This window comes from Levilactobacillus acidifarinae DSM 19394 = JCM 15949 (assembly GCF_001434835.1).
GTDB classification, from domain to species: domain Bacteria; phylum Bacillota; class Bacilli; order Lactobacillales; family Lactobacillaceae; genus Levilactobacillus; species Levilactobacillus acidifarinae.
This window is the reverse complement of record NZ_AZDV01000015.1, coordinates 1-57,671: the sequence shown is the minus strand read 5'-3', so window position 1 is coordinate 57,671 and position 57,671 is coordinate 1. Positions and strand designations below refer to the sequence as shown.

Here is a 57,671-nt window from a genome sequence, read left to right as displayed (position 1 = left end):
ACAAAACGTCTGCCAGGTCTGTTCCGGTTGGCCCGCCAAGGTCAAGTTCTGGTCGGCGATTGCTTGATCCCGCCAGGTCATCAATTGATCGGCGACCCCGTGATTGGCTAGAAACTGATACAGAATCGTCGCCGCAGCCGTATAGGTCTTCGCGTTTTTGAGCGCCTTGAAAAACGGTGGTAAGGTTTGCCCGATGAAGTGGCGAATCACGTTGATTTGGCGGGTGATGGCCTGATCTTTGGAGGTCTGCACGGTATCGTCCCCGAGTGTAAAGCGGGTGTACTGCCAATCGTCGGTCTGCGTCCAGCGTTTTTGGCCTTCGAAGCCGGTCTTCAGCACGAAGTTTTCGGTCAACGCAACGGCCTGGCGGTAAGTCTCGCGGTCGAGGGGTTGCCCGTCGGCATCTTTCGGTAACAATAATTCCGTTTTTAAAACCCGAAAAACGTCACTGTAGCGGTAGTTTCGGCGTTGGATATCAAACAACGCGTTGATTAGTTCCACGAAGGGATGGTCGGCCATCTGCACGTCCGCGTCGTCAAAGTACGGAATCTCTTGCATGCTAAAGATGGGATCGATCACGGTCTGATAGGCGTCCAAGTGTCGCGTCAAAATGAGAAAGTCGTGGTAGCGATAGTTGCCGGTCGCGACCATCCGGCGAATCTGGTTGGCGATGTGGGCGACCTCACCATAGCGGTTCGGCGCTGCGAACAACCGCAGTTGCGTCGGAACCGTGGCGGCTGGTGCCGGTTTAGCGCCAATCGTGTTACTGGTCTGCCAGTAATCGTCTAAGGCTAACAGGTCGGCCGATACCCGCGGTGCCTGGGCGCGCTGATCGACCTGAACGGCCACGTGGTTGGCCCGCGCGTTCACGTAGAGTTGGTGGTAGAGTTTACCCGATTGGAAAAAAAGGTCAGTCACCGGGGGCAATTCCTGCGGGTAGGCTTGATCCAGGTTCAAAGCGATGGTCACGCTGGCGGCCTGCTGAATGAGGACCGTCACCAGGTGACGTTCCTGCGCACTCAACTGGGAGAAACCCTCCAGATAAAAGTGGGCGTGGCTCAAATCGACCTGGGTCAAGTAATCGGCCAACTGGTTTAAGAGGTCCGTGTTGGCCACGTACTTCCCCTGCATCTGCGTTTCAAAGGCCGCATAGATGATCAGCAGGTCGTGTAACTTGGCTTGTAGGTCCGCATTCCCCGGTGCCAACCGGTCAATCGCGGCGGTCAAATCGCTGGCCGTGACCTGGCCGACCCGTAATTCCGAGAGTTGGGTGGTCAGCTGGCTAATAAACCCGGGCCGCGTCACCTCACCCCGGAAGATGGTCAACTCGTCGGCGTGGCTTTGGATGATCTGGTAGATCAACATGTTCAGCCCCGCCGGTGAGATCCGGGGAAGCTGGTAGACCGGTTCATTTTTCATGAAAAACCAGGCCAACCGGGTAAACGAAAAGACCTGAACCTGTGTCTGGGCGAAGAGTGGTTGGTCCGGCGCCAGTCGTTGTTGCAACGCCCGTAAAACGTCCACTTCGGTTTCAAACTTAATGTGGTTGGGAACCAGGTAATAACACTGGTCCGTGGGCTGATCGGTCAAGTGCTGGGCCATCGCCGTAATCATGGGTGTGCGGTGATCACGGCCCGCACTGCCTAAAATAAACTGTAAACTCATGTGATGAGGAACCTCCCCTGTCTGATTGTCGTTGTCCCCATTTTAGCATAGCCTGGCCCATCAGCAAACGTATGTTCGTATAAATGAAAGGCAAATGGCAATCTTTTCCAACTTTTTACACACCACTACCGGCAAGCGTGCTAAACTGGAGACAATATTAAAATATGATGAGAAAGCCGGCTTAACTTTATGCAAAAGAACGAACAGATTCAAATTCTGCAACACCTGGTCAGTCTTAATTCCGTGAATGGTAACGAAGCCGCCGTGGCGAGTTATATTCAAAAATTGTTTGCCAACCATGGTATTGACAGCAAACTCATCCCCTACGCCCCCGACCGGAGCAACCTGATTGCTGAAATCGGTTCGGGGGAGAAGGTCCTAGCCCTGTCCGGTCACCTGGACACCGTCGCCACGGGGGATCCTGCCCAATGGGAATTTCCGCCGTTTGACGCGCACATCGAAAATAACCAACTCTACGGTCGTGGGGCCGCGGATATGAAGAGTGGTCTGGCCGCCATGGTCATCACCTTCCTCACGTTAGCCGACCAAAAGACGACACTCAACGGTCGCTTACGCTTCATCGGGACCGTGGGCGAAGAAAATGGGGCCATGGGCTCTCGGATGTTAACGGAACAAGGTGTTGCCGACGACTTAGACGGGATGGTCATTGGGGAACCCACCGGCGGTAACATCGTTTATGCCCACAACGGGTCGTTGAACTACCACGTCTTCTGCCAAGGTAAGGGCGCGCACAGTTCCATGCCAGAAAAGGGCATTAACGCCATCACCAATTTAATCAAATTCGTGACGGCCGAAGCTACCGCCTTTGACGACGCGCCAGTGAGCCCCGAACTCGGTCCGCTGGTCCACAACGTCACGGTCTTCAACGGGGGCGAACAGGTCAACAGTATCCCCGCCAACGCCGAACTCCAAGGCAATATTCGGCCCATCCCAGAATTCGATAACGCCGCCGTCATCAAGCGGTTAAACGAAGTCGTTGACCGGTTAAACGCGGCGACCAAGGCGACCCTGAAGCTCCACGTTGATTACAGTTTCAAGCCGATCATCAGCGATCAACATGAACCGTTGATTCAACTGACTAAGCAGATTGCCGATGCCGAATTCGGTCACGCCATCAAGTTAGAAGTCATTCACGGGGCCACCGACGCCTCCGAGTTTACCAAGTCGGCGCACACCTTCCCGGTCATGGTTTATGGGGCCGGCGAGTGGTCCGCCGCTCACGCGTTAAATGAATCCGTGGACCTTGATCAATTTATTCACGTCCAACACGTTTACCAACAGTTAGCCGAAAAGTTCTTAGCCTAACGCTGACTCATCGTGACTATCATACAAAAACAGCCCGTCATCATTTGGCGAGCTGCTTTTTTGTTTGAAATAAATTTAATTTACTTGCCCGCGGTGCGGTAATCGTGTTGCCCGAAGTACTGCAACCCCGGTAAGGCTTGTTGATCTAACAACTGACCGACCGTCACGAAGTGGTAGCCCTTAGCCTTCAACTTATGAATGATGGTTGGGACCGCCGCAACGGACTGCGAATGAATGTCGTGCATCAGAATGATGGACCCGCTACGCGTAGCGCCGACCACGGAATTAATATCTTTTTGAGTATTTAAGTAAGCCCAGTCACGGGAATCCACGGACCAGCGAATAATCGGTTGTTCGATGGCGCGACCTTCGGCAGCCGTGATGTTCCCGTACGGTGGCCGAACGTATTCCGGCAACTGTCCCGTGGCTTTGTAAATTGCCTGATTCGTGCGGTTGACCTGACTGACCGTCTTGGCCGTCCCAATGGCGTTAAAGTCGGGATGGTTCCACGAGTGGTTGCCCAGCTCGTTGCCCCCGGCAAGAACGGCGCGAGAAACCTTCGGGTAACGGCTAACGCTTTGGCCCACTTCAAAGAAGGTGGCATGGACCTTATTGGCCTTCAACGTCTTCAACAATCGTGGCGTCAAAGTTGGATCCGGTCCGTCATCAAAGGTTAAGGCCACGACCTTCTTGGCCTTTAGCGGTGTCACCCGGTTCGCCTTGGGTAAGTACTTGTTGACGACCTTTCCCTGAAGTTGCTTGTACGGAATCGTGATGTGCTTAACCTTGAAACTGTTCGGCAGCAGGTTCATCTTGACGCCGTCCTTGGTCAGCGTCGCCTTCTTGGTCATGTTATGCGGCAGTTTAACCTTATAGACGGCCGCGACCCGGCTACTCTTGGCGTGCGTGGTCGTCAAAATCTCTTGGCGTGCCGCTTGGCGAATCGCCGCTAAGCGGTTCGCGTTATGGTTAGTTAGTTGACTAAACGTTACGACCTTGTTTTTGGTCGTCGTCTTAGCTTGTGCCGACGTGAGTCCTAGTCCCGTCATCCCCATAACAGCGGCGACGGCTGCCAAGCTAGTGATCCAGCGTGATGAATAGTGCATAACGATCCCCTCCTCAAAAATTCTTAGCATCCCCATAACTTAGTTTCAGTTTAGCAGGTTTTACCCTAAACGGGGTGGTTAACGCTGTTTGAATTTTGAGGACTGCCACGACATGCATGATTCACTGAACAACCTATGGCCCTTAGCGGTTTAAATGGACCACCGTTTCGGGTTTCTACCATAATTGAAGCTCCGAGTGACCGCCGCTGAACCAATCACTTGGCTAGATTTCGACGAATTCCCTAGATTGCCGAAACGTGTCCCTACCGGGCAGCCCGCTCCGCTTAACCCCGTTAGAGAAAAAATCCAAACCCAGGATTTTATCTACCTGGCGTTGGCGGCATCGAAACGTGTTCCTACCGGGCAACTGGTTCCGCTTAACCCCGTTGGGGAAAAATCCAAGTTCGGGATTTTCTCCCCAACGACGTTAATGCTCGCCAGTTAACCGCCCTTCGGAACACTCTGTAATAAAAAAAGCACCCGACCTTGTCGGCTGCCTAGTTGTCTGCGTCATCGGGTGCGTTTTCCGCCTGGTGATTTTCTCTTAAAACGTCATTCGTACAATCTTCCAGATCTGCTAACACGTCCGCATTGTCTTGTTGCTGGGCCGCCATGTTTTCCGCGACCGCCCACCGTGCTAACGTGTCCGTGATTGGCACAATGTCCTGGATAATGATCATCTGGGCATCGTTTTGATGCTGTTCCTGAATCGTCCGGAAGCTCTCAATGTCCGTAATCAGACGCAAGACCTTCCCCGTATCCTTTTCCACAGATTGAAAGATCACAAAATGTGATTTCTGATTAGCTTCGTCAATGCGTTCCCGCACAATCTGTAATTGCTGATCATTGATGTCTAAGGCCACTCTTTTCACCCCCACGTTCTTTATTCTAACAAAGAACCGTCCTTATTAACCGCAATTATATCGCAAATCGTCTCAAGTGGGGCGTCCTTTTCGTTTCCTTAACAAATTGCCAGCGATTGATAGTCGTGACCCCCGTTTAACACGAGATCACTCGCTACCCGGGCCACTGTTTCACGTGAAACATTGCCGGCGGGGACCGGTTGACCTTCGGCGATAATCGTCGGCGTCGTGGCCGGTGCATCGGTTAACGTCACCGGCCGTAAAATGGTGTACGGGAACTCCGCCTCATCAACCTGCTTGACCGCGTAACGTTGTTGATTCAGATATTCCGGTACGTCGGTAATCCCGGGATAAGTCAACTCGCCACTCACCTCTTGATCCACCCCCGCCGTGCTAAGCATCACAAAGCGCGTTAACGGCAGTTGCTGGCGGTACTGGGTATCGAACAACGCCTCAAAGGCCCAATCGACATCCATCCCCGTTAGGGCCGAGAAAATCACCGGCCGGTCCTGCAAAGCGGGCCCATAGGTGACAGCCTTGTGTAGGTCTCCCGTTAGCTCGGTCACCTGAGCCGCCAGGTCGGCTGGTAAGTGTGTGGTCGCGCCGTGTAAGTAACGCACCGTGGTCTCCGGTTGGGCCACCAATTGGCGCGCCACCGTTACCCCAATCGGATTAACCCCGATAATTAAATAAGTTGTCATCATGATCGCTCCTCTCTTGGTTCCCAGTGTACCAGAAACCCGGAGTCGCGAAAATAGCCGGACAAATTTAGCGAGATATTCCCGTCCCCTCACGAATTCAGTTATAATGAATTCAGGATAGTGTATCCGTTTTCATTGATTAACTAGGAGGTTTTGTGATGACACACGATAAGGTAACAATCGGTAAGACGGACGTTCGGACCACCCCCCTTGGTCTCGGGACCAACGCGGTGGGTGGCTACAACCTCTTCCCCGATTTGCGGGACGAAGACGGCTTGGCGCTGGTCAAGGCCGGGTTAAATCAGGGCATTCAATTACTTGATACGGCCTTCGTTTACGGCATGGGTCACTCCGAAGAATTAGTTGGTCAAGCCATGCACGACTTCGATCGACACAGCTTTGCGTTGGCCACCAAGGGCGCGCAGGACTTTTCTAGTGGCGAACAAATCATCAATAACGACCCGCAGTTTCTGACCCAGCAGGTCGAAACGAGCCTTAAACGCCTCAACACCGATTATTTAGACATCTACTATATTCATTTCCCCGATAAACAAACGCCGAAGGCCGAAGCGGTCGGGGCCCTCCAACGTCTTCGCGAACAGGGGAAAATCCGGGCCATCGGGGTCTCTAACTTTAGCCTCGCACAGGTCAAGGAAGCCAACGCCGACGGGTACGTGGACGTGGTCGAAGACGAATACAGTCTCCTCCACCGCGACCACGAAGCCGACCTCATGCCGTACCTCAAGGATCACCAAATCAGCTTCGTGCCGTATTTCCCATTAGCTTCGGGCCTGCTGACCGGCAAGTACGACCGCACCGTAAGCTTCCCGGCTAACGACATTCGCAGTCAAATCAGCGATTTCCAGGACCCCCGCTACTCCCAGGCCCTAGACGCCATCGATCAAGTGCGCCCCATCGCGACCGCCCATCACGCAACGGTTGCCCAAGTCGTTCTGGCCTGGTACATGCAAAACCCACTCGTCAGCGTGGTCATTCCGGGCGCTAAGCATCCCCAACAGGTCGAGGCCAACGCCCAAGCCTTAGACGTGACCCTAACGGACGCCGACTACCGCCTCATCGATACCGCCTTTGCGGCCTTCAAACACACCGCCAATGGGAAATCCCTCGCGGATCCCGATTAACTGATTTTGCACGTCCCCACTTACTTAGATTAGGCTCGGCACAGCGTCACGGTCTTCACGAATTTTTCTCGTAGACCGTGATACTGTGCCGAGCTTTTTTTAAGGGGTCAATCCCTTAAACCCATTCGGTCTATTTACGAACAATCGTTTTTATATAAAAATCGTAATTCGGAATTGTAATCATTTGGTGGGTGTGATACACTACTTAAGTAAAGAGAGAACGAATAAACCCGAACTATTTCAATAAACGTTCGGGTTTTACTATTGATTTAAGGAGTGCACAGTATGCAACGAATTGCCGAGTATTTTCACTTTAAGGAAAACGGAACGAATTTTAAGACCGAAATGCTGGCGGGGTTAACCACCTTCGTCTCCATGGCCTACATTCTGTTCGTCAATCCCCAGGTCTTAGGGGCTTCTGGGATCAATCAGGGGGCCGTGTTTACCGCAACGGCCTTTGCCTCCGCCTTTGGATGTTTCCTGATGGGGATTCTCGCCAACTACCCCATCGCCATTTCCGCGAGTCTGGGGATTAACGCCTTCTTCGCCTACTCCGTGGTCATTGGGATGAAGGTGCCGTGGGAAACGGCGCTGGCCGGGGTGTTCGTGGCCTCCATCTTATTCATGATTTTAACGGCCTTCAAGTTACGGGAAAAGGTGGTTGACGCCATCCCCCGTGACCTCAAAATGGCCATCAGTGCCGGGATTGGCTTGTTCATTGCCTTCATCGGTCTTAGCGAAGGGGGCATCGTTCAAGCTGATAAGTCGACCTTCTTGACGTTAGGTTCCTTACACGTCGGCAGCACCTGGTTGACCATCTTCGGCCTGTTAGTGACCCTGATTCTGATGAGTGCCCGGATTCCCGGAGCCATCTTCATCGGGATGATTGCCAACTCGATCTTAGGTCTGGTCACCGGGCTGATTCCGATGCCGCATCAAATCATTTCCGGCGTCCCAAGTATCAGTTCGACGTTCATGGTCGGGTTGACCCACGCCGGCAGCATCAACTCCCTGCAACTCATGGTGGTGGTCCTGACCTTCTTACTGGTCACCTTCTTTGACACCACCGGGACGCTGGTCGGGTTGGCCGAACAGGCTGGCCTGGTCAAGAACAACAAGCTACCCCGGATTGGGAAAGCCCTGATGGCCGATTCCAGTACCATGGTGGTCGGTTCGTTGTTAGGGACCTCGCCAATGGGCGCCTTCGTGGAATCCTCCGCGGGGATCGCCGTGGGTGGTCGGACCGGCTTTACCGCCATCACCACCGGGATTCTGTTCATCTTCGGGGCCTTCTTCTCCCCGTTGCTGGCCGTCGTGACCAGCCAAGTCACCGCGCCCGCCCTGATTATCGTCGGGGTGTTGATGGCCCAATCCTTAAAGAACATCCACTGGGAAAAGTTCGAAGTAGCCGCTCCCGCCTTCTTGATTGTGCTGGGCATGCCGCTGACCTACAGTATCTCCGACGGGATCGCGTTAGGGTTCATCACCTACCCGCTGACCATGATTGCCGCTAAGCGTGGCAAGGAGGTCGGCGCAATGATGTACGGCTTGGCCGTCGTCTTCGTCCTGTTCCTCTGGATTTTAAACGCTAAATAATCAGGCTAATTGCCTAAAAAACCGGATCACCCCGTGCAGGGATGGTCCGGTTTTTACGTTATTGCCGCGGTGGTTGATGGCGCACGACTCGATAATAGATGAACTCCATATCCAGTAACAGGGCCACGCCACAGAGTAACATGGTTCCGTCCCACAGCACCCGCCACAAAAAGGCGGTGAACCACGAGCTTGCCACCCCAAAAAAGAGAATATCTGGAATGATAAATAAGACGTACGTAAAGAAGAATTCATCTAAGCGGTCCGTATCGCTCTGATGGGTCCGACGCGTATCACTCAGCCAGTCCCAGTAACGCGCAATGATCCCAGCAGCGCTCCCATTGACCAGCAATACGAAACCGGTCCAAAGCAGTCGTACGAACCAAGTCCCCTTGACGCCAAAACCAAAAAACAGGGCCGTCCCGACGCTCACGGCTAACCCCCACGCTAACTTTTCCGTTAGGTTCATCGGCGCCGGCCCCCATCCGGGTAGCGGGTTCGAATCGCTTTAACGAACCCGGCCTCTAACAAAATTAACGACGAATAAAAGAATTGAAACGCCGCTAAGATGTCAATTATTCCGCCGGACTGAGGCGACGGTAACCAGAAGATCAGCCCCAGAGCAACGACGATTTCCAGCCCTAAATATGTACAAAACTCTAAAGCATTACTCCGATGCTTTGCCCAACCAAAGTCGGCCAGGGGGCGTTTCGGGTCACTAATCACCAAAGCGCCGTAAACATTCACCACCAGCATCGTCATCGCCAGAACTAGTTGTAACTTAACCCCGTTAATCTGTCGAAGCACGCTAGCGACCACCGGCAATAAAATTCCCGTGGTCAAAAGTCCCCAGCGTTGCCATTTTCTCCCCATAAAATCCCCCTACTTCGTCTTCGAATGGCCGTGACGGTACCAGTGACTCAGCGCCGTCGTTAGCGTGAAACACACCGCACTACCCAACGTAACGTCCGCAAATAGTTGGATGTAGTGCCACCAAAAGTACTGGCCTTGCGTCACCAGATCCATCACGCCCTTAAGCACGAACGTCACGGGAATCGTCACGACCCACAGCAGTTCCACTTGGTCGAGCACTTCTCGCCAGAAGAGATGATATTTAAGCATTTTAAAGTTACCTCCGTCCCCTAAGTTAGACTACCGATCTTCGCGACTGCCCTTGAGGCGCCGCCGGTAATCGACCTGCGTCACCCCTAAGATCCCGGTCGTGACCACCAGCATCCAGCTAATGAAGTCCGCCACGTGCCACAGGTTAAACGAGAAGGCCGTGAGCGGCGTTTTTAGGCTATCGCTGATCAGCCAGAACACCCCGATGATGATCACCACCGCCAGTTCCTGTAACGGGTGGAAGTTACGTTGCCACCACTTCTGCGGGTAGGTCGGGGCAACCTTGAGGCAGAACCACAGGATGTACCCCAGGCACAACACTAGTCCTACGAAAGTGCCCACCTTAACGGGCAAGCTATAAGCCAAGTTGAAACTAAAAAAACTAATCACGCCCAGCCCAATGATCCCGGCTAAAGCGGTCACCCAAGTTCGTCGTTGCATGTTATCCCTCCTCATTAATTAGTTTAGCATACCAACCCGTGTCGAAAAAAGGGTCGTTCTATCGCTGGTTTAACACCCATTGCTGATAAACGTCTGGTTGCAGGACGGCCCCCAGAATCATTTGGGTGAGTACGGGTAATCCCGCTTCATCACTCTGCGGTAACTCCGCGTAATGGTACACCGGATCGGTTAGAAAATACCGTAATAAATTAAGGCCCCCCGGTCGTAAAATCCCCTGACGCACCCCCGTCGCCAGTAACGTTTGAATTTGCTGATTAGCCGGATCTTCAGCCTTAGCCGTCGTCATCAGCTTAAACTGCTGGTCGGCCGTTAACAGCCGAATCACCCCGGCCGCCTCCGGGTACGCCGTGGCAAACCGATACAGTGCCGTCACGCTGGTTGCTAACTGGGTGACCAAAGACGCCTGTGGCTCTAACGCCGCCGTCACTGCCACACTTTGTTGGTGGACGGTCGTTACGTATACGGCGTCTAGTAATGCTTGTTTGTTGGCAAAATAAATGTAGAGGTTGGATTGGGGAACCCCTGCCAGTTTGGCCACCTTAGTGGTCGAAAAGTTCGCTAACCCGCCCCGCGCCAGAATGGTGATGGCGGCGGTGAGAATGCGGTGATGTTTCTGTTCGTCTTTAGGTTTCATGCGCAACGACCTCCGTAAAATTTAGTTAAGTCAATTATAGGCGTTGACAAAATATAAGTCTATCTTTTATAATGGTCGCAGTTAAAAGATAGACTTATATTTTATAAAAAAGGAAGTCCGCAATTATGAAAATTGTTTTAACCGGCTCGTTAGGCCACATTAACCGTCCCCTAGTGCAGCAATTGGTTGCCGCCCACCACGCCGTGACCGTTATCAGTCACAGCCCGCAGCGTCAAACCGCCATCCGTGCATTAGGCGCCACCCCCGCCATCGGCAGCATTGCCGACCAGACCTTTTTGACCCGGACCTTTACCGGCGCCGACGCCGTTTATTTGATGATCACCAACGCAACGGGCGGCAATGACCTCTTTGCTGCCGGCCGGCAACAGGCCGACTTGTACGCCAACGCCGTACGGGCGGCTGGCGTCACCCGGGTGGTCAATCTCAGTAGTGTGGGCGCCAACTTGGGACCTGAGGTGGGCTCATTACACATCTATAACATCATCGAAAGCGTCTTGACGCACGAACTTTCTGGCGTGAACCTGACGTTCATTCGGCCGACCGGGATGTTCTATAACCTCTTCAATAACCTAACCAGTATTCAACACGATCACGTCATTTACACCAACAGCGATCTGACCCAACGTAACTCTTGGGTGGCGCCACAGGATATCGCCCCCGTAGTCGCTCAGGCGCTAACGGCCCCGGCTGCCGGTGTGACCAGCCAGTACGTGGCTAGTGACGAACGGAGTTTTACCGAAGTTGCGGCCAGTTTAGGAACCGCCATCGGCCTTCCAGACCTTAAAGCCGTTCAGATCAGTGACGCCACCATGTTGACTAACCTCACCCAAGCCGGCATGCCCACGGAATTTGCGACCCAGTACGTCAAAACCACCGCGTACGAACGTGATCACGACTTTTACGCCGACTATCGGGCTCACCGGCCCGTATTAGGCCCCACTAAGTTGACCGATTTTGCTCAGGAATTTGCCCAAGTCTACGTACAATCATAATCAGACAAAAAGAAATCCAGCCGCTTAAGACTGGATTTCTTTTATTTAACTACTAGAGAATTAACATGAAGAAACTCAAAGAAACGACCGCAAAGATTGTCGTATAGAATTGAGTTGACGCCATTTCGGCTTCCCCAGACTTGTACTTGATTGCTAAACTGGTTGGCATCGTTGCCGTTGGAATGGCTAACGTGACAACGGCGACCCGGATAACATCATCTGGCATTCGTAGAAGCACCATCAGTCCCCAAATCACACAAGGTACGACAATATTTTTGGCTAACGTATTGATTGTAATTTGACGCGTCAACTTCAAATCCCGGCTATAAAGAATAATCCCCGTTGCGAACATTGCTAAACCACCTGAAGACTTCCCTAAAACCGTAAACGTGTTAACGAGTTGTTCTGGAATTTGTAATCCCAGCATAGAGAGAATAAATGCTGACAGCGCCGAAAAAACTAGTGGTTTCTTCAAAGTCTGTTTAACTCGCGCACCAAACGTAACATGTTCCCCACTAATGGAGGCCATCTGTGCAAATATGATTGGCAACAGGACAACGTTAATCATTAAAGTACTAATCCCAATATCAATTGAAGCAATGGATTCAGCAAATAGCAGTGGTAAAATGGCTGATCCAATAAATGGAACAGATGGATCCGCAATTGATAGCGCCCGTAAAACGGAAATTGATTCATCAACATGACGTACTTTTTTCAAGAAGAACCAAACCAGAAGATAAGAACCTAGCATCCCCACAACAATCCAGCAAGCCAACGGAATATCTGCAATGATCACTTTTCGTGGTGTCCCCCAGATTCCCGCAAAAATATTCATGGGTAAGGCATAGTGCAGAACTAAATGAGTTAACTTTTGACTATCTTTTTCTCCAAAATCGCCAATTTTTGCAGCGTACATCCCCAACGCAATAGTTACAACGATGGGAAGTAACGCGAAAATCAAAGTTCCAATCATTTTTGTCGCCTCCGGCCTAATCTTCGTTGACTTTCCGATCGAGGACCTTATTCAAGATACCACCGAAACGATAATCATCAATATCGTCTTGTGAGTCAAACCGTAGTGTCGTTGTAAAGGTTGTCGTATTGCCATGGTCATCCACTGCCGTGACCTGAATATCCTGATCTGGTTTCAAGTTATCTGGAATAGCGATATCATACGTTTCTTTTCCTGTTAGACCAAGCGTTTCCGCACTTTCTCCCGCTTTAAATTGCAGAGGAACTACTCCCATCATGACCAGATTAGACCGATGAATCCGTTCGAAGGATTCGGCAATTACGGCTTTAACCCCCAAGAGTTTCACACCCTTGGCCGCCCAATCACGAGAAGATCCCATGCCATAGTCCTTACCGGCAATCACCAGTAATTCCGTTTCTGCCGCTTGATACTTCTGACTGGCTTCATAAATGGTGGTTAATTTGTTTTCAGGTAGGTAATTAGTGAAACCGCCTTGCTTGCCGTTCGCCAATTGATTATGCAGACTGTAGTTGGCTAACGTTCCTCGAACCATAACGTGATGGTTACCTCGCCGACTACCATAGGTATTAAAATCAACTTCGGATAACCCCTTTTTGGTCAGGTACTGTCCGGCCGGCGTAGATTTCAAAATAGCTCCGGCAGGGGAAATATGGTCCGTCGTCACGGAATCGGCAACTTTAGCTAAGACCCGCATATTCTTAAAGCGTGGCAGTTTGTTAATATGTTTAATCTGATCATCAAAGTACGGCGGATTAGCAATATACGTAGACTGGTCATCCCAATCAAACGTAGCCGAATGACCAACCTTCAGTTCATTCCATTCCTTGGTTCCTTTGAAAATGTCGTTATAAACCTTCCGATAGATAGCCGTCGAAACGTATTTCTTTTCATACTGATTAATTTCCTCAGTAGATGGCCAAATATCTTTCAGATAAACATCCTGACCATTTTGATCTTTTCCAATTGGGTCCTTCTGTAAATCAACCCGGACATTTCCTGCCAGCGAGTACGCCACAACTAAGATAGGCGAAGCTAAGTAATTCGACTTAATGTTAGGGTGAACCCGACTTTCGAAGTTACGATTACCACTCTCTACGGCCACCGTGACTAAATCCTTCCGTCGAGCAATCAGCTCTTCCAAGGCTGGATCTAATTTCCCGGAATTTCCAATACAAGTCGTGCAACCAAAAGCAACAATGTTAAACCCTAACTGATCAAGGTAAGTTAATAATCCAGCCGCTTCCAGATATTCTTTGACGGCTTGAGAACCAGGTGCAAAAGAATGTTTTAACTTGGCGGGAATCTTCATTCCCTTTTCTACTGCCTTTTTTGCTAACAAAGCTGCCCCAATCAAAACCGTTGGGTTAGACGTATTCGTGCAACTCGTAATCGCGGATAGTAGAATATCTCCCGCCTGAACGTCGACCGTTTCACCGGTGCTTAATGTCACTTCTTCATGATTGTCAAGCGCTTGTGGCTCTAACCCAAATCCATGATTACCATTGGGCGCTGAGATGGATTCCGCAAAGGCTTGAGGAACATCATTCAACTTAACCAAGTCTTGTGGACGTTTAGGCCCGACAACGCTTGTCGTCACCTTCGATAAATCAATTTTAATCACTTCAGAGTATTGAATTTTATCCTGCTCGTCAGCTTGATAGTACAAATCATTGTTATGTAAGTATTCATTAACTAATTTAATTTGATCAGCATCGCGTCCCGTCAATTCCAAGTAATCCGTTGCGTGTTGATCAAATGGGAAGTAGCCACAAGTTGACCCATACTCTGGCGACATATTCGCAATAGTTGCTCGATCTGCAACAGTTAGCTGTTCATAACCTGTGCCAAAGTATTCAACAAACTTACCAACTAAGTTAGTTTGTCGTAATCGATTGGTAATCGTTAAGGCAAGATCCGTTGCTACCACGCCAGATGGCAGTTTTCCTGTCAGTTGAACCCCCACAACTTTTGGAATTAGAAAACTTGAAGCTGTCCCCAGCATGGCTGCTTCGGCTTCAATTCCACCAACACCCCAACCAAGGACCCCGATCCCATTAATCATAGTGGTATGAGAATCTGTTCCAAATACACTATCGGGATAAAGCAACGTTGCACCATCGACCACTTTTTTCTGAACAATCGGTGATAAATATTCCAAGTTAATCTGATGAATAATTCCAGTATCTGGTGCCACTGCATGAAAATTCTTAAAAGAATTTTGCGCCCACTTAATCATTTCATAACGTTCATGATTCCGTTCAAATTCCTTTTTCGTGTTGTAAGCAAAGGCTGCCGCGTTGCCGGCTTTATCAATTTGAACAGAGTGATCAACCACTAAATCTACTGGAATTTCTGGATTAATTTTTTCCGGACTCATTCCCATTTTTTCAGAAGCACTTCGCAGTGAAGCTAAATCGACAATTGCTGGTACCCCCGTCAAATCTTGCAAAATAATGCGTGACGGATAAAAATCTACCGTTTTATCCGCATTCTTTTCCCAATTTAAGACGTCCTGAACGTTGTTCTCTAAATCTTCGTCATGACTATTTCGAACTACATTTTCCAACAAAACTCTAATTGTATAGGGCAAAGTTTCCAAGTCAACGCCGTGATCCATAGCGACTTTTTTAATATCGTAAAATTGATTACCCGTCTTTGATTCTGTTAAATAGGTTGCTTTTTTCACTGTAGCTTCCTTCTTCCAATATTTTGTGGGGGGACAATTATTGGTTAATCGGTATAATCGACGATTAAGCTAGCTGGTTCGGTACATCTCCTTTAATTGACGTTTTGAAACAAATTGAGCATTCCGTAGATTGTATCCGATTACATTTGCCAATATTAATAAATGCTGATTCTAAATAATCGTTAACAACTACGACAACCGCCGCTAAAAATGAGAGCTTCATGCTTTAAAATCATCACATGTATCAGCTTTCACAAATTATCATATCACAAATCATATTATCTTGTTAACTTTTTTAAAAAATAATTGTATTTTTTTAAAAATACAAACGTATTTGTATATTTACAGCGTGATGTTTATCTTTATCAATCATAACTATTTTTACTATTATGAGTTTTCTATGACAAATAATTTAATCAACCAAAATACCAACAATTATTTAGTCACTTGCACCATTGATTTATCTAGAGATTCCGAACGTTAATAAAAATATTATTTTCGTTTTATCTAGCATTCTATAAATTGAACTATCAACTGCCTTAGTCTATTTCCCATATTGGTCTATGGCCGTTCACTACCACAGGGCTTATACTTAACTCAGCATATTACATAGAAGGAGTTTTCAAATTCATGAAATTTATGACTAGCGACCACGTCCGCCTCGACTACAGCGATACCGCCACAACCGGGCAGCCCGTGATCTTACTCACCGGTATCGGCGGCGCTAAGGAAATTTGGGCCGACCAAATCACCTGGCTCAGCACCCAAGGATACCGGGTCTTGGCCCTCGACGCCCGCAATCAAGGCGCCTCCCAACACACGGTTAAGGGGCGACGCATGACCCGCCACGCGTTAGACCTACACGATTTCATCATCCAACTGGGACTCAATCACCCGTTATTAATGGGCAACTCCATGGGGGCCGCCACCCTGTGGGCTTACGTGTCGCTGTTTGGTGACGCCGAACTTGCCGGAATCATCGACGTCGACCAGAGTCCTAAGATGATCAACGATGACACCTGGAACTTCGGCTTTACCGACCTGACCTGGGATACCTTTCCGACCCTGTTGCAGTTTCCCCTGGGTTCGGCAACCTTTACCCACATCGCCGACACCACTTACGCGGACGTCAAAAAGGCTGAGGCCGGTCACCCTTACGATGCCGAACTCAACCTTCCCTTCCTATTAGACCACGCGTTTCAAGACTGGCGCGATATCATCGCTCAACTCCACGTGCCCTTTTTCATTATTGCTGGCGAAAAATCACCCTACTTCAACCCCCAGTTTGCGGCGGTCACGGCATCCCTCGCCGCCCACGGTTCCAGCGTGGGCATCGCCAACAGCGGCCACATCGTGATGGCCGAGCAACCCGCCGCCTTTAATCGGGAACTGGGGCAATTCCTGCAAACCCTCTAAACGTCGGCCGCCAGGATTCGTTGTGCGATGGCTTCGTTTAAGACGATGTCCGTGACCAATTTCCCGCGCAAAGCCCCTAACGCCGCATCGGTCTTGAACTTATTACGGATCACGCCCAACCGGCGCGGCGTCCGTAATAGTTGGTCGAGTGGTAACCCGACCGTCTTGTCGGCGCCCTGGTTCAAGAAGTTACCGTCGACGTCGTAGGGCCGGCCGTACAGGATGCCGGCGATGCGGTCGGCAGGTACGTTCGGGAAGATGTCCCCGTAGTGTTCCTGCCAGACGGGAATCGATTCGATGGAGGCCAACGTCCCGAACCCGCAGAACAAAGCGTCCATCTGGGCGGCCTGAGTAAACGCCGGTTTTAGGGCCGGTTCCTGCGGGAGTGCCGCGCGAATCTGGTCGTTAATCACGTACAACGGGCTGGCCAACGTGACGTAATGGCTGCCGTAGCGGGCCGCGGCCTTCTCCACCATCTGGCGGGAACCGGCAACCGAACTGTACTTCATGTTATCGCCGACGAACTGGGTAAACGTCAGGTCGTTTCTGACTTTACCATTGAGCTGGTCGATGATGCTAAAGACCGTGCTGCCCCAGGCCACCCCGACCACGTGTGACTGTTCGATCAACGTCTGGACCTGCATCGCGGCGTATTGCACGATGTTGTCCGCGTCTTCCGCCGGATTCTCGGCGTTAAACAGGATGGCCACGTTGGGAACCCCGAAGCGCCGTTTAAACTCGGCCTCCAACGCCACGTTGCGGGCGATCGGGTCGTTGACGGAAATGGTGACCACCCCACTCTTCAGGGCCTCATCCAGGTGTTTAGTAATTAAGTAACGACTTAAGTGGTATTTAGTGGATAGATCGGCAATTGAAAGTTGGGACAGATAGTAGTCCTGGGCAATCAAGGCCAACAACTTTTGATGTGAAATATCGTCCATGTGGCGTTCCTCCTACGCGAATTTTTGCTTGTAAGATGATTTTACCACAGAAATCGTTTTAAAAAATGTAAAAATAACTGGTATTTTTTGAATTTTTTAAAATTTCGGCGTATGCTAGAAGTGGATTGAAATTCGGAAAGAAGGACGTCAGAATATGGCTGATTTAAACGAAATTATCAAATTACACGAACGCGCAACGGGGGTTCTAGACATTAGCTCCGAACTGCCCGTCAAGAACGCCGCCGACCTCGGCAAGGCCTACACGCCTGGCGTCGCTGGGATCTCCAAGTTGATTGCCGCTCAACCCGAGATGAAACGCAAACTTACTTTAAGCGGTAAGTTGGTGGCCGTGGTCACCGACGGCTCCGCGGTCCTCGGCCTCGGGAACATCGGCCCCGCCGGTGGGTTACCCGTCGTTGAAGGGAAATCGTTACTCTACAAGGATTTAGCGGGCGTCAATGCCCTGCCCATCGCCGTCGACCAAGTACCCGTCGACGAATTCGTCGCCACCATTAAGAACACCGCTAAGAGTTTTGCCGGGATTCACCTGGAAGATATCGCCGCACCCCGGTGTTTTGAAATTGAAGATAAGCTCAAGCAGGTCTTAGACATCCCCGTCTACCACGACGACCAGGAAGGGACCGCCATCGTGGTCCTAGCCGGCTTGATCAACGCCGCTAAGGTAGCGGGCAAGGCCTTAACCGACCTCAAAGTCGTGGTCAACGGCGTCGGGGCTTCCGGAATTGCCACGGCTAAACTCCTCTACGCCGCGGGAATTCACCACTTGACCCTGGTCGACAAACTCGGCCTGGTCACCCCCGACGATACCGACTACAACGCCTATCAACGTGGCCTAGCCCAACAAGTCGGGGAAACCCGCACGGCTAAGACACCGTTAGCCGACGTCATGGCCGACCAGGACGCCTTTATCGGTTTATCCGACGCTCACGTGCTGACCGGAACCGACGTCGACCACATGGCTGCCGACCCGATCATCTTCGCGTTAGCCAACCCCGTTCCCGAAATCGACCCACAGGAAGCTCACGACCACCACGTTGGCGTCATGGCCACCGGCTCGAGCCAGTACCCGAACCAGGTCAACAACATCCTGGTCTTCCCCGGATTATTCTCCGGTCTGTTAGCGTCCGGCCTGACCGCCGTGAACGCCGACCTGGAAGCCAGCGTGGCTCACGCCTTAGCCGCCATGATTGCCCAACCAACCGCCGATAAGATCATCCCCAGCGTCTTCGATGACGGCGTCGTGGCGACGGTCACGGCCGCGGTCGAAGCGTTTGCTAAAAAGGACTAGACTAGAGTTTGTCTTAAAAGACTAATCTGGAAGATTCAGCGCTTCTGGGCCAGTCAGAAACGGGCTGGAACGGGGTGGGCACGGCTTCAAGCCCACAAACCAGGTCTTGAAGACCGACCTTTGTCTAGGCCGGTAAAAGACACCGGCCAACACAAATTTCATCCCTGAGCCCATTTCTGACTGGCCCTCCAGCTTACAACGAGTTATAACAACGACTAAACCAGATTTTTTCAACTGAGAGGTCATGAATGGTCATTTAACTCTGAACCTGAGTTTTAAGACGGACCCTAGTATTTCTACCTCTTTAGACACCTTCACTACCTAACCATTCACTTCAGAAAGGGGCTTGCCCGATGCAACCCGAGATCATTGACCTGTATTTATCCGACAGTGCCACCCGTAAACAGTGGCAGGACCTGCTCACCGACCTGGGCATCACCAACTTTGCTGCCAGCGAAACGGCCCACCTGGACCACACCGTTGGCATTTTCGAGGGTGATAAGCTGGTGGCCACCGGTTCCACGGCCGGTAACGTTATCAAATACGTGGGGGCTTGCCACAAGAACAGCGAGGCTGGCGCCTATTTCAACGCCATCCTGTCCGCGCTCCTAAACGACCTCGCGCAACGCCAAATCTTCCACGTCTTCGTCTTCACTAAGCCGAAATACGTGGCCAGTTTCGAATACGTCGGCTTCCACGCTCTGGCCCAGACCGATAGTGGTGCCATCCTGGAAACCGGTGATACTAGTGTCCACGACTACGTGGCCGACCTCCCAAAGATCGACCACCAGGACCAGGCTAAAGTCGCCGGTATCGTGATGAACGCCAACCCGTTCACCCTGGGGCACCGCTACCTAATTGAGACCGCCGCTAAAGAAAACGACCTGGTCTACGTCTTCGTGGTCAACACCGACGCATCGCTCTTTACCACGGCTGAACGCCAGCAATTGGTTACGGCCGGCACCGCCGACTTGCCCAACGTGCGCGTGGTCAACGGTAGCGACTACATGGTCAGTTACGCGACCTTCCCGGCCTACTTCTTACCCACGCCGGAGGCCGCCATTCGCTTCCAAACGCAGCTGGACGCCCAGCTCTTTAAGACCCAGATTGCCCAACCACTGAATTTGACCACCCGCTACCTGGGGAGCGAGCCGTTCTCCAAGACCACGGGAATCTACAACCACGTTCTCCAGGAAATCTTACCGCCGGCAGTCGCCGTTAAGATCGTTGACCGTAAAGCCGTCAACGACCAACCCATCACGGCCACGGCGGTCCGCCAAGCCATTGCGGACAACACCGTAACCACCGTGGCGGCCAGCTTACCGGCCACCACGTTACAGTTCATTCAAGCCAACCTGCCGATGCTCCAGGCCCGGATTACCGCCGGTCAACGCATCGCCGGGAACTAAGAAAGGAAGTTTTGGTGATGTCTAACGCCACCTTTGCTACCGGGGATCCGCAAGACATTCCCGCCGTTTTGGCCAACAAGGACCACCGCGCGGCCCTGCAACGTCATCTGGTCACCGCTCATCCGGACCAGGCCGTCTTGGCACTGAAACTCAACATCCCGGGGCCCATCAAAAACAACGCCCGGTTAACGGCTACGTTTAACGCCGGACTAGCAGCCTTTGAACAGGTCTTACACGACCACAATCTGACTTATCAGCCGGTCGAGCAGTGGGATCACCCGACCGGTCCGGAAGCCTTTTTACTCAGTCCCGCCGCAGCCACCACGTTGAAGGCCGTCGCCGTGACCTTCGAGGATCACCATCCGCTAGGTCGGCTCTTCGACATCGACGTGCTGACCAGCCAACAGACCGGCCCCCTGAGTCGCCAAGACACCGGCTTGCCGGTGCGGCGCTGCTTTATCTGCGATCAGCCGGCCAAGGTCTGCGCCCGGTCGCGCGCTCACAGCGTCGCCGACTTGCAGGCGGCCATCGATCAGGCCATCACCACCTACTTCGACGAACAGGAGACCGACTAATGCCCACCCGTGACCCCGCCGTTTTAAACGCGACCCGCGCCTTGCTCTACGAGGTGTCCGTGACTCCCAAACCGGGGTTAGTGGACCCCGCCGACGTGGGCCCGCACCCCGACATGGACGTCTTTACCTTTATCGATAGCGCCACGGCCTTAGAAGACTACTGGACAACCTGCTTTGCGACCGGTCGGGCCTTTACCAACACCGCCTTGCCGGACCTCTTTCACCAGATTCGTCCGGCCGGAGTCGCCGCCGAAGCCGCCATGTTTCACGCGACCCACGGGGTTAACACCCATAAGGGCGCGGTCTTTTCCCTGGGGGTCATCGTGGCCGCCACGGGCTATCAAACCCGCACGGCGCCCTACGATACCTCGCAGGTCCTCACAACCGTTCAAGCGATGCTCCACGGCTTAACCACCAACGACTTCGCCGGTCTGGCCCAGAAACCGTCTGCTCAACTAACGGCCGGGGAACGCCAGTACCTGAAGTACGGGACGACCGGCATTCGCGGTCAGGCCGAAGCCGGGTTCCCGGTGGTCGCCACCGTGAGCCTACCCTACCTGCGGCAAAGTCAGGGCACCCGCACGCAGCGGTTGCTAAACACCCTGCTGACCATCGTGGCCCACACCGCCGATAGCAATTTAATCAAGCGCGCGGGCACCGATACCATCGTCCCCTGGGCCCAACAAACGGCCCAAGCAATCCTGACTGCCGGTGGGTGTCAAACACCGACCGGTCAAGCCCAACTTACCGAGATGAATCGCATCTTTAAAGCTAAGAATCTCAGTTTGGGTGGGTCGGCCGACCTGTTGATCCTGACGATTTACTTTGGACTCATGGAACAGATTCTCTAATCAAAAATGACTTCATCAACGGTTAAAGTTGGTGAAGTCATTTTTAAGTCTCGTGTTAGTAACCTGCTTGCCGGTACTGTCGCCCAATCTGACGTTCCAATGCTAAGAGTTTCAACGGATTCAACCGCCGTAACTGGGCGGAATCGTACCGTAAGTCTAGTTGATCCGCATTAACCGGCGTGGCCGTTTGCACCCCGTCGAGACCCATCAAGGCGGCCTGCACAGTTTGGCGCAAGGCCGGCTGCTGCGGCCACACCGCCGAGGTCAACGTAATCTGACCATGGTCGGGATGTTGCAAGTCAATCTGATACTTCCGTAGGTACCGAGCAAACAATTCTTCTGGATTCATGGCGCCACCTTCCAATAATAGTTGTCTTTATTGTGCCAGAGGGGTCCACCAAAAACAACGTCCAACCTAATTTCGCTGCAACCAAGCCCGTTTTGCCCAGTGCCCCGCCAACAATATCGGCCCCAACAGCAACAACCAAAACGTGACCCACAGGTGCTCGCAGAACACGTAGATCGGATTCAAGATGTCGTCGGTGGTCTGCGTGTTCCCCGACATGTACAGCCACGGATTGGCCTGCAAGCCACTGGGCGTCCACTTCCGGGCCGTGTGGTGCTGGGCCAGATCCTGCTCGTGTAACGCCAGCGCCCGGTTTTTGTACGATTCCATCCGCTCATCATCCCGACTATACAGACCGGCATACCATTGCCGCAACCACGGGTAACCCGCCAACCAGCTTACCAGAACCCATCCCGTAAACCAATTCAACGGTAACTGCCAGCCCTGCGCCGTATGTTGAAGGTTCCAGGTCAGCAAGAGGGCCATGATGACCACACTCTTTACTAAATTCCATATGTATTGTCGAACACGCATCCGATCACGCCCTTTGAAATTAGTCTGATTATAGGCCGCGCCCCCGGCGGAAACAAGCGTTAAATTCCCCCATTACACAAAAACCCCGTCCACCGGCCAACGCCAGTAAACGGGTTTTTACTTACACTTTATTAATCTTCATGATGGTGGCGCAGCCCGAACAACACGCTGATAAACTCGCGTTGGATCTCGTTAGGCAAGAAGTTCTTGCGCACGACCAACGACATGTTAAAGCGGTCGGCGACCGGGTCGCTCAAGCGTAAAGCCACGACTTTATCGCTAGAGTTGACGGTGTCGCCCACGATCAGGCTGACACCGAACCCGGAGGCCACCAACGCCTTAATCAGCGAGATGTTGGGCGTGTTGTACACGATGCGCGGGTCAAACCCCGCAAACTGACTGTAGTCGCGTAACGCCTGGGGATGCACGAACTTGCCCGTTAACGAGATGAAGTTCTCGTTAGCCAGTTCCGCAAACGCAATCCGTTTACGGGTCGCCAAGCGGTGTTCCGGGCTAACCAGCGCCCGAAACTCGTGGGCCCCCAACAACGTGGCATCGAGGCCGCGTTCATTGAGCGGACGAACCGACCCCAGTAACGCCACGTCGATTTTGCCGGCCAGCAACTCCTGGAGTAAGTACCCCGACCCCATTTCCAAGGTCTCCACGTACTTTAACAGCCCCCGGGAGAATAATTCCCCCGCCACCAACGGAAACCACAGGGTCCCGATGATGGGCGGCATGCCGAAACGAATCGTGGATTGGTCCGCGCGTTGGACCTCGCTGTGTGCTAAGTCCAAGTCCTTTAACACCATCTGCGCGCGTTGATAGAGCATCAACCCCGGTCGGGTGATGGTCAACGTGTTATGAGCGCGGTCGCGTTGGACCAACGTGGCGTTAAATTCCGTTTCCAGTCGCTTGACCGCCACCGTAATGGTGGGTTGGCTGACCGAGAAACGTGCGGCAACGGCGGTGTAGTTCTTCAACTCCACCAACGCTGAGAAATAGGCTAAGTCTCGTGTATTCACTATGCTGCCCCCATCTGCCAAACAAAGAGGTTAGTCCTTAACTTCCTTGATTTCGTCGATGATACTGCCGTCACGGTATTCCACCATGGCAACGGTCCGGTCGGTGAATTCAAGAGGCTTCGGGGTGCCCACTTTCTTTTCGGCAAGTTTTTGTAAGTCTTCAATCGTGAAGACGGGGACACCCGGAATGTTGCTCAGGCAGGCGATTAAGTCCTTGCGCTTAGGGTTGATGGCAATCCCAACTTCGGTCACGACCACGTCGATCGAGTCACCGGGGGTCACGACGGTCGTGACATCGGGCACGATGGTGGCAATCCGACCCCGAACTAACGGTGCGGAGATGATGGTCAGTTTGCTGGTGGCGGCGTCTTGGTGACCACCCACGGCCCCCCGAATCACACCGTCCGAACCGGTCATGACGTTAACGTTGAACTTGGTGTCGATTTCCAAGGCACTCAGGATGGCCACGTCGAGTTGGTCGACCATGGCGCCCTTGTTGTCGGGATCGGCATACCAGGAAGCGTCAATTTCTTGTTGGTTCGGGTTAGATTGCATCGAGTCAGCGGCACCCTTATCGAAGTCTTGCACGTCCATGACCCGACGAACTAAGCCTTCCTTTAAGAGGTCGGTAGTTGGCTTGGTAATGCCACCCAAAGCGAAGGAAGCGGTAATCTTGTTGGCAATCATGGCTTCACGCAGGTAACGCGTCACGGCCAAAGCAGCACCACCGGAACCGGTCTGGAATGAGAAGCCGTCCTTGAAGTATGGTGAATGCGTAATCACGTCATTAACCATCCCGGCGATCTTCAATTCCTTCGGGTCCTTGGTGAACCGAGTTGCCCCTGATCCAATTTTATCAGGATCACCGACTTCGTCAACTTGAACCACGTAGTCCACTTGGGTCTGCTTGATGGAAGCTGGCGTGTTCGGGTAGTCGACCAGGTTATCGGTCAACAGCACCACGTTGTCGGCGTATTGGGCGTCCATTAAGGCGTACCCCAGAGACCCAAAGACGGCTTTACCGGCCATCCCGTTGGCGTTCCCTAATTTATCGGCATTCGGTACCCCGAGGAAGGCCACGTCGATCTTGATATCGCCGTGTTCGATGGCCCGCGCCCGGTTGCCGTGAGACCGGAAGATCACGGGGTTCTTTAAACCACCGTGAGACACGAAGTCCCCTAAAGACCCGCGCATCCCGGAGCTAGTGATGTTGGTGATGGTCCCGGCCTTGATGGCTTCGATCACCATGTCGTTCATCACACCGGTCAAAGACGATGGTGCTAAGGTCAGGTTCTTGATGCCGGCGTCGATGATGACCCGCATCACTTTGTTAAAGACGTAGTCCCCGTTACGGAAGTGGTGGTGAAACGAGATGGTCATGCCATCTTTGACCGTGGCCTTGACCACGTCTTCGATGGAATCAACCACCTTGTCGTTCCCCGTGGAAACGTGAACTTTAGGCGCAACCCGTTGGATTTCGGGATTGCCAATTTCAGTTGAGGTGTATGGCTTGTAGTCGAGTTTGGCCATCAAGTCGTCGGACAGGGTCCGGTTTACATTATTCTTCAATATCATTACCCTCCTCATCAACTAAGTGCGACGCTTTGGCTAACCGCATCACGCGTTGGGCCCGCAAAACTACTGGACGGTCAACCATTTGACCGTTCATGGAGATGACCCCAGAACCCTTTAATTTAGCTTCGGCGATGGCGTTAATCACGTTACGAGCGTTGGCGATTTCCTTAGCCGTTGGTTCGTAGACGCTGTTGACCATCTTGATCTGCCGTGGGTTGACCAGCGACTTCCCGTCAAACCCAAGTTGGTGAATGTAACGGGTTTCGCGGTAGAAGCCTTCCGTGTCGTCCATGTTGGTGAAGACCGTATCGAAGGCGGCAATCCCGGCAGCCCGAGCGGCGTGGAGCACCATGTTCCGGGCAAATTCGAGTTCGGCCCCGTCTGGGTACCGGTGGGTCTTCATGTCGGTGGTGTAGTCTTCGGCGGATAAGGCGACCCCGATCATCCGGTCGGAAGCGGCGGCAATGGCTGGGGCGTTTAAGACTCCTTTGGCGCTTTCAATGGCGGCCATCACGTGGGTGGACCCGGCTTCGCGACCAAATTCGGTTTCGGCGGCGGCGACATCCTTGACCAAGTCCTTGATCATTTGGGCGGATTCAACCTTCGGCAGGCGAATCACGTCAATCCCGGCCTTGACCATGGCCCGCACGTCGTCGTGGTAGAACGGCGTATCGATTCCGTTTACCCGGACGACCAATTCGGCCCCTTCGTAGTCTTGGGTTTGTAAAGCTTCGTAGACTAATACTCGAGCGGCGTCCTTTTCGGCTAAGGAAACGGCGTCTTCGAGGTCAAACATAATGGAGTCGGCACCATAGATCCCGGCATCCTTGACCATTGCGGGGTTATTCCCCGGTACAAACATCATGGTCCGGCGTAAGCGTTCTGAATTTTCTGCCATCGTTAGAATACCTCCCATGCAGGTTGATCGGTGGTCCCTAAAGCCCGTTGTGCGGCGGCAATGGTCCGTGCCTTAATCACACAGTCCAGGGCCCCCTTGTCCACGGCTTTGACGTTAGCGGCGGTGATATCCAAGGCCTGTAAGGTCTTAGTAATCAAATCGCGAATCTGATCGCCAAATTGCTTTTCAACGGCGGAGTCCAAAGTAATCTTGATCCCGTCCGTTCCTTTACTCAACATGATTTGGATATCGGAAGATTCCAAGGTACCCGCTAATGCTGTTTGCTTAATCTCCATTAAGTCCATCCCTTTCACGAGTGTCAGCTAATCGTGTAAATAATCACGAAGTTATCTACCCAAAACTCTTTTGTTTCCTGACTTAATTATAGCTCATTTTTTAAATAATTCAAATATATCTGGTATTTTTACATTTTTTAAATTATTTTTGTGAAGTTCACAACAGATGGTGGGTGGGTGTTAATCTCGCTTCACTCTGCCGAGCAAGCGTCACTGTAGTGGGCACGATTCTCAAGCCTCGCCCACCCCGCGAGTCTCGAGAACTCGACCTTGATGTAAGTCGGCCCAAAACGCCGACTAACATCAATTTCACTACAGTGACGCCAGTCGGCGCCGTTTCGCTAATAGCTCAAGAACAGTTAACCCAGTCCATTTTTTAACTTGGCCCCATTTCACCCCTTTGTCACCACGTCATCTGAACCAATCAGTCACTGACAAAAACTAAGTCAAGGTTGCCATCAATTCAAACTAGTGAATTCATCATTAACTCAGAACCTCAAAATCGTGTCCACTATGGTCCAACCATTTTTCGACTAAGGTTTGTCTTAAAACGCAATCACTGATTGTAATCATTAGTCGTTGTGGCTTAATTAAAAAAGCATTCAAGTTACTGTCATAATCAGTGTGAGCTGGAGGATCAGTCAGAAATGAGCTCAGGGGTGAACTTTATCTTGGTCGGTGTTTTTTTACCGGCCTAGATAAAGGTTGGTCTTCAAGACCTGGTTTCTGGGCTTGAAGCCGTGCCCAGCCCGTTTCTGACTGGTCCGGAAGCGTTGGCTAGTCACTCATCCCCCTCTTAGTCGCTAACCACTCGACAAAAAAGGACCTGGCAAGCACACGGCTGCCAAGCCCTTCGTTTAGACTCAGTTTAAGTTTACCAGAAGCCCAGAACCTTGGTCCATAAGGCCCCAATTCCGAACCAAACCACGATGTAGAAGACACCCAAGATGGCATTCATCCGCCACCAATCGGCTTGCTTCACGTAGCCGGTCCCAAACAGTAATGTCGCTGGACCACTTGCGTAGTGAGAAGTGGAACTGTAAAGCGCCCCACACATTGCTAACAGCGTTGCGGCTAACATTGGCGGTACACCCGCAGCGATGGCAACCCCTAACAGTGCCGCATACATGGCACTGACGTGGGCCGTCCCACTGGCGAACAGGTAGTGAGAGTAGAAGTAGAAGACCAACAGAATGGCTAAGACAATGCCCCAGTTCATGCCGTGTAAGCTTCCACCCAAGGCCTTCGATAACCAAGGAATGAACCCTAAGGCGGTTAATTCATTGGCCATGAAGATCAGGATGGAGAACCAGATCAAGGTACTCCAAGCACCCGTTTCATGGAGAATATCACTAACGGATAAGACCCCACAAACGACCAGCACAGCAACGGCTAAGAAGGCCACCGTCGCAGCGTCGATGCCGATGAAGCTTGATAAAATCCAGAGTAACAATGCCCCAATGAACACACCGGTCATAATCTTTTCAGCAACGCTCATTGGTCCCATGTCGGTCAATTCACCGTCGGCCCAGTTTTTGGCGTTCGGAGAATCCTTGATTTCAGGTGGGTACATCTTGTAAATCAAGAATGGAACAACTAACAGACTGATGATCCCGGGAACTAAGCCGGCTAAGAACCAACTCATCCAGGTAATGTTGACGTGCGCAGCTTTAGCCAAGGAAACGGCTAACAGGTTTGGCGCCATGGCCGTCATAAACATCCCGGACGTGATGATGTTCCCGTGGAATTCAACGAAGGTCAAAAACGACCCCATCTTTCGTTCCGTGCCGTCCTTAGGATCGGACCCAAAGGTCTTGGCTAAGGATTCCAGGATCGGGTAAACGATCCCCCCGGCACGGGCGGTGTTACTTGGCGTCGCTGGTGACAGGATCAAATCGACCCCGACTAACGAGTAAGCCAAGCCTAACGTCTTTTTCCCGAACAACCGCACGAAGAGTAACGCGATCCGGCGACCTAACCCCGTCTTCACGAACCCACGTGACAGACAGTAGGCCATGACGATCAGCCAAACGGTCTTGTTCCCAAAACCGGTAACGGCCACATCCATTGGCACGATGTTTAACAAAACGGTCAGGACGAAGCCGACTAACGCGACCCCGGCGATTGGCAACGGTTGGGTGATACACCCAATGATGGTCGCCACGAAGATGGCAAACATGTGCCAAGCAGCCATCGACACGCTGGCGGGCTTCACTGGTGATGCAAACCATATGATTAACCCAATCAGCAGTGGCAATATAAACTTCTTATACTTTACTTTTTCCAATGTCATGATAGTGCCCCACTATTCTATGTGTTGAAACTTCTCTCTTAGCAAATGGTCACGACTGAATCGGAACTATTTATGAGACTCGTTTCTGATCTAACTAGTCTTTCAAATATGTGTAAACTTGTTCTCCGGCTTGACGACCAAAGACCACCGTTTCGGCGATGGAGTTCCCACCGATCCGGTTGTTTCCGTGTAACCCACCGGCCACTTCACCGGCAGCGAACAGCCCGCTTAACGTGGTACCGTCTGCCTTGAGGACTTGGGTTTGGGCGTTGATCTTGATCCCACCCATGGTGTAGTGAATGGCGGGCGCAATGTGAATGGCGAAGAATGGGCCAGCCGCGATGTCGCGATCCATCCCCATGTTCCGGCCGAAGTCCGTATCGTTTTGGTCCGCAACGGCCTGGTTCCAGGTCGCCACGGTACTGGACAACGTGTCGGCATCCATGTTCAGGGTCGTCGCTAAGTCGGCAATGCTGTCACCGTGCTTGACCAGCCCAATGTGGTCGTAGAATTCCACAGCCTTGACCCGGGAGCGAATCCCCGTATCAAAGATCAGGTAAGCACTCTTTTCCGGGAGTTGGTTGATGGCGTTGGTGACGTTCTTCCGGGTATCCAGTTCGTTGACGAACCGTTGCCCATCGGCCCCCACCAGAATGGCGCCTTCACCCCGGACTGCTTCCCCAATCAGGAAAGCGTGGTCGGTGTCTTGTTGGACCGTTGGGTGAACTTGGATCTGGTCCATGTCAACCAAGGCCGCTCCAGCAGCCGTGGCCAATTCGATCCCGTCGCCGGTCGCGCCGGGTTGGTTGGTGGTGTTGTAGCCGACCAAGTCTTCCCGGTATTTACCGATCAGCTTCTGGTTGGCCCCGAAACCACCGGTGGCCAGAACAACGGCGTCGGCAGCGATTTGCACGCCATCCGCCTGTTCGTCCTTCACCGTCACTCCGGTAACCTTATCGTTGGTTAAGTTCAGTTTCGTAACCGTCACGTTAGTAAAGACCGGAATCTTTTCGGCTTGAACCTGCTTCAACAGTTCGGTAACCAAGAAGCCCCCAATTGGGGCCATGGAACTTGGCCGGTGGGTCCGCTTCTTTTGCATCCCACCGGTGACCGTCAAGTCATCCAAGACGATGCCGTGATCGGCTAACCAGTCGATGGCTAAGGCACTGTGACTGGTGAAGTACCGTAACATCTCGGGATTGTTGAGTTGGCCCCCACCCTTGAAGGTGTCGGCGTAGAACTCTTCAAAACTGTCCACCACGTGATTGTGGAGTTGAACGTTGGTTTCCGCGGCGTTCATCCCGGATGAGGCCCGGGTGGTGTTCCCGCCTAACTTCGGCATCTTTTCTAAGACGACCGGTTTCAAGCCTAATTCGTGGGCTTGCATTGCGGCAACTAGCCCGGTCCCACCGGAACCAATCACAACGAGATCATAACGATCTTTTAAGTCAGCTAAATCAGTTGGTACAAATTGGAATTTTTCTGCCATAAGGGATTTTCCTTTCGTAGTCAGGTTAGGCGCTAACGGAGACGGGTTTGATGGCGGCGAACTGCACGAAGTTTTCGAGGCATTGGCCTAAGAAACTCACGCTACGGTCGTCGACCAGTTGGCCCTGTTGGTCAAATTTGTCTTTGACCGTGGGTAACATGAATTCGTTACCCGGCAACACGCAGGCTTGCACGCCCGGTGCATCGAGGACTTGGCGTAAGTTGGTCTGGGCACGCACCGTTCCTTGGACCCCGTAAGAAGTCCCGACCACCATCACTGGCTTGTTTTTGAACGGATGGGTCGCACTCGATAGCCATTCCAAGACACTCTTTAACGCGGCAGGAATCGCGTGATCGTACTCGGGGGAGGCAATGATGACCCCGTCGGCCGCATCGATGGCGGCGCTCAAGGCCGTCACACTGACGGGCGGGTTCTTCATTTGATTTTCGTTAAACAACGGAATATCCGCGATTTCGCGAACCTCGATTTCGGCCTGTTCCGTAAAGGTCCGGCTCATGAACTGCAATAAGATGCGGTTGTAAGAAAAATCGGCGTTCGTGCCTACTAGGGCGATAAAGTGTGGCTTAGTCATACGTTAAATCCTCTCAATTCTCTCTAATAAGTTTCTCGGACAGATTGGCCCCCGCAAAGTCCGTTACCCTTCACGACGACCAGTCCTGTCAACATGCTATTTTTTAAAATTAACGATCGATGTTGGTCATCTTCAGCGGATCAACCCACTTGTCGAAGTCTTCGGCGGAAACCTTACCGGACTTAACGGCGGCTTCCTTCAAGGTTGTGCCGGCCTTGTCAGCGGCTTGGGCAATCTTGGCACTGTCGTGGTACCCAATGTGTGGGGAAAGGGCCGTGACCGTCATCAGGGAGTTGTCGACGAGTTCTTCCATCCGCTTGGCGTTGACCGTCATGCCGTGGATCATCTTGTCGGCGAAGCCCATCATGGTCCCGCGCAGTAATTCAGCGGATTCCAGGAAGGCGTCGATTAGAACGGGCTTGTAAACGTTCATTTCAAAGTTCCCTTGAGATGAAGCAACCGTGACCGTTACATCGTTCCCCATGACCCGTGCGGCCGCCATAGTGATGGCTTCGGCTTGGGTCGGGTTGACCTTACCAGGCATGATGGAAGAGCCGGGTTCGTTGGCCGGAATGTTCAATTCGTCGTAAGCGGCCCGGGGACCGGAAGCTAAGAACCGAACATCGTTAGCGATCTTCATCAGATCAGCGGCTAAGGTCTTCATGGCCCCGTGAACTACGTCTAAGCCAGAATGGTGAGCCAAGCCGTAGAACTTGTTGGAGTCAGCCGTGAATTGTGGCCCGTAAACCTTGGTCATCTTCTTGGCAATTTCTTCGGCGAAGCCGGGAGCGGCGTTTAAGCCAGTCCCAACGGCGGTCCCACCCATGGCTAATTCCAATAAGGTTGGGTCTAAGGACTTCAAGTAGTCCAGGTCGTGTTGGATGGCACTGGCCCAACCACTGACTTCTTGGCCAAAGGTTAATGGCGTAGCGTCTTGTAAGTGGGTCCGGCCGATCTTAACCACGCGCCAGTATTCCTTTTGCTTAGCGGTTAATTCGTCGATCAAGTGTTGCGCCGCCTTTTCCAATTCTTGAACGGCGACACTGGCCGTAATGTTCATGGCCGTTGGGAAAATATCGTTAGAACTTTGACCATGGTTGACATCGTCGTTAGGTAACACTTCGATGTCGGGATTGATCTGCATTGCCTTGTTGGCGACGACTTCGTTGGTGTTCATGTTGGTTTGCGTCCCAGAACCCGTTTGGTAAACGCGCAGTGGGAAGTCCTTACGTAAGTCTTCGTCGCTTAAGGCCAACAGTTCGTCGATGGCTTGTTGAATCAAGGCACCCTTTTCTGGGGTAATTTCGCCCAGATCTTGGTTAGATTCAGCGGCGGCCTTCTTGATTTGAAGTAAAGCGCGAATCATTGCGATTGGCATAAATTGACCGGTTGGGAAGTTGTTCCGACTCCGTTCAGTTTGTGGGCCCCAAAGAGCCGTGCTAGGAATCTTAACGTCACCTAAGGTATCTGCTTCAATGCGATAATCTGCCATGGTAAGTTCCTCCAAATTTTTGTGATATTAGTAACTTTAATTTTGAAAATTTTAGGGAATCCTTCGCGTTAACCTTGAAAAATTCCCTGTGACTTTACGAACAAGCCTAGAATAACCGGGAATTAACACTATAGTCAAACCCTCGAGGGGGTATAAAAAAACATAATAAGGTGTTGAATAGCTCTTCACAACCCTACTCGTATACGGATTCACAATTTCACAAGCATTTTTTAAAATTTGGGGGTAAATTTGCAAAATAAAAATAATTATTTGTAAGCGTTTACAATAGCCATCAACAATTCCTTCTAACTTAAGGGAGCCTCGCCCGAAAGCGGTCCCTACTGATGCCTCGTCGATCGGGTCCCGCCAGCGGGCGACCGCTAAACCTTTGTTAATAAGCCTTTCTCCGACACCAAAAGGGACCTAGGTGGTATTGGCCTAGGTCCCTGGTATGACTGTCTACTCTTTTTAAAGCTTGGTTACATGGCGCGAACCGCGATCACCGGGGCGTTCCCCTGCTGCCAGGGGACGACTCGGGCGACCTGGCGCGCCAAGATGGCAACTTCCACGGTCCGCTCGGCAGCGGTCAACGCTGTCGTTTGAATCGTTAAGCCGCTGGCCGTAATGGTCAGGAGTCCCGGCCACGACCCGCTCGCCGTCTTGACCCGACAGCGATAACTGCCTTGTGGCGGCCGTTGTTGCAAGCGACTCGCTGGTTTGAAGGTGAAAGTCCCCCTGGCTTGGGGGATCACCTGGCCCGCTAAAGCGTACGGGTGTCCCAGTAAGGCGTTAGCTCGGGCGACGTTACCCACTTTGACCAGGTGACGAATGGCGGTGGACCCAATTTTCTCCTGGGCAGCGTCGTGTTCGGCGACTACCGTGACCGTGAACCGGTCCCGGCTATACTGCGCCATCTGGGAAATCTGGGTGTGACCGCCCTGGCCGAAGGTGTAATCGAAGCCCCCCACCACGCCGCACACGTTGAGCCCAATCAAATAGGTGTCCACGAATTGCTGCGGCGAAATGGCCGCAAACTGCCGATCAAAATCGACAACGTAGACGATGTCGGCGTGGTTTTGCCCTAACAGGTCTACTTTTTGACTAATGGTGTTGAGGTACCGAAAATCTGTGGTTAAGGTAGTCTCGAAGGCCCGGGAGGCGTGACGGTTAAAGGTCATGACCGCTAGCGGGACTTGACGAGCATCGGCTAACCGCCGGGCTTGGGCCAAGACGGCCTGATGGCCACGGTGGACCCCATCAAAGAATCCCAGGGCCATGACGACCTGCGCCGGTGCGTGGACCCGTTGAATCGTTTTTGCGTTAAGTCGAATCACCTGCATCCCGCTCACCTCCCGATAAGCAACAAGGGGAGATACCGAGATATCTCCCCTTGTTTCCGTTTAATCCCTAGCTTAGTTTGCCTGTGCTTGCTTTAAAAAGTAGCTGAATGGCTTCAAGTCTTGGGCTTGGTACTTCTTGACGAATTCATCGATCTTGGCTTGGTCTTGCCATGCTGGGTCGATAAACATGTGTTCCGTGGTAAATGGCATCTCGTGGGTCAACTTCACGTCGATCAACACGGGCTTGTCGGTGTTCTTAGCGGCATCGATGGCCTTTTGGAACTCGGCCTTGGTCGTGGCGGTAAAGGCTTCGGCCCCCATCCCCTTAGCGGCGGTGGCCCAGTCAGTGGCTGGCAAATCAACCCCGGATAATGGTTGGTGACTGTCGTCGGTTTGTTCCGCTTCGATGTAGCCTAAGGTTTCGTTGCTGAAGACCACGTTGACGATGTGCAGGTTGTACTTCACTTGGGTGAGGATTTCTTCCATTAACATGGCGAAACCACCATCACCACTCAGGCTGTACACGTCGCGGTCGGGGTAAGCGACCTTGGCCGCAATGGAAGCTGGTAACCCAAAGCCCATCGTGGCGTACTTCCCGGAGGTGACCCACTTTTGATCACCGTGAATGTCGACTAAGCGTTCGAAGTTGATGTTGACGTTACCGACATCGACCCCGAAGACGGCCTTGTCACTAGCGGTCTTGTTCAAGACATCGAAGATTGGTTCTGGCCGAACGGGCATCTGGTCGCTGTCCTTGAAGCTGTCTTGCCAAGCAACCCAGTTCTTCTTATCGGCTAAGGAAGCTTCGTAGAAGGCGGAATCTGGCTTGGCTTCACCGGCATCAATGATGGCCCGTAAGGCTTTCTTGGCATCGGCTAACATTGGTAAATCAATGTGACGCCGCTTGCCCAGCTTTTCGCTTTCAACGTCGATTTGGATAATCTTGGCTTTCTTACCGAACAGGAAGATACTGAACGGCACGTCGTTACCGACCCAGACGATCAAGTCGGTCGCAAAGCCGACTTCGGTCCCAGGCTTTGGGGCAACCCGGCCAGTGGACCCTAAGTATGCGGGGTAGTCTTCGTCTAAAATGCCCTTCGCTAAGACGGAAGAAACCAGTGGCATCTTGAACTTTTCGGAAGCTTCCTTTAATTCAGCGGCAGCGTCCTTGGCCCCAATCCCAAAGTAGATCATCGGGGATTTAGCATCCTTGATCATTTGAGCGGCCTTGGTAACGCTGGTTGGTTCTGGATCAGGATAAACGGGTTCCACGTGCGTGTTTGCCGCAGAAACGTAGTTGTCTTCGATTTCAGCCCACCCAAAGTCCTTAGGGATGGTCAAAACGGCGACACCCTTCTTTTCGTAAGCTTGCTTGATGGCTTCGTCGGTCAAACGAGGCAGGCTTTCGGCCGTGGCTGCCGTGCGGTTCCAAACGGCAACGTCGTCAAAGATGGGTTCCTCATCCATCGCCTGGAAGAAGTCGATGTTCATCCGGCTAGTTGGCACTTGGGCCACGATGGCTAAGACTGGCGTGCGGTCAACCTTGGCGTCGTACAACCCGTTTAACAAGTGAACGGCACCAGGACCGGCAGACCCGAAGCAAACCCCGATTTTACCCGTCAACTTGGAATCCGCGGCGGCCGCAATGGCGCCGGCTTCTTCGTGGCGAACTTGGATAAACTTCAGCGTGTCCTTCTGGTTGTGTAAGGCGTTCATGGTCGAGTCAAACGACCCACCCGGATACCCATAAATATGGTTGACGCCCCAGTCTTGAATCACTTTAAGAACTGCATCTGAACCACTAATTTTATCTGACATACGGCACTATCTCCTTATCATCATAGCCATTGTCCGTTAAGCAGCGCCCCACACCTTAATTCTACTTTACAACACGACAACCTATTGGGTGGTGCGCTAGCGGTAACGACTATCTCTTGATTACAAGTTCAATATTAAAGCGCTTTCAGGATTATAGTCAAATTCTGAGCGTACTATAAGTAGGGCTTATACGGTTGGTATGACAGCGGTTACAGCCGTGTATTTTTGCACATGCTCAGCGCGCTAAAAAAAGTTTTATTTTTTTCACAAGTCCTTTATTGGGTAATTGATTGTTTTGATGAAAGAACTGGTGGGTGGTGGTGCCCGGTCCCACCCGTTTTAGCCGTTATTGAGTTCTAAAAAGGCCCCTCGTTTTCCAACGAAGCGCCTATAAGTTTTAATTATTTGGTTAGCATTGCGGGATCCGGGATCTTCATTTGCGATAACAGCTTCACGAAGGCCGTCTCTTCGGGCGTCAGAGAATAGCCCTTCCGGTACGCAATCGAAACGTTAAACCGGTCCATCAGTTGATCCGTAATTTTAAGGCCCACCACGCCGTCAATGGCGTTTACGGCGTCCTGAACCAGAAATCCCAGGCCCAGGTTCTCGCGCACGATTCCCTTGAGCCACGCAATATCCGGGGTCCGGTAAACGATGTTGGGCGTAATCCCCGCGGCCTTACAGTAGGCCCGGAAGGCTTCGGGATGCACGAATTTACCATCCAAACCGATGAACTGTTGGTCCCCTAATTCGGTGAAACTAATCGACGTGCGCTGCGCTAAGGGGTTATCTGGGCTCACAATCACGTTGAACGGCCGGGCTCCCAGTGAGATGGCCTCGACCCCTTGGTGGTGCAGGGGACGGGGGGAACCGACCAGGGCGATATCAATATCCCCACGAATCAGGTTGGTCAAGAGCTGGGCCGAGCCGTTTTCCATTATCTTGATCTGTTCCATCCAGCCGCGTTTGAGGAGTGCCGCCGCCACCTGAGGGAAGTACAAGGCCCCGATGATGGGCGGCAGCCCGAAGCGAATCTGGCTTTGCTTGGAAAAATCGATTTCCCGGTGCGCCAACGAAATGCTGTTTTAAATCGACTGGGCGTTCTGGTACAGCAACATGCCGGCCCGGGTAATCACGGTCTGGTGGTGCGTTCTGTCCTGCTTGACTAACGGGGCGTCAAACTCCTTTTCCAGCCGCTTGATGGCCTGACTGACCGCGGGTTGGGAGACCGAAAACCGCTCCGCCACGTAAGTGTAATTCTTGTATTGCACGATGGCCCGAAAAAACGCTAAATCACGGGTATTCACCAGCTATCATCCTTCTCTATCGGGCAGCCGGCGATCCCCCATCTCCGGTCAGTTCCCGTTATTAATACCTATTGTTATATCATATTCCCGGCGGTGGCCCTATTAATTTCTGTACCTATTACGTATCCTATCCAACGCTTCCGGAGCAGTCAGAAACGGACTGGAACGGGGTGGGCACGGCTTCAAGCCCCACCCCAGGTCTTGAAGACCGACCTTTGTCTAGGCCGGCAAAAAAACGCCGACCAAGACAAATTTCACCCCTGAGTCCATTTCTGACTGCTCCTCCAGCTTACACTAACCGTTACGGCGGCTTAAAGATGTTTTTTTACAACTCATCGACAAAGAATGATTATTCCTATTAGTAATCAAGTTTCAAGCCACTAGTGTATAGCCCACAGACAATTAATTTTAGTTACCCCTATTCCTATCATGAAAATAAAAAAAAGCACCGGGAAACTTCCCAGTGCTCCGGTTAAATTCAAATGATTAGTTGACGGCAATGGCGTCGTCGAGAACCTTCTTCATCGCCTTAGCAGAATCGAGCATCTTGCCCCGTTCTTCCGCCGTCAGGTCAAGCGGTAAGACCCGCGCAACCCCTTGGGCGTTGATCAACGCTGGCGTGCCTAAGTATAGACCCTTCACGCCGTATTCGCCGTCTAGGTAGGCGCCGACGGGTAAGACCGTGTCCTCATTACCTAGAATGGCCCGCGTGATACGTGCTAAGCAGGTCGCCACACCGTAGAAGGTTGCGCCCTTCAAGCCGATGATTTGGCCACCCTTTTTACGGGCACCGGCTTCCGTCGCCTGTAAATCGGCTAACGAAACACCCTTAGCTTGGGCGACGTCGAGTAACTTTTGGTCCCCAACCATGGCGTGCGAGTAAGCAGCAAACTGGGTATCTCCGTGTTCACCGATTACGTTCACATTCAACGTTTGGGGCGCCAGGTTCAATTGTTTCCCTAAAGCCACGCGTAACCGTACCGTATCCAACGACGTCCCGGTTCCAAAGACCCGGTTCGTTGGGAAACCGGACAGCTTTTGCGTGGCGGCCGTTAAGATATCAACGGGGTTAGCGGCCACTAAGAAGATGCCGTTAAACCCACTGTCGACGACGGGGCCGACGATCGATTTCAGAATATTTAAGTTCTTGTTAACCAGGTCCAACCGTGATTCACCGGGCTTCCGGGGCACACCAGCCGTGATGACGACCAGGTCGGCGTCCTTGGCGTCGGCGTAGGTACCGGCGTGAACCCACTTCGGCTTCCCCCAGAGTTGGGTGTCTTCCAAATCAATGGCGTCGCCCTCGCTGTGGTCCTTTGCGATGTCGACAATCACCAATTCATCCATGACTGGTTGTTGCATCATGAGCAAAGCGTACGACGAACCAACAGAACCGTCACCGACTAAGACAACTTTTTGATATTTTGTTTGTTTAAGCAAAATGAAACACCCTTTCAGCGCGTAATATCGCGGTTAGTAAAGGATAGCTTGAGCTACCCAGTGAAATTTCTGTTCGTGTCGTAAAGTCACCCTAATCATAACACGCTTTTTAAAAAATGCAATTTTTTGTGATTATTTTTAAAAATAAAAATAGTCACCTTCAAAATTTCACAAGGGGTTTTCGCCAAAATGAAAACCGCAGTATCCCTACTGCGGCTAAGTCTACTCTGTGACAATCGCGGTTAACGCAGCCGTAATCCCCCGAACGGCATCGGCTAACGCCAGACTCGGCGTTCCCGGTCGCTGAATCACCTGTTCCGGCAAAAACGGAATGTGTAAAAAGCCGGCACGTAGGTCAGAAAATTCGGTGGCCCGTTGGTATTGCGCCTGGTACATCAGGTGGTTGCAGACAAAGGTCCCCGCCGTGGTCGACAATTGGGCGGGCAACCCGGCCTGCTGGATAGCGGTGACCATGGCCTTGACCGGTAATTGTGTAAAATAAGCCGGCGCCCCCGTAGATTGAATGGGCTGATCTTGGGGTTGTTGTCCCGCGTTGTCGGCAATTCGGGCATCGTCTAAGTTAATGGCGACCCGTTCGGGGGTCAAGGCTGCCCGGCCGCCCGCTTGGCCAATGCTGAGGACCACGTCCGGTCGTTCCCGGACGATGGCTGCGTGCAGGACCCTGGCGCTTTGACCAAAGACGGTCGGAATCTCCTGGGTCACGATGGTCGCCGTTTTCACCGTGGCGGGTAACCGTCGAACGGCCTCCCAAGCTGGATTAACGGTCTCTTGCCCGAACGGATCAAACCCCGTCACTAATATTTTCATCAAACCGACTCCCTTCGCGATGGTCGACCAAAAAAGCCGCCACCCTTTTTAAAGAGTGTACGACTTTTGAGGAGTCATGACTTAATGTTTTGACTTGAGTGGTCGCCGTAACAGGTGCCAGAGGCCGCCGGCGAGCAGCATCAGCGCACCAACCAGGCTTAACCATAGCCCCAATTGCAGGCCCGGTGTCCGGTACGTCAACACGATACGGTGACGCCCCGCCGATAAATTGGCCCCAACGAACCCGTCGTTCACCACCTGCGTGGCCGTTGATTTACCATCGACCGTTAAATGCCACCCGTCCGAGTACGGCATCGACGTGGTTAAGACGCTGGGTTTGGCCGCAGTCAAAGTCCCACTGACCCGGTTATCCGAGATGTGGGGCTGTTGCAGCCCACGTTGCTGCGCCGCTTGAACCTGGCGATCGTAGGTCTGATTAAACGGCATGGCAATGAGCTTGACCGACTTGAAATTGATCTGTTGCGTGGCGCTAAAGGTTACGTCCACGGTCTGGCGTTTTTGTTGACTATAACCCAGGTTAAGTAACACCCGGTGTTTCGGTTCGTAATCCGACAGGTTATCGATCCCGAATTGCGAAAAGGCCTGCGTTTGGTTTCGCGTCTGGGCCGTGACCCAGTAGTCGCCCAAGTCCGGATTCCGAACGGCATCGCGCCAATCGTTTAACTTAGTGAGACGCGACCGGGGCGTCAAGCCCAGCACACTGGTGTTGTCCGCGGCCTGCATCCGTTCCTGGGTGGTCTGCGTCTTCGCTTGAATGCCGTCCAGTTCCAGATACAGTTCGGTCCCCTGGGCGGCTTGCGGCCGGTCGATGGTCAGCGTGTAGCTCAGGGGTTGCCCCTGCGCGTCACTGACCATCTGGTGTAACCCGGTCTGGTTGTCCTGTTGGTTTTGCGTCACGATCTTTTGGTTTTGCGCCAGAACCCGGTCAAGGGCCCGCCGGTTGTGGTTCAACTGCGCCAGCGGGGCGTAAAGCTTTTCATCCGCCGTGCTCAGCAAGCCATTTTCGTCCAACTTAAACTTCGGCGCCTTGAGCGTCTCCCCAAAGTTGGCCGTCTGTTGCTGGTTCAGGTTCCCCTTCTGCCCCACAACGGCCTGCTTCACCCGGTACTGGATCGCCTTATTCACGCTATCAACCACCGGAATGGTGTTGGCGGTCACGGTATAGTCGAGGTCCTTTTGCATGGGCGTGTAGTGCGCCGCCGCCACGTTGGCTGAGCGCCGTTTGACTAGCGCCGCTTGCGTCAGACTGCGTTCACGGTCCGGCCCCGATAGGCGCCGCCATTGCGTCGTCGTCAGGGCTTGCGGTTGACTATAAACCAACGGGAAGGCCAGTTTGCTAGTCAACACCTGCGTGCCCGTGCCGTTAGACAGGCCGTAAACGGCCTGTTCGTTAAAGACCTTTTTAGACACCCGATACCCGTAAGGTAACGCCTTCTTGGCGGCAATCTGGTCCTGCCGGGCAAACAGGTATTTAACGCCTAGCAGGTTGTTAAACGCCGTTCGGTTATCCGCTTGCGTGATGGGCGAATTCATCGCGTACTGTGAGTTCTGTAAGTCCTGACTGAACTGCCCCACGTAGCCGTTTTCCACGGAAAAGTACGACATGATGCCGTGTAACCCGTGCAACATCGTAAAGTTATTGCCGACGGTCCGCAACAGGTTATAGTCGGGAAGTGTGCTGACTCGGGTAAACTGTGAATCCGCCTGGGGGACTACCTGGGCACCATCGTAGTAGTCCTTTAAATATTTAGTTGCGTCGCCCCGCCGCAATTGTTGCGTTGCCGGGCGCCCCGCGTTGGGATCGTAATAGCCCCAAGCGTTACTGATCAGATTCAGGCCCAATAAGCCACTGACCAGTGTTAGCGTGACCTTGGCGGGTTGGTGGGCACTGCCGACCAGCACCACCGTTAACGCTAATAATAACCCGTAGGTAATCAGATTACGTCCCGGGTTATTAAACACTAACCCGTTGCTCAAATACACCAGCAACAGTAAGCCACCGGTCGCCCCCATCAGCCACCACCGGTCGTGCGTGGTCAGCGTGGTGACGTGATCGGTCAACACCATCGTGGCCAGCGTCACGGGCACCGCCACCAGTAACAACCACCGGTTCGACGGCGTGGAGAGGACGTTAAAGAAGGCCGCAACCGCCGGAAACCCGAGCCCCACGACGATCAGAACCAGGGTCAACGCCAGGCTGCGCTGCTGGCGCCAGTGAACGAGTACGTAAACACAGCCCAGAAAGCCCAGACCACTCATCCCCAGAATTGCCCAGTAGGTGGGACTATCCCCGGTCGTGAGAATGGCGTTACTGAGTTTTAAATAATAACTCAACGGGTACAGCCACAGGCCGTTGGCAAATTTTGCGGCCGCGCGCGTGGACTGGAGCATCATCAATACCGACGGCAAAATTAAAGTCCCGGCAAACAGTGCCCCGCTCACCGCCGCCAGCAGACACCGGCGAATCGCGGCCCCTAAACTAATGGTCAACTCCCGAGCTGCCCGTAAGTGACCATACCGAATCACGGCATAAATCAAGCTACCCAATCCCAATATGTACGCAAAGTAAAAGTTACTCAGGATGGCCAGCCCCGTGATGAAACCGAGGAAGGCCCAGCTTTGCCCGTGGTAGATGCGGTCGATGCCCACTAGCAACAACGGAAACCAGATCATCGGTAATAGGAAGAACGGATGATGATCCCCCACCATCAACGAATAGCCCGTAAAGGCGTAGGCTAACGTCCCTAATAGTTGACTGATTGGTTTAAAATGATAACGTTTAGCTAACGGGATAAAGGCCAGCCCCGTGGCGTACAGGCGTAAGATGATGAACAACCCGTAACCCGCTTCAAAATGGCTTAACGGGAAAAAGGCCAAGAGGTACGCGAAGGGATCCCCCAGCACGTAATAGGCCAGCGTCGTCAGCTTATCCGCGCCCAACCCAAAGGTCCACGACCAGCCGGCCAGTCCGGCTAAGCCCTTTTGCGTCAACAAGCGGTGTAACTCGATCATGATTGGATAATGTTGGGTGATACCATCCATGTTCCAGATCAACGTCCGGTGGGCTAGCACGAAGACCCCGAAGCTCAGGCCCCCAATCACCAAGAACGCTAGCGTATAAAGCAGCGTGATGGGCCACCGGTGGTGTGCAATCTCCATTTTTTATTAAACCCCCAATAATTTTTACACGTCTTTTAAAATCGTCTAGTTTTAATGTACAAAGCTGACCGGCGAGTGTCAAACTCACCTGCCGGCCGAAACCGGCGACGCTTTGCCAAACACCGCGTTTTGCGCTACCCTTGTAAAGGTTTTTTAAAAACTGAATACATAGCAAAGGAAGGAATTTCTCGTGAATTCTAAGAAAAGTTTTTTAGGGATCGATAGCCCCCGCGACATGGTGCTAGCGGCCCTAGTTGCTGCCCTCTACGTCGTGGTTACGATGGCCTTGCCAGCCCTAAGCTATGGTGTTGTTCAAGTTCGTTTCTCCGAAATGTTCAACCACCTGGTCAGTTTTAATCGGCGGTACATTGTCGCGGTCACGCTGGGCGTCTTTGTCGCCAACATCTTCGGCTCCTCGCTGGGACTCCTCGACGTGGTCACCGGGACCACCCAAACTCTCTTGGCCCTACTGGTCATGTACTGGTTGGGACGTTACGTCCCCAATAAGATCGGCAAGCTCGTGTTGAACACGGTCGTCGCCGTTTTCTTCATGTGCATGATTGCCTGGGAATTCGCGTTCATCGCCAAAACGGCTTTCTGGCCAACGTTTTGGGACAACTGGCTATCCATTGGGGCCGGCGAACTCGCCAGCATGGTGGTCGGCGGGATCATCATCTACCTGCTCAGTCTTAAAATCGATTTTACCAAGTAACCGAAAACGGCGGCCAGTTGGTCGTCGTTTTTTTAGTGGTTTTATCACTAGAACGCTCCACCACCGGAGCCGCCCCCAAAACCACCCGAGCTACCACCGGAAAATCCACCGGAACCGCCCGTAGTGGAACTGGCGCCCCCGGAAACTTGGAGTGAGCCGGAAATTCCGGAATTAATTGCGTCCCCCAAATCGGCAAAACCGTAGTTTTCGGTACCGATATAGAAGCCAACAAACCCGGCCGCCAAGGCATCGGCGCCAAAGTCGACCTTTAATTTAGCGATGACCTGTTTGGACAACCCGAACGCTGCGGCGTACGGTAAAATATCTTCCCACAGGATGAGATCGCCAATTTTAGCGGTGTTGAAGTTCCCGATGTCCTTCAGCATCCGGCGAAAGCCCCCGATGTCGTTGACCAAAATCAACCCTGCTGCGTTGTTGCGGTCGATGTGCCGACGAAGTTGCCGCACACTGACCCACAGGGCGATGAGGCCCAACCCACTTAGGCCGGTACCCCAAGCGCCAACGGTCGGATTGACGACCCAACTCACGCCGGCGGTCAGCACCAGGAGGACGGTCAACCGTAGGCCACGCGTCAGGTAGCGCTGGCGCAAATCCACGTTATCGGCATCCTGATAGGGTTCGACGTCCTGGTTAATTTCTTCTTGCCACTGGTGGAACCATTTCCCGAGCCGGCCCTTTTGGTCCTTTTTCCCGTACTGTTTCAAATCAGCCAACGTAAACGATCCGTCCTGCCCAATCGTTTGAAAACAGTGCGTTAAAAACGAATTGTCGAGTTCGGCCTTCCGGGTTAATCGCATGGTTTGGTGACGGCCCTGCTTTTCGGCGGTCAGGGTCAGTTGTCGCCGACTCGCCGCGCGTAAGATTTCTCCGGTCAACGCGTTGGTGTTCGGTGCCGCCGCATCGACCAACGATTCCGCCACGGCTGGGGCCACAGTTGGCACGTCAAACGAGTGCGGAATCGGAATGGGGTGCGGGTACCGGTTACCCGGATGCCGGCGGAACCACCGGACGTCCAGACCAGCGACAATCACGGTCGCCGTCACTAACAGGGCAAAACTACCACCCACTAACCACCGTTGCCGCTGACGTTTAGCGTTAGCTTGTTGCGCTAAACGGGCCTCTTGTCGCTGCACGGCAGCCTTTTTCTTCTGGGCCACCCGCGGCGCTTGTGGGGTCACACTAGTGGGAAAGAGTAAGTGACTCTCCACAGCCGTCTTCGCGGCCACTTGGGGAACGGTCAACGTGACCCGTCCCCGTTGCCGGTCGACCTGGGTATGACCCGCTAGTGGCCCGTGCGTCCACGCCTGTAATTGTGACACCCGCGTGGCCGGAAGTTGTATGGTCACTTTAACTTGGTGTAAGGGGACCTCCCAGCCCGTTCCGACGATTTTCCAATTCAGTTCGGCGGTGTCCAAGTAGTTCGTGACCACCCCCGTTAACGCCAGGTGATAGGTCACGCGCAAGGTGTCTCCGTCCGTAACGGGCCGGTACACCTTGGCCTTCAAGCGCTCCGGCGTTTGGGTCAACTGATAGGTGTTGGTGGCCCCCGTCGACGCCGCGGCCACGGCCCGGGTCGCCTGCCGGTTCAATTGCGTGGTCACACCGGTTAGGCGGCCTCCCTTGATTCCCCGTAAGTCCTGAACCACGAAAACACCGTGGTAATCATCGTCAAATCGATAAGTCACGTGTTGTGTCAGATTTGCGTTGCCGTTTTTATGTATATTAATCTGGGTCCGGTACGCCGAAATCCGGTAATCGGCGTGCGCGGTGACGGGAGAGAAACTCCCCACCACGACCAGTCCCAACAGAAGCCATCCCCAGTACCAAAGCTGTCGCATGTTAGCCCCTCCTCGATTCGCATTTATGCGTTAACAGTCCCTTTTAGTGTAGCATAGTGCCTAAACGTTCCTATAGAGAAATGAAATAATTTAGACGCATTCGGATAGGGAAAATTGAGATAAACCAAGTTGCCCACCTGCTCTCAGAATCTAATGGCATAAAATCTGTTTTGAAATTGACCACTACATTGAATGAACACTCACCCATTTGGGAATTGTTTGAAAAGAAATCATTAATTACCAGTATGAGCTGGAGAGCCAATCAGAAACGGGCTCAGGGGTGTCGTTTGTCTTGGTCGGCGTTTTTTGTCGACCTAGACAAAGGTCGGTCTTCAAGACCTGATCTGCGGGCTTGAAGCCGTGCCCACCCCGTTCCAGCCCGTTTCTGATTGGATCGGAAGCGCCATCAAGGACAAATCTTATTAGGTTTAACCCCTTTAAATTGGTCGCAAAAAAGACCACCGTTTGGGTTAAACGGTGGCCCCCTTCACACATGTATTAGATTCTGCCAAAAGGCCTAACGCCCACCGGAAAACCCCGTTTCCCGGCCTCAATCCGGGCGTTAGTCCAGTTCGTCAGCACCCATAGAATACACCCGCACCGTAGTAACACCAACTAATTTGCCTTTACAAAATCGGCGAAAGCAGGCGTGAGGCGGTTTGCTTGAATTTCAAATACAGTGACTGTTGATCGAACTTCTCCGGCGTAATCAACTCGCTATGCGTCATATCAATTTTATAGATGTTCTCGAGTTGCGTGGCAATCTGTTCGTCATAAACAAACGCGTTGATTTCGAAATTTAACTTAAAGCTCCGGTAGTCCATGTTAGCCGACCCCACGGACGCTAACTTCCCGTCGACCACCATGGTCTTGGCGTGAATGAACCCGTTATGGTAGTAATAAATCTTGACCCCGTCGTTAGCCAACTGCCGGGCGTAGTACTGGGTCGCCCGGTACACGAAGGCGTGGTCGGGTTTGTCCGGAATCATGATCCGCACGTCGATGCCGGCCATGGCCGCGATCCGCAACGAGTCCAACACACTATCATCGGGAATCAGGTACGGCGTTTGAATCCACAGGCTCTTTTCGGCCGTCTGGATCATCCGCATGTACCCCATCTTGATCTGTTGAAGATCGGAATCCGGCCCGCTCGACACAATCTGCAAACTAGTTTCCCCCTTCACCGTCGTCAACGGGAAGTAGCGCGAATCAATCTTCTGGTCGTTAAAGGGATGGTCGCGATCCGTCGCGTTCCAGTCCAACATGAAGCGGGCCTGCAACGAGAAGACGCCCGAGCCGATGATCCGCAAATGGGTGTCGCGCCAGTACCCAAACTTTTCCTTGCGGCCTAGGTACTGGTCACCGATGTTAAAGCCCCCGACGTAGCCGACCCGCCCATCGACCGTCACGATTTTTCGGTGATCTCTGAAGTTCAGCCGAAAGTCGATGACGGCCGACCGGGTGCCCAGGAAGGGTTCCACGTGGCCACCGGCGTCCATCAGGGGTTTAAAGAACCGTTTCCAGGTCCCCATCGACCCCCACGGATCGTAAATCACGCGGACTTCGACGTCCGCCTTGGCCTTTTGCACCAAGAGGTCTAAAATTTCGTTACCGATCCGGTCGTTATAAAACGTGTAAAATTCGATGTGCACGCTCGACGTGGCCTGTTCGATGTCTTCCATGATCATCCGGAAGAGGTCGTGGCCGTCCGTAATCACCTGCACCTTGTTCTGGCGGGCCAAAAAGGCCTGATCGGTCGACATGAACATGTTGACCATGTTGATGACCGAATGGCTGATGCGGTCGGCCGGCATGATCTGTTTACCTAGCTTTTGGCGCTGCTGTTGCAACCGTTCGTCCAGTTGCATCGCGACCTGGTGTTGCAAACGAAACATCCGGCCCTTCGGCAGCTTTCGGCCAATGAACGCGTAGGCGATGAACCCCACGATGGGGACCAAGACCAACACCAGCATCCAGGCCCAGGTGGCGGCGATATCCCGTTTCTCACGGAACACCGTCAGAAAGGCCAACACCGCGTTTAAGATAATGATGGCCTCAATAATCGCAGAAATACTCACAGTTAGCTCCTCCTTCTCTCTTTGTCCTTTTCATCATACGCCAAAACCGGTAAATGTCTTTACTTTTTTTTAAGTTTTGAATCGTCTACAATAAGAATAATTCTTAAGGGGGTTCAAGCAATGTTGACTCACGGTATCACCCTCTTGGGCGGTCTCCACGGAACCAGTCCATTTCGGGTCATTCACTGGATTTTTCGAGAAAATCCGATGGTGGGGGTTATTCTCCTCGTCGGTATCGTCTTATATTTGATTTACCGTTACGCTAACCGTCGTTAGTTTCGTCATGCGGGTTGAACACATCTAAAAAAGGGTTCCGCAGAATCAATGCAATTCTGTGGAACCCTTTTTTCATCGTTAGCGTTTAAAAAGACGCGGCCGGGTCACCTAACTGGCTGTAACCCGTGTCGTAAGCAATTTTGACACCCGCCTGAATGTTGAAAATGTAGACGTTATAGCTGATATCTTTGGTTTCGATCGACTGGGCCTGCATGTGCACGCCCCGAGCGACCAGTTCGTTACCGCGAAAAACCGGTTGGACCTGATAGCGCACGTGATCACTCGGATGGGTCCGCAGGTAACTGGCCACCGGATTCTCGTAAGCCGTCATACCCGGATCGTTAAGCGACCGGGTCCCGGTCATCAAGTTTTTCCAGTTGTTGTTCTGGCCCGTTAACTGATAGCCGATCAGGTGACAGCGGTTATACAGATACCCCCGCTTACCGTTGACCGTATAGGACTTGTTATGCCACCCCGTGGGCGTCACGTTGAGCGGTTGCCGCTTGGCGGTCGGCATGATGCTTTTGCTCAACATCGCGTTGGCCGTGGTGACCCGGTTCAACCCATCCAGGTTGCCGTAGCTCTGCCAGGCCCCCTTCTTCAGGGACAAGTCGCTCCCGGTAAAGGTGGGCTTGTTGTGGTTGACCGCCACGATTTGCGTGCCCTGATAGGCCTCTTGCGCTAGTGCCTTGGTGGCCACCGATTGTTTCGGTGTGGTGGTGGCTCCACTCGACTTTCCCGCCACCTGATTGATGACCTGACTAGCCTGGTCCGTAATTTTCCGGGCCGTCGGATTGCCCTGACCGCTCAGGCTACCGACCAGTCCCACTAAGACTAATAAAATCGCCCCGTAAATGGAGAGCGACGTCCCCCGACGGCGTCGACGACGTTTACCCATTCCTAATTCCTCCCTCAATTCTCTGCACTGTGCCCCTATTTTACCAGAAAAAAGCGAACAGTTGTGCGCCTTTTCGGGGCGAAATTGTCAACGGAACTTAATCTTTTTTTAACGCCCTGGCCGCAAACCAACCGCGGGTCCATGCTATACTGGTCTGGGATGAGGAAAGATTCAGCAAACACGGTGTACCGTGTGATTATTTTTAATGAGGTGAATTAATCATGAAGAAAACCCGGATTTATGCGACCATCTTGAGTCTCGTCGCCCTAGTCACCATCGGGTTAGCTGGCTGCAGTAAGAGTAGCCAATCCGGCAGCAACCAACAGGCTAGTTTTAAGAACCAAACCACTAAGAAGAGTGACGTGAAGTCAACGGTGACCGGTACCCAGCAACTCTGGTACGTAGCCGGTGGCGTCAACGCTAAGAGCAATTCTGGCCTAGAAGCCTACCGCTTTAACAAGAACGGTAAGGCCACGGTCTACAATGTCGATAAGTTCTATAAGACCTACAACGCCGCCAAAAAGGCGAAGGCTCTGAACAAGGCGGGTTCCCTAAAGGCTACCTTTACCACCAAGGGCAACCAGACTGTCATTCACTTCAAGGGGAAGCTCTCGGGCATCCCGATGACCCAGAAGTTCACGGTCAAGAAGACGTTGACGGGCACCAACAAGTCGACGGGCTTGAAGGTGGCGGGTTACCACATTGACCGCGATGTCGACGAAGACGTGACCAACGCCGTTCTGGTTAAGATCAACAACTAAATTTGGATTTTATGAGCGGGCTTGCCATGGTGAGCCCGTTTTTTTAACTGATTCGTTTCACTGACAGCGGTTACATTTTGCGGTATGATGGGGCCAAAAGGAGCGTGATTTGTATGCTGTCACACCATTGTTTGACTCCCCTAACGCCCACCGAACTCGCCGAGAAACGTCAGGCCTGCTACGCCTTGGTTCGCGACTATCCCTGGTTGATCCCCGTGACCGTGGCCGCCGGCGCTTTCCCCGCAGTCGTGGCCGCTCACGGTTTCTGGAAAACTCGTCAGCTCAAAAAGCAACTCCAAATCGAACGGGAAAAGACTAAGCAGTTGGCCCTGCGGTCGGCTCATCCCGGCAAGCGGTCCCACTTACGACCATAATTTCTTCTAACGACGGGGAACTCCCCGTCGTTTTTGGGTGTGACTGGACCGTTAAAGGCTGTTTTCATCGTCGCTAAGCCATTAATTTTTTAAAATTTAATTTCCACCAAATCATTAGCTGATAATTATCAATATAATCACTTTATTATCAGAAACCATCAATTTATCAGTCGTGAATGGCGAATATCTCGTTAAAACTAGTTAAAACGATTAGAAAAAAGTAATTCAAAAGCCTTTTCAGCCCCTTTTCACAATTGATAATTATCATCTAATCATTTGCATTATTTACTCGTTAATTTTCTTCACAATTTCTTCACAATTACCGGTTATGCTACGGGTATACCAAAAACCTAATTAACCAACCTTTTTTCATTTTATTCACCAATAAAATGAATCCCCGTTCTAACCAAGCGGGTCGACCGCCTCCTAACCAGAGACGGTTTTTTAGTTAAACCACGAGGGTCCCCGTAAGCCGTTGAGTGCTTGCGGGGACCCCTTTGTTTTTTCAGTTAAACTTACTCCCGCCGTAACCGGTCGGGATGTCGCCGGTCCTTCTGGCGGTAATAATCCCGGGCAAAATCAATTAGGGGCCGCAGCGCCACTACGGTAATGGTGCCGGGCGCCACCGTCATGCGTTGGACGGCTCGCGGATGGGCCTGTTCGAAGCGCGTGCCCAGCGCCTTAAAATCGTCGTAAGGTTCCAGCGCAACGTTTTTAAAAGTGGTCCACACCGTCTGGTCACCCTGTGCGACGGGGGCAACCTCGGTAAACTGAGGCCGGTTGATCGTCGATTCAGCCAGGTGCAGGGCCGTACAGCTCTCATAACCGGTCCCTAACATCACGATTTTCCCGTCCAGCGCGTAGAGTTTTTGTAAAGGACTAGCGGGGCCGAACGGGAGATCATAGGTCGTGGTCTCACAAATTTCGACGCTATTTTGGCCCCAGGCACACAGGGAGTACAACGGATGCCCGCTGCGCACCGTTCCCGGTAAAGTCCGGAAATATTCCGGGGTCTTCCCGATAAAGTGCGTCGGACTAAGACGGCGGTCGAACGGCGGCATACTCGCGCGAATCCGTTGAACCGCCGCGGGTACGGCCGGTGGCCATTCCCAATCGCCGGGATCCGAATAATCGGCGGTCTGTGCGGGCATCACCAGGTTGCCCTGGCGCAAGACTCGCTTGAGCACGGATACCACGGTCTGTTCACCCCCGGGAATGTAGCCAAATTGGCTTAGCGCCGTATGGACCAAACAACTGTCGGTCGCTTGTAGCCCCAACGCTAGGAGTTGGTCCTGTAACTCTTGGGCGGTCACCACCGCCGTGATGGGCTTCTGTTGCCATGCCGACATCCTTATCACGCTCCCTTTGAAAAAAAGCGCTGGCGCCTGCGCGTCAACGCTTCAATTAACTTAATTAGTTCAACGAATCCCAGGCCGGTAAGGTTTCCGGCGTGGTGGTCAAGATGGCGCGTTGGGCCGGCGTTAAGAACCGCTTGTGAACCACGACTTCGTAGACAAAATCGTCCATCCAGTCGTCGGTCATCACGAAGTAGCCCTGGTCGCCATTCTTTTCACCCCAACTGTTTTCGACCTTCCAACGCGTAGATTGGTCGTCCACCAGGTCTACCCCGGTAAAGGTCATGGCGTGGGATACTTCGGCTTCGTGGTATTCCAAGCGTTGCGCCTTGGTCAGGCTCAAGTCGACACCGAACAGGTCGGCGGTCTGGTAGAGGTGACTGTCGAGAAAGCCCCGTTGCCGACTCATTTGTTGGAGCACGTCGTTACCGAACCAGACCGTTTCACCAGACTTCAACTGCGCGATGGTAGCCTGTTTCAGGTCCGCCATTGGTAAGTTTAGGAAGGTGATGTGTTTGCCGCCCACCACGTTATCCTGACTCGGCAACGCGTAGAGCTTGTCGAAAGCCTTGTCCGGCGAGTTCGATAAGACCACGTAGTCGTCCAAATCCACGTCGAAATACTTGGCAAAGAAGTCCTGAGGCGTCAGGTTCGCGTCCCGGTGGTACTGGTGCTTGTCGTCCTTATATTCCAGGTCGAACGTGGTTGGCGGTTCCCCAATCGAATAGGCCGCCATCCGGTAGACTTCGCTTAACGCGTTCTTGCGAGCCGTCGCAATCTCCGCATCAGTCGCGTGATCCGCCACTAACTGTCGTAAAGTCAACGCATCCTTCCGTAGTTTCAGGTCCAACGCCGCCGCAAACCCAGTGGTGTCGTTGGTGTTAAAGGATTCGGGCATGGCACTGGTCGGCACCACCCCGTACTTTTGGACTAACGCGGCACCCATGGCCCACTGACCACCATCTTCGCCGGGCCGAGCCAGGTAGAAGCTGACCTCCCGATCGCTGGCCGGCTTGCTGGCCGTCCGTAAGATGTTGTCGTAGAAGATGTTGGCGCGTTCGATCTTATCCCAGAAGAACAGGTAACTTTGGGAGAGTTCGAAGTCCTTCACGTTGTACTTGGCGGCGAATTGGTGCCGTAACGTGTTGAGCGTCGAGAACAACCAGCACCGCCCAGAATGCTTCTGGTTGGAGACTTTCCCCGTATCCAGTTCCACGGAGAAGGTCCGGTTCAAGCGGACGTTGGCGTTTGGATCCTCAGAAGCAGCTAAGACCCCACTCTTGCGAACCGCCCGACTAATCACTTCGTGGGCGGGTTGCTTGACTAAGTCGGCGTGAAAGGCCGCTAAATCGGCCGGCGTTAAGGCCGAATTCGTTTGTGTTTCATCCATAAACTCAATTCCCTCTTTCAGCAAAAATGAGAGTTCTCATTTTAATCTCATAATGAATATTTTTATTCTAAGCCTTTCCTCTGGTGAACGCAATCATCCCCATCAAAAAAGTGGTTAGTTGTGCCTAACCACTTTCTTGATGAATCGCTTTATTTAGGCGCCAATCCCCGGTCCAGGAAATCAATCAGATACGGCGCGCGCTGGCTAAACGCCGCGAAGTCGCCCTGCAGGTTCGCTCGCAGCAGGTTGGTCAATACCGTCCCAATCACGAACTGGCCCACCATGTCGTTGGGAATTGCGGCTAATTCGTGCTGCTCCCGTAACTGGTCCAAAATGGGAAACAACGTCTTTTGGATGATGGGGCCGGCATTCAACATCACGCTTTGCCGTAAGTCGTCTCTAATCATCATTTCGTTAATCAGAATCTTACCGACCTGCCAGTTGTCCTCCAAAAACGCCACCCGATTTTCGATTAGCGCCGTCAATAACTGTCGGCGCGTCAGGTGTTGCATGGTCTTGACCTGCTGCGCAAATTCGTGCATCAAGCGGGGTAAGACCTGGGTGACCATCGGCTTTAGCAGTGCGGCCAGGAGTTCGTCCTTCGTCTTGTAACGGCGATAAACCGTGCCCTCGGCGACCCCCGCCCGGTCCGCAATCTGCTTGGTCGTCGTGTTAGCAAATCCCTGTTCGGCAAAGAGTGTCAGACTGGCCGCTAACACCTGTTTTTGTTTCGCCGGGAGATCGTGGTCCTCGGCCATGACCTGGTCAAAGGCCGTGCGAATATCCGTATTTTCCGTCATCTTAAACCCTCCGATACCGTTTTAAACCGATCACGTTGAGTGTGGTGAAAGCGACCGCAAAGAACAGTAAGATCCAGAGATCGCCACTCACGGCGCTGAGACTGAAGCCGCGAGTCGCCACGTTCATCAACGCGTCTCCTCCATAATACAACGGGAAGATGTGGGCCAGCCATTGTAACCAGTCGGGCATGGTCGAGATTGTGATGATGCCCGAGAAGAAGACCTGGGGCACGATCAGCAGCGGAATAAACTGAACCATCTGAAATTCCGAATTGGCAAACGTAGAGATAAAGATTCCCATCGATAACGCCACCATCGCCAGCAGGAAGTTAATCAGTAAAATCAGCCAGACACTGCCCAACATGTGCACGTTAAAGACCGTCAATGCGAAGGTCACCGTGATGATGGTCTGAATCACCGCAAAGAGGCCGTAACCGATCAGGTAGCCGGTGATGATTTCCCCCCGACGCACGGGCGTCGCCAACAACCGGGTCAAGGTGCCCGTGGTGCGTTCGTTTAACAACGAAATCCCCGAGATCAAGAAGACGAAGAAGAACACGAAGAACCCTAACAGAACTGGTAAGAAGGTATCGAAGAACGTCGAGTCCGAGTTACCGTAAAGATAATGGCTCGTGACCGTGTAATTGGGAACCGTCTTCGGTTTAGTCGTGGTCCCCGTTGTCGCCGTCTGGCCCCGCGTCGTACCTTGGGCCGCTTGTAGTTTCTGCTGTTGGGCCATGACCGTCTTTAACACCTTGGCCTGTTGCTGCAGCACTTGTTTTTGGGTCTTGGTAGCTGCCACTAAAGCTTGGACTTTCAACTTGGTAACCCCACCCTGTAAGGCCTGCTTGACCAGCGCCGTATCACTGGGTTGGCTGTTCGAATAGGTCACCGTTAACTTGCCGTCTTGTTCGTGGATAAACGCCGCTAAGTTGTGCTGACGAATAGTTGTTTTGGCGTTGGCGTGATCCCCGTAGGCCGCCAAGTCCGTGTGCTTGTTCTTCAGCGCCTTGACCAGACTGGTGTTCACGTTGCTGACCCCAATCTTGGCCACACTGGTCGAATTGTTTTGGAACAGAAAATACATCAACGACAGGATAAACAATGGCGCAATAAACATCAACGCCAAGGTCCGTTTGTCCCGTAACATTTCGCGTAACACGCGTTTAACGATCGCTATGGTTCTCATCTTGGAGCCGCCCCGCTTTCAAAAATACTTGTTCAATCGTGTCTACCGCATACTCTTGTTTCAAATCGTCCGGCGTCCCCTGAGCCAACGCAATTCCCTCACGGATCAGCATCAGTTCGTCACACCGTTCGGCCTCGTCCATCACGTGGGTGGTCACCAGGATGGCCTTGCCGTGTTGCTTGAGTTGCCGTAGTTCCGCCCAAATCTGTTGACGTAACTCGGGGTCGATCCCGACCGTGGGTTCGTCTAAGATCAACAGGTCGGGGTCGGCAATCAGCGCAATGGCTAAGGACAATCGCCGTTTCATCCCCCCGGAGTAGGCACTGACCCGGCGATTCAACTCAGCCGTCAAATTGACCACTTGGGCCACGTGCGTAATGCTACTGGTCAATGCCGTGCCCGTGACCCCCATCAGTTCACCGAAGAACCGTAAATTTTCCCGGGCCGTCAGGGTCTCGTATAACGCATCGCTTTGGGCCATGTACCCGATTTTTTGCATAATTTGGCGATTGGGCATCTCGGTACCCAGAACCGTGGTCGTCCCCGAATCCACCTTTTCCATCCCCAGAATAGCCTTGACCAGGGTCGTTTTCCCCGCCCCGGACGGACCAATCAGCCCCATCACTCGGCCGGCTGGTAGTTGTAAACTAATTTGTTTTAAGACCACGTTGGCCCCGAACTGCTTGGCCACGTTGCGAACATCAATCATCGGTTGTGCCATCTTCCTCACGTCCTTTAAAATTTATGTAAGTGAGTGCTCACTCATTTATGCTTTTATCTTAAGGCGGGTGCTCCTAAAAGTCAACCCGCCTGGCATATTTCTCTTCTATTTTGCTGATCCCGGGTTCTCGTTCGCCACGGCCCGTAAGGCCAGTTGTCGAATCTGAGCCACTAGGTCATCGTGCTGGGCCACGGGAACGTCACTTAAGAGCTCGTCGGCCACACTTTGGCGTAATTTAACAATTTCCGGATAGAGTTGCTCCCCCCGGCGCGTCAAGGATAACTCGTAGACCCGCTTATCACTCTTCGATTGCCGCTTACGAACGTAGCCCAAGTTCACCAATTGGTTGACGGCCCGGGTCACGTTACTGGGATTAAGATACGTCAAGCTAATCAACTGATCCTGGGTCATGCGCGGGTGTTCGTGTAACCGCAAGATGTAATAGTACATACTGGCGTTCAAGCGATAGGGTTGTAGCCGCCGATCCAAAGCAATTCGCGTGTAGCGATTCGCAATCGACAACCATTTCAAAATATCCGAATCATTTGCCGGTGTGACCATGGTCTCCAGCTCCTTTCATTAAAATTACGTGCGCAAGCATATACTAATTGTCGCTAAAAGTCAAGCAACCCCTTAACGACTGACACCCGCGATAAGTTCACCTACCAGACGAAAAAACGCAAGAGTGTGATAAAAGGTGATTAACTGTCTTGCGGGGTTAATGCTCGCCAGCTGCCTTTTGGCGCACGTTTCAGCACCAGATGTTCGGAACACAAAAAAGCCTGAGACTTTTGTCCCAGACCCATGTTCTTAAATTTAAAAGGCCAGCGAGTTCACATTAGCCCGCTTAGTCTTGGTTGAGGTCCAGAATGGAACCTTGACCACGCCCACGACCTTGTCCTTATCCACAAAGCCCCAGTACCGGCTATCGTTAGACACGCTTCGGTGATCACCGAGGACAAAGTACTTGCCCTTGGGTACCACGGTGACCTTTTTGCCCTTGGCCCAGCCGTTTTGTTTCGAGATGCTGGCTAGCGTCCAGTTCCCGGTTCCGGAGGTCCGTTCGGCTTCACTGATAAAGCTTTGCTTGACCTTCTTATTGTTCACGTAAATGTAGCCATTCTCGCTCTTAACCTTGTCACCGGGTAACCCGATCACCCGCTTGACGTAGTTGGTGTGCGTCTTGGCCGACGGATCTTCCCCGTACGCGTCGAAGACGATGACGCTCAAGTGCTTAATCTTCGCCGGTTTATAGGCAATCACCTTTTCGGCATTGTTCAGGTTGGGCTCCATCGACGGTCCGTCAACTTTAACCCGGGTAAATACATACTGCTTAATCAATAACGCCAACGCTAACCCAATTAAAATCGGAATAACCCAGCTCATAACTTCCCTTGTTTTCTGCATAGTGTAGCTCCTTATAATCTTGCAATTGGTTTTACGCAATAGCGGTCATCATCAACGGCCACTACCGAATTAGAGTAAGTTTAACTGTCTTTAATCTTACCATTTACAACGTAAAATACCCACTTTTTAGCCGAAATTAATCTTTTTGTGAAGATTCTGACCGGACTAGACCACTATTAGCTTGCAAATTCCCCAATTTCCCCTGATAATAGCCAATAGCTGTCCGCAAACGACCGCTTGCGTCAAAAATCAGCCAGCCCCTACGTTAACTAAACTTTACCAGCAAAGTCTAGAGCACCGCTCACCATCATTACATACTCTCTCTCGAAAGGGTGACTTCTTTGAACGCTTCACTATCGCGCGGCCGGCAAATCTGGCTCACACTCCTGCTAGGAACCGTGAGTGCCACCGGCCCGCTTGCTATCGACCTTTACTTACCCGCTTTACCGCAAATGCGGACGCAATTCATGACTAACGCCTCGCTGATGCAACTGAGCATCACCAGTTGTTTGGTGGGTCTGGCGTTGGGCCAACTCATCGCCGGGCCGCTATCCGACCAACACGGCCGCAAACATCCCCTGGTGATTGGGTTTATCGTCTTTGGTCTGGTCTCTTTAGCCATCGCCTTCATCCACTCCATCACCCTGCTGATCACGCTACGCTTCATTCAGGGGATTGCCGGGGCAACCGGTCAGGTGATTGCCCGCGCCGTGGCCCGCGATCTGTTCAGCGGCAAGAAACTCACCCGGTTTTACGCCATGCTGAACACCGTCAACGGGGTCTTCCCCATCATTGCGCCCATCATCGGGGGCTTCATGATTCGCTACGTCGACTGGGAAGCCATCTTCGTTTTGCTGGCGCTCATTGGGTTAGCCATCGCTGTGGCCGTCTTCTTCGGCCTGCACGAAACGCTGCCGGCCGATCAACGTCAGGCGGGTGGTTACCGGGCCTCGTTCGTCGCCATGGGCCACTTCTTCACCCAACCCGCATTTTGGCCCATGATCGTGGCCACCGGTTTAGTCTACGGCGGTCTATTCAGCTACATTTCGGCCTCGACCTTCGTCTTTCAAACCGGTTTCGGTCTGCCGCCACAAACCTTTAGCCTGTTGTACGCCTTTAACGGGTTAGGTATCGTGATCGGCAGTAACCTGCCCGCACGGTTGGCGAAACGCTACTCCAACCGGCAACAACTGACCGGCCTACTGCTCGCCGCCATGGGCGTCAGTGCGCTTCTGCTGGTCTCGCTCCTCTTCCCGGCCAACGTCTGGCTGGTAATCGTTCTGGTCTTACTAATGGTCATGCTGATTGGCGCGCTGTTAACCCTGACCGTGACCGTCATCATGGACCAGGCGGCGCAAAACGCGGGGAGTGCTTCGGCCGTGATTGGCCTGGCGCAAAACGCCTTCGGGGGCTTAGCGTCGCCACTAGCCGGCATGTCCGGGAGTTCCTACGCGGCGATGGCGATCATGCTATTCGTCTGCAACGCCGGGGCTTTTGGCTTAACCAAGTTCCAACAACGACACGCTTGAATTTCAAAGAGTTTGGGACATAAGTCCCTAAATTCCAGTAATTAAAAATTGGTCCTAGAAA

The 57,671-nt window shown here is 52.6% G+C and carries 53 protein-coding genes (1 of these 53 running past the window's edge); 14 read left to right on the top strand and 39 right to left on the bottom strand.

Annotation, left to right across the window (positions count from 1 at the left end; all coding sequences use genetic code 11):
- Positions 1–1,665 carry the beginning of a PD-(D/E)XK nuclease family protein gene (locus FD25_RS06460; protein WP_057802537.1) on the bottom strand. It extends 1,935 nt beyond the left edge of the window, so 1,665 of the gene's 3,600 nt are visible here — the first part of the coding sequence; the start codon lies at positions 1,663–1,665; its stop codon lies beyond the left edge, outside the window.
- A 189-nt stretch (positions 1,666–1,854) separates the two neighbouring features.
- Between FD25_RS06460 and FD25_RS06455 the strand changes: the two genes are divergently transcribed.
- Positions 1,855–2,991, top strand: a complete 1,137-nt coding sequence (locus tag FD25_RS06455) for an ArgE/DapE family deacylase (protein WP_057802535.1) — start codon at positions 1,855–1,857, stop codon at positions 2,989–2,991.
- A gap of 80 nt (positions 2,992–3,071) precedes the next feature.
- Here the strand turns inward: FD25_RS06455 and FD25_RS06450 are convergent, their stop codons facing one another.
- From FD25_RS06450 to FD25_RS06435, 3 genes are all read right to left on the bottom strand, one after another.
- On the bottom strand, positions 3,072–4,097 hold the full coding sequence (locus tag FD25_RS06450) for a polysaccharide deacetylase family protein (RefSeq protein ID WP_057802534.1): 1,026 nt from the start codon (positions 4,095–4,097) through the stop codon (positions 3,072–3,074).
- A gap of 497 nt (positions 4,098–4,594) precedes the next feature.
- Positions 4,595–4,960, bottom strand: coding sequence for a hypothetical protein (locus tag FD25_RS06440; RefSeq protein ID WP_057802531.1), 366 nt, complete (start codon positions 4,958–4,960; stop codon positions 4,595–4,597).
- A gap of 98 nt (positions 4,961–5,058) precedes the next feature.
- Positions 5,059–5,661 carry an SDR family oxidoreductase gene (locus FD25_RS06435; protein ID WP_057802529.1) on the bottom strand — a complete coding sequence of 201 codons (603 nt, stop codon included), beginning with the start codon at positions 5,659–5,661 and terminating at the stop codon, positions 5,059–5,061.
- A 158-nt stretch (positions 5,662–5,819) separates the two neighbouring features.
- Here FD25_RS06435 and FD25_RS06430 point away from each other — a divergent pair, with 158 nt between their 5' ends.
- Both FD25_RS06430 and FD25_RS06425 read left to right on the top strand, forming a co-directional pair.
- Positions 5,820–6,803 (top strand): aldo/keto reductase, encoded by a 984-nt coding sequence (locus FD25_RS06430; protein WP_057802527.1) that lies wholly within the window; start codon positions 5,820–5,822, stop codon positions 6,801–6,803.
- 285 nt (positions 6,804–7,088) lie between these two features.
- The gene (locus FD25_RS06425) at positions 7,089–8,399 is read left to right on the top strand and encodes an NCS2 family permease (RefSeq protein WP_057802526.1); all 1,311 of its coding nucleotides are present in this window, start codon (positions 7,089–7,091) and stop codon (positions 8,397–8,399) included.
- Between the two features lie 58 nt (positions 8,400–8,457).
- Here the strand turns inward: FD25_RS06425 and FD25_RS06420 are convergent, their stop codons facing one another.
- Genes FD25_RS06420 through FD25_RS06400 form a run of 5 tightly spaced genes read right to left on the bottom strand, consistent with a single transcriptional unit; the run spans position 8,458 to position 10,614 of the window.
- Positions 8,458–8,865, bottom strand: a complete 408-nt coding sequence (locus FD25_RS06420; protein WP_057802524.1) for a hypothetical protein — start codon at positions 8,863–8,865, stop codon at positions 8,458–8,460.
- Positions 8,862–9,269, bottom strand: a complete 408-nt coding sequence (locus FD25_RS06415; protein ID WP_057802522.1) for a hypothetical protein — start codon at positions 9,267–9,269, stop codon at positions 8,862–8,864. The genes FD25_RS06420 and FD25_RS06415 overlap by 4 nt, the downstream gene beginning before the upstream one ends.
- A gap of 9 nt (positions 9,270–9,278) precedes the next feature.
- A complete protein-coding gene (locus tag FD25_RS06410; RefSeq protein ID WP_057802520.1) occupies positions 9,279–9,518 on the bottom strand; it encodes a hypothetical protein in 240 nt (79 codons plus the stop codon).
- Positions 9,519–9,548: 30 nt separating this feature from the next.
- The gene (locus FD25_RS06405) at positions 9,549–9,959 is read right to left on the bottom strand and encodes a hypothetical protein (protein ID WP_057802518.1); all 411 of its coding nucleotides are present in this window, start codon (positions 9,957–9,959) and stop codon (positions 9,549–9,551) included.
- 58 nt (positions 9,960–10,017) lie between these two features.
- Positions 10,018–10,614: a TetR/AcrR family transcriptional regulator gene (locus FD25_RS06400; RefSeq protein ID WP_057802515.1), complete on the bottom strand. Its 597-nt coding sequence runs from the start codon at positions 10,612–10,614 to the stop codon at positions 10,018–10,020.
- A 125-nt stretch (positions 10,615–10,739) separates the two neighbouring features.
- On the opposite strand from FD25_RS06400, the gene FD25_RS06395 reads away from it, so the two are divergent.
- On the top strand, positions 10,740–11,627 hold the full coding sequence (locus FD25_RS06395; RefSeq protein WP_057802513.1) for an NAD(P)H-binding protein: 888 nt from the start codon (positions 10,740–10,742) through the stop codon (positions 11,625–11,627).
- Between the two features lie 52 nt (positions 11,628–11,679).
- Here the strand turns inward: FD25_RS06395 and FD25_RS06390 are convergent, their stop codons facing one another.
- Positions 11,680–12,600, bottom strand: coding sequence for an AEC family transporter (locus tag FD25_RS06390; RefSeq protein ID WP_057802511.1), 921 nt, complete (start codon positions 12,598–12,600; stop codon positions 11,680–11,682).
- Positions 12,601–12,616: 16 nt separating this feature from the next.
- A complete protein-coding gene (gene acnA / locus FD25_RS06385) occupies positions 12,617–15,307 on the bottom strand; it encodes an aconitate hydratase AcnA (RefSeq protein WP_057802509.1) in 2,691 nt (896 codons plus the stop codon).
- Between the two features lie 630 nt (positions 15,308–15,937).
- Here acnA and FD25_RS06380 point away from each other — a divergent pair.
- Entirely contained in the window at positions 15,938–16,723 is a 786-nt protein-coding gene (locus FD25_RS06380) for an alpha/beta fold hydrolase (RefSeq protein ID WP_057802507.1), read from the top strand.
- On the opposite strand, the gene FD25_RS06375 is transcribed toward FD25_RS06380, so the two are convergent.
- A complete protein-coding gene (locus FD25_RS06375; RefSeq protein WP_057802504.1) occupies positions 16,720–17,664 on the bottom strand; it encodes a sugar-binding transcriptional regulator in 945 nt (314 codons plus the stop codon). The genes FD25_RS06380 and FD25_RS06375 overlap by 4 nt on opposite strands.
- A gap of 154 nt (positions 17,665–17,818) precedes the next feature.
- Between FD25_RS06375 and FD25_RS06370 the strand changes: the two genes are divergently transcribed.
- From FD25_RS06370 to citG, 4 genes are all read left to right on the top strand, one after another.
- Positions 17,819–18,973, top strand: coding sequence for an NAD(P)-dependent malic enzyme (locus FD25_RS06370; protein WP_057802502.1), 1,155 nt, complete (start codon positions 17,819–17,821; stop codon positions 18,971–18,973).
- Positions 18,974–19,326: 353 nt separating this feature from the next.
- On the top strand, positions 19,327–20,382 hold the full coding sequence (gene citC, locus FD25_RS06365; RefSeq protein ID WP_057802500.1) for a [citrate (pro-3S)-lyase] ligase: 1,056 nt from the start codon (positions 19,327–19,329) through the stop codon (positions 20,380–20,382).
- A gap of 17 nt (positions 20,383–20,399) precedes the next feature.
- Positions 20,400–20,957, top strand: a complete 558-nt coding sequence (gene citX, locus FD25_RS06360) for a citrate lyase holo-[acyl-carrier protein] synthase (RefSeq protein WP_057802498.1) — start codon at positions 20,400–20,402, stop codon at positions 20,955–20,957.
- Positions 20,957–21,808: a triphosphoribosyl-dephospho-CoA synthase CitG gene (gene citG, locus FD25_RS06355; protein WP_057802496.1), complete on the top strand. Its 852-nt coding sequence runs from the start codon at positions 20,957–20,959 to the stop codon at positions 21,806–21,808. The genes citX and citG overlap by 1 nt, the downstream gene beginning before the upstream one ends.
- A gap of 55 nt (positions 21,809–21,863) precedes the next feature.
- Here citG and FD25_RS06350 read toward each other — a convergent pair whose 3' ends face one another.
- The 17 genes from FD25_RS06350 to FD25_RS06275 all read right to left on the bottom strand — a co-directional run bounded on the left by FD25_RS06350 (position 21,864) and on the right by FD25_RS06275 (position 42,261).
- A complete protein-coding gene (locus FD25_RS06350; RefSeq protein ID WP_057802494.1) occupies positions 21,864–22,157 on the bottom strand; it encodes a hypothetical protein in 294 nt (97 codons plus the stop codon).
- A gap of 66 nt (positions 22,158–22,223) precedes the next feature.
- Entirely contained in the window at positions 22,224–22,688 is a 465-nt protein-coding gene (locus FD25_RS06345) for a hypothetical protein (RefSeq protein ID WP_146999941.1), read from the bottom strand.
- Between the two features lie 131 nt (positions 22,689–22,819).
- Positions 22,820–23,713: a LysR family transcriptional regulator gene (locus FD25_RS06340; RefSeq protein WP_057802490.1), complete on the bottom strand. Its 894-nt coding sequence runs from the start codon at positions 23,711–23,713 to the stop codon at positions 22,820–22,822.
- 30 nt (positions 23,714–23,743) lie between these two features.
- Entirely contained in the window at positions 23,744–25,282 is a 1,539-nt protein-coding gene (citF, locus tag FD25_RS06335) for a citrate lyase subunit alpha (protein WP_057802488.1), read from the bottom strand.
- A complete protein-coding gene (gene citE, locus FD25_RS06330) occupies positions 25,272–26,186 on the bottom strand; it encodes a citrate (pro-3S)-lyase subunit beta (RefSeq protein WP_057802486.1) in 915 nt (304 codons plus the stop codon). Before citE ends, citF begins: the two co-directional genes overlap by 11 nt.
- A gap of 2 nt (positions 26,187–26,188) precedes the next feature.
- Positions 26,189–26,482 carry a citrate lyase acyl carrier protein gene (gene citD / locus FD25_RS06325; protein ID WP_057802484.1) on the bottom strand — a complete coding sequence of 98 codons (294 nt, stop codon included), beginning with the start codon at positions 26,480–26,482 and terminating at the stop codon, positions 26,189–26,191.
- 874 nt (positions 26,483–27,356) lie between these two features.
- Positions 27,357–28,775 (bottom strand): anion permease, encoded by a 1,419-nt coding sequence (locus FD25_RS06320; RefSeq protein ID WP_057802482.1) that lies wholly within the window; start codon positions 28,773–28,775, stop codon positions 27,357–27,359.
- 94 nt (positions 28,776–28,869) lie between these two features.
- Positions 28,870–30,264, bottom strand: a complete 1,395-nt coding sequence (locus tag FD25_RS06315) for a flavocytochrome c (RefSeq protein ID WP_057802480.1) — start codon at positions 30,262–30,264, stop codon at positions 28,870–28,872.
- 25 nt (positions 30,265–30,289) lie between these two features.
- On the bottom strand, positions 30,290–30,856 hold the full coding sequence (locus tag FD25_RS06310) for an NADPH-dependent FMN reductase (RefSeq protein ID WP_057802477.1): 567 nt from the start codon (positions 30,854–30,856) through the stop codon (positions 30,290–30,292).
- A 109-nt stretch (positions 30,857–30,965) separates the two neighbouring features.
- A complete protein-coding gene (locus FD25_RS06305) occupies positions 30,966–32,348 on the bottom strand; it encodes a class II fumarate hydratase (protein ID WP_057802475.1) in 1,383 nt (460 codons plus the stop codon).
- Between the two features lie 479 nt (positions 32,349–32,827).
- Entirely contained in the window at positions 32,828–33,688 is an 861-nt protein-coding gene (locus FD25_RS06300) for an FAD synthetase family protein (RefSeq protein WP_057802473.1), read from the bottom strand.
- Between the two features lie 72 nt (positions 33,689–33,760).
- Positions 33,761–35,506 (bottom strand): pyruvate oxidase, encoded by a 1,746-nt coding sequence (gene spxB, locus FD25_RS06295; RefSeq protein ID WP_057802471.1) that lies wholly within the window; start codon positions 35,504–35,506, stop codon positions 33,761–33,763.
- 401 nt (positions 35,507–35,907) lie between these two features.
- Positions 35,908–36,579 (bottom strand): LysR substrate-binding domain-containing protein, encoded by a 672-nt coding sequence (locus tag FD25_RS06290; RefSeq protein WP_225428568.1) that lies wholly within the window; start codon positions 36,577–36,579, stop codon positions 35,908–35,910.
- A gap of 12 nt (positions 36,580–36,591) precedes the next feature.
- Positions 36,592–36,813, bottom strand: a complete 222-nt coding sequence (locus FD25_RS14295) for a LysR family transcriptional regulator (protein WP_225428569.1) — start codon at positions 36,811–36,813, stop codon at positions 36,592–36,594.
- Between the two features lie 486 nt (positions 36,814–37,299).
- Positions 37,300–38,253, bottom strand: a complete 954-nt coding sequence (locus FD25_RS06285; protein ID WP_146999942.1) for an L-lactate dehydrogenase — start codon at positions 38,251–38,253, stop codon at positions 37,300–37,302.
- Between the two features lie 222 nt (positions 38,254–38,475).
- Complete coding sequence (pcp, locus tag FD25_RS06280; protein ID WP_057802467.1) at positions 38,476–39,081, bottom strand: pyroglutamyl-peptidase I; 606 nt, start codon at positions 39,079–39,081, stop codon at positions 38,476–38,478.
- A gap of 81 nt (positions 39,082–39,162) precedes the next feature.
- Positions 39,163–42,261: a YfhO family protein gene (locus tag FD25_RS06275; RefSeq protein WP_057802466.1), complete on the bottom strand. Its 3,099-nt coding sequence runs from the start codon at positions 42,259–42,261 to the stop codon at positions 39,163–39,165.
- 190 nt (positions 42,262–42,451) lie between these two features.
- Here FD25_RS06275 and FD25_RS06270 point away from each other — a divergent pair, with 190 nt between their 5' ends.
- The gene (locus FD25_RS06270; protein WP_057802463.1) at positions 42,452–42,973 is read left to right on the top strand and encodes a QueT transporter family protein; all 522 of its coding nucleotides are present in this window, start codon (positions 42,452–42,454) and stop codon (positions 42,971–42,973) included.
- A 47-nt stretch (positions 42,974–43,020) separates the two neighbouring features.
- Here the strand turns inward: FD25_RS06270 and FD25_RS06265 are convergent, their stop codons facing one another.
- Together FD25_RS06265 and cls are read right to left on the bottom strand one after the other, a co-directional pair.
- Positions 43,021–44,832, bottom strand: a complete 1,812-nt coding sequence (locus FD25_RS06265) for a DUF2207 domain-containing protein (RefSeq protein WP_057802461.1) — start codon at positions 44,830–44,832, stop codon at positions 43,021–43,023.
- A 626-nt stretch (positions 44,833–45,458) separates the two neighbouring features.
- Positions 45,459–46,910 (bottom strand): cardiolipin synthase, encoded by a 1,452-nt coding sequence (gene cls / locus FD25_RS06260; protein WP_057802459.1) that lies wholly within the window; start codon positions 46,908–46,910, stop codon positions 45,459–45,461.
- Positions 46,911–47,030: 120 nt separating this feature from the next.
- Here cls and FD25_RS14060 point away from each other — a divergent pair, with 120 nt between their 5' ends.
- Positions 47,031–47,186, top strand: a complete 156-nt coding sequence (locus tag FD25_RS14060; protein WP_157050054.1) for a hypothetical protein — start codon at positions 47,031–47,033, stop codon at positions 47,184–47,186.
- Positions 47,187–47,271: 85 nt separating this feature from the next.
- Here the strand turns inward: FD25_RS14060 and FD25_RS06255 are convergent, their stop codons facing one another.
- Positions 47,272–48,084, bottom strand: a complete 813-nt coding sequence (locus tag FD25_RS06255) for a DNA/RNA non-specific endonuclease (RefSeq protein ID WP_057802457.1) — start codon at positions 48,082–48,084, stop codon at positions 47,272–47,274.
- 221 nt (positions 48,085–48,305) lie between these two features.
- Between FD25_RS06255 and FD25_RS06250 the strand changes: the two genes are divergently transcribed.
- Together FD25_RS06250 and FD25_RS06245 are read left to right on the top strand one after the other, a co-directional pair.
- Complete coding sequence (locus tag FD25_RS06250; RefSeq protein ID WP_057802455.1) at positions 48,306–48,845, top strand: hypothetical protein; 540 nt, start codon at positions 48,306–48,308, stop codon at positions 48,843–48,845.
- A 113-nt stretch (positions 48,846–48,958) separates the two neighbouring features.
- Complete coding sequence (locus FD25_RS06245; RefSeq protein ID WP_057802453.1) at positions 48,959–49,219, top strand: hypothetical protein; 261 nt, start codon at positions 48,959–48,961, stop codon at positions 49,217–49,219.
- Positions 49,220–49,734: 515 nt separating this feature from the next.
- Here the strand turns inward: FD25_RS06245 and FD25_RS06240 are convergent.
- The 7 genes from FD25_RS06240 to lepB all read right to left on the bottom strand — a co-directional run bounded on the left by FD25_RS06240 (position 49,735) and on the right by lepB (position 56,081).
- The gene (locus tag FD25_RS06240; RefSeq protein ID WP_057802451.1) at positions 49,735–50,568 is read right to left on the bottom strand and encodes an AAC(3) family N-acetyltransferase; all 834 of its coding nucleotides are present in this window, start codon (positions 50,566–50,568) and stop codon (positions 49,735–49,737) included.
- Between the two features lie 64 nt (positions 50,569–50,632).
- The gene (locus FD25_RS06235) at positions 50,633–51,964 is read right to left on the bottom strand and encodes a C1 family peptidase (RefSeq protein WP_057802449.1); all 1,332 of its coding nucleotides are present in this window, start codon (positions 51,962–51,964) and stop codon (positions 50,633–50,635) included.
- A 149-nt stretch (positions 51,965–52,113) separates the two neighbouring features.
- A complete protein-coding gene (locus FD25_RS06230) occupies positions 52,114–52,764 on the bottom strand; it encodes a TetR/AcrR family transcriptional regulator (RefSeq protein WP_057802447.1) in 651 nt (216 codons plus the stop codon).
- A 1-nt stretch (position 52,765) separates the two neighbouring features.
- Positions 52,766–53,953 (bottom strand): ABC transporter permease, encoded by a 1,188-nt coding sequence (locus tag FD25_RS06225; RefSeq protein ID WP_057802445.1) that lies wholly within the window; start codon positions 53,951–53,953, stop codon positions 52,766–52,768.
- The gene (locus tag FD25_RS06220) at positions 53,931–54,674 is read right to left on the bottom strand and encodes an ABC transporter ATP-binding protein (protein ID WP_057802443.1); all 744 of its coding nucleotides are present in this window, start codon (positions 54,672–54,674) and stop codon (positions 53,931–53,933) included. Before FD25_RS06220 ends, FD25_RS06225 begins: the two co-directional genes overlap by 23 nt.
- 105 nt (positions 54,675–54,779) lie before the next feature.
- Complete coding sequence (locus tag FD25_RS06215; RefSeq protein ID WP_057802440.1) at positions 54,780–55,235, bottom strand: MarR family winged helix-turn-helix transcriptional regulator; 456 nt, start codon at positions 55,233–55,235, stop codon at positions 54,780–54,782.
- A gap of 255 nt (positions 55,236–55,490) precedes the next feature.
- Positions 55,491–56,081, bottom strand: coding sequence for a signal peptidase I (gene lepB, locus FD25_RS06210; protein ID WP_057802438.1), 591 nt, complete (start codon positions 56,079–56,081; stop codon positions 55,491–55,493).
- 341 nt (positions 56,082–56,422) lie between these two features.
- Here lepB and FD25_RS06205 point away from each other — a divergent pair, with 341 nt between their 5' ends.
- Positions 56,423–57,610, top strand: a complete 1,188-nt coding sequence (locus tag FD25_RS06205; RefSeq protein WP_057802436.1) for a multidrug effflux MFS transporter — start codon at positions 56,423–56,425, stop codon at positions 57,608–57,610.
- The last annotated feature ends 61 nt before the right edge of the window (positions 57,611–57,671 follow it).

Excerpts from the sequence above, each read along its gene's own strand:
- FD25_RS06455 (WP_057802535.1), top strand. The coding sequence starts at position 1,855 with ATGCAAAAGAACGAACAGATTCAAATTCTGCAACACCTGGTCAGTCTT.
- FD25_RS06450 (WP_057802534.1), bottom strand. The coding sequence starts at position 4,097 with ATGCACTATTCATCACGCTGGATCACTAGCTTGGCAGCCGTCGCCGCT.
- FD25_RS06435 (WP_057802529.1), bottom strand. The coding sequence starts at position 5,661 with ATGACAACTTATTTAATTATCGGGGTTAATCCGATTGGGGTAACGGTG.
- FD25_RS06430 (WP_057802527.1), top strand. The coding sequence starts at position 5,820 with ATGACACACGATAAGGTAACAATCGGTAAGACGGACGTTCGGACCACC.
- FD25_RS06425 (WP_057802526.1), top strand. The coding sequence starts at position 7,089 with ATGCAACGAATTGCCGAGTATTTTCACTTTAAGGAAAACGGAACGAAT.
- FD25_RS06420 (WP_057802524.1), bottom strand. The coding sequence starts at position 8,865 with ATGAACCTAACGGAAAAGTTAGCGTGGGGGTTAGCCGTGAGCGTCGGG.
- FD25_RS06415 (WP_057802522.1), bottom strand. The coding sequence starts at position 9,269 with ATGGGGAGAAAATGGCAACGCTGGGGACTTTTGACCACGGGAATTTTA.
- FD25_RS06410 (WP_057802520.1), bottom strand. The coding sequence starts at position 9,518 with ATGCTTAAATATCATCTCTTCTGGCGAGAAGTGCTCGACCAAGTGGAA.
- FD25_RS06405 (WP_057802518.1), bottom strand. The coding sequence starts at position 9,959 with ATGCAACGACGAACTTGGGTGACCGCTTTAGCCGGGATCATTGGGCTG.
- FD25_RS06400 (WP_057802515.1), bottom strand. The coding sequence starts at position 10,614 with ATGAAACCTAAAGACGAACAGAAACATCACCGCATTCTCACCGCCGCC.
- FD25_RS06395 (WP_057802513.1), top strand. The coding sequence starts at position 10,740 with ATGAAAATTGTTTTAACCGGCTCGTTAGGCCACATTAACCGTCCCCTA.
- FD25_RS06390 (WP_057802511.1), bottom strand. The coding sequence starts at position 12,600 with ATGATTGGAACTTTGATTTTCGCGTTACTTCCCATCGTTGTAACTATT.
- FD25_RS06380 (WP_057802507.1), top strand. The coding sequence starts at position 15,938 with ATGAAATTTATGACTAGCGACCACGTCCGCCTCGACTACAGCGATACC.
- FD25_RS06375 (WP_057802504.1), bottom strand. The coding sequence starts at position 17,664 with ATGGACGATATTTCACATCAAAAGTTGTTGGCCTTGATTGCCCAGGAC.
- FD25_RS06370 (WP_057802502.1), top strand. The coding sequence starts at position 17,819 with ATGGCTGATTTAAACGAAATTATCAAATTACACGAACGCGCAACGGGG.
- citC (WP_057802500.1), top strand. The coding sequence starts at position 19,327 with ATGCAACCCGAGATCATTGACCTGTATTTATCCGACAGTGCCACCCGT.
- citX (WP_057802498.1), top strand. The coding sequence starts at position 20,400 with ATGTCTAACGCCACCTTTGCTACCGGGGATCCGCAAGACATTCCCGCC.
- citG (WP_057802496.1), top strand. The coding sequence starts at position 20,957 with ATGCCCACCCGTGACCCCGCCGTTTTAAACGCGACCCGCGCCTTGCTC.
- FD25_RS06350 (WP_057802494.1), bottom strand. The coding sequence starts at position 22,157 with ATGAATCCAGAAGAATTGTTTGCTCGGTACCTACGGAAGTATCAGATT.
- FD25_RS06345 (WP_146999941.1), bottom strand. The coding sequence starts at position 22,688 with ATGCGTGTTCGACAATACATATGGAATTTAGTAAAGAGTGTGGTCATC.
- citE (WP_057802486.1), bottom strand. The coding sequence starts at position 26,186 with ATGGCAGAAAATTCAGAACGCTTACGCCGGACCATGATGTTTGTACCG.
- citD (WP_057802484.1), bottom strand. The coding sequence starts at position 26,482 with ATGGAGATTAAGCAAACAGCATTAGCGGGTACCTTGGAATCTTCCGAT.
- FD25_RS06320 (WP_057802482.1), bottom strand. The coding sequence starts at position 28,775 with ATGACATTGGAAAAAGTAAAGTATAAGAAGTTTATATTGCCACTGCTG.
- FD25_RS06315 (WP_057802480.1), bottom strand. The coding sequence starts at position 30,264 with ATGGCAGAAAAATTCCAATTTGTACCAACTGATTTAGCTGACTTAAAA.
- FD25_RS06310 (WP_057802477.1), bottom strand. The coding sequence starts at position 30,856 with ATGACTAAGCCACACTTTATCGCCCTAGTAGGCACGAACGCCGATTTT.
- FD25_RS06305 (WP_057802475.1), bottom strand. The coding sequence starts at position 32,348 with ATGGCAGATTATCGCATTGAAGCAGATACCTTAGGTGACGTTAAGATT.
- FD25_RS06300 (WP_057802473.1), bottom strand. The coding sequence starts at position 33,688 with ATGCAGGTGATTCGACTTAACGCAAAAACGATTCAACGGGTCCACGCA.
- spxB (WP_057802471.1), bottom strand. The coding sequence starts at position 35,506 with ATGTCAGATAAAATTAGTGGTTCAGATGCAGTTCTTAAAGTGATTCAA.
- pcp (WP_057802467.1), bottom strand. The coding sequence starts at position 39,081 with ATGAAAATATTAGTGACGGGGTTTGATCCGTTCGGGCAAGAGACCGTT.
- FD25_RS06275 (WP_057802466.1), bottom strand. The coding sequence starts at position 42,261 with ATGGAGATTGCACACCACCGGTGGCCCATCACGCTGCTTTATACGCTA.
- FD25_RS06265 (WP_057802461.1), bottom strand. The coding sequence starts at position 44,832 with ATGCGACAGCTTTGGTACTGGGGATGGCTTCTGTTGGGACTGGTCGTG.
- FD25_RS14060 (WP_157050054.1), top strand. The coding sequence starts at position 47,031 with ATGTTGACTCACGGTATCACCCTCTTGGGCGGTCTCCACGGAACCAGT.
- FD25_RS06255 (WP_057802457.1), bottom strand. The coding sequence starts at position 48,084 with ATGGGTAAACGTCGTCGACGCCGTCGGGGGACGTCGCTCTCCATTTAC.
- FD25_RS06250 (WP_057802455.1), top strand. The coding sequence starts at position 48,306 with ATGAAGAAAACCCGGATTTATGCGACCATCTTGAGTCTCGTCGCCCTA.
- FD25_RS06245 (WP_057802453.1), top strand. The coding sequence starts at position 48,959 with ATGCTGTCACACCATTGTTTGACTCCCCTAACGCCCACCGAACTCGCC.
- FD25_RS06240 (WP_057802451.1), bottom strand. The coding sequence starts at position 50,568 with ATGTCGGCATGGCAACAGAAGCCCATCACGGCGGTGGTGACCGCCCAA.
- FD25_RS06235 (WP_057802449.1), bottom strand. The coding sequence starts at position 51,964 with ATGGATGAAACACAAACGAATTCGGCCTTAACGCCGGCCGATTTAGCG.
- FD25_RS06230 (WP_057802447.1), bottom strand. The coding sequence starts at position 52,764 with ATGACGGAAAATACGGATATTCGCACGGCCTTTGACCAGGTCATGGCC.
- FD25_RS06225 (WP_057802445.1), bottom strand. The coding sequence starts at position 53,953 with ATGAGAACCATAGCGATCGTTAAACGCGTGTTACGCGAAATGTTACGG.
- FD25_RS06220 (WP_057802443.1), bottom strand. The coding sequence starts at position 54,674 with ATGGCACAACCGATGATTGATGTTCGCAACGTGGCCAAGCAGTTCGGG.
- FD25_RS06215 (WP_057802440.1), bottom strand. The coding sequence starts at position 55,235 with ATGGTCACACCGGCAAATGATTCGGATATTTTGAAATGGTTGTCGATT.
- lepB (WP_057802438.1), bottom strand. The coding sequence starts at position 56,081 with ATGCAGAAAACAAGGGAAGTTATGAGCTGGGTTATTCCGATTTTAATT.